Origin of the sequence: uncultured Ruminococcus sp. (assembly GCF_934476685.1) — a bacterium.
Lineage (GTDB): Bacteria > Bacillota > Clostridia > Oscillospirales > Ruminococcaceae > Hominimerdicola.
In genome coordinates this window covers 57,672-111,062 of sequence record NZ_CAKSNX010000007.1, presented here as the reverse complement: position 1 = coordinate 111,062, position 53,391 = coordinate 57,672, and the positions used below count along the sequence as shown (strand labels likewise).

Annotated in this window: 51 protein-coding genes and 1 tRNA gene (1 of these 52 cut by a window edge); 7 read left to right on the top strand and 45 right to left on the bottom strand. The window is 44.1% G+C overall.

Translation table 11 applies throughout. The features are described from left to right. The 4 genes from Q0E19_RS08505 (at position 1) to Q0E19_RS08490 (ending at position 2,538) form a co-directional block, all read left to right on the top strand. Positions 1 to 76: transfer RNA gene (locus Q0E19_RS08505), tRNA-Gln, on the top strand. A 96-nt stretch (positions 77 to 172) separates the two neighbouring features. Continuing rightward, positions 173 to 1,117, top strand: coding sequence for a TAXI family TRAP transporter solute-binding subunit (locus Q0E19_RS08500; RefSeq protein ID WP_294408856.1), 945 nt, complete (start codon positions 173 to 175; stop codon positions 1,115 to 1,117). A 23-nt stretch (positions 1,118 to 1,140) separates the two neighbouring features. Beyond that, positions 1,141 to 2,313 (top strand): sodium/glutamate symporter, encoded by a 1,173-nt coding sequence (gene gltS / locus Q0E19_RS08495; RefSeq protein WP_294408861.1) that lies wholly within the window; start codon positions 1,141 to 1,143, stop codon positions 2,311 to 2,313. Positions 2,314 to 2,337: 24 nt separating this feature from the next. Continuing rightward, entirely contained in the window at positions 2,338 to 2,538 is a 201-nt protein-coding gene (locus tag Q0E19_RS08490; RefSeq protein ID WP_294408855.1) for a hypothetical protein, read from the top strand. 386 nt (positions 2,539 to 2,924) lie between these two features. Here Q0E19_RS08490 and Q0E19_RS08485 read toward each other — a convergent pair whose 3' ends face one another. From Q0E19_RS08485 to Q0E19_RS08350, 28 genes are all read right to left on the bottom strand, one after another. After that, entirely contained in the window at positions 2,925 to 3,692 is a 768-nt protein-coding gene (locus Q0E19_RS08485; protein WP_294408854.1) for a hypothetical protein, read from the bottom strand. Between the two features lie 173 nt (positions 3,693 to 3,865). Further along, positions 3,866 to 4,204 (bottom strand): phosphoribosyl-ATP diphosphatase, encoded by a 339-nt coding sequence (gene hisE, locus Q0E19_RS08480; protein ID WP_294408852.1) that lies wholly within the window; start codon positions 4,202 to 4,204, stop codon positions 3,866 to 3,868. Continuing rightward, entirely contained in the window at positions 4,205 to 4,558 is a 354-nt protein-coding gene (gene hisI, locus Q0E19_RS08475) for a phosphoribosyl-AMP cyclohydrolase (RefSeq protein WP_294408850.1), read from the bottom strand. After that, positions 4,558 to 4,935 carry an SdpI family protein gene (locus Q0E19_RS08470; RefSeq protein WP_294408848.1) on the bottom strand — a complete coding sequence of 126 codons (378 nt, stop codon included), beginning with the start codon at positions 4,933 to 4,935 and terminating at the stop codon, positions 4,558 to 4,560. The genes hisI and Q0E19_RS08470 overlap by 1 nt, the downstream gene beginning before the upstream one ends. Positions 4,936 to 4,940: 5 nt before the next feature. Next, positions 4,941 to 5,696, bottom strand: a complete 756-nt coding sequence (hisF, locus tag Q0E19_RS08465; RefSeq protein WP_294408846.1) for an imidazole glycerol phosphate synthase subunit HisF — start codon at positions 5,694 to 5,696, stop codon at positions 4,941 to 4,943. 1 nt (position 5,697) lies between these two features. Then, positions 5,698 to 6,312, bottom strand: a complete 615-nt coding sequence (gene hisH / locus Q0E19_RS08460) for an imidazole glycerol phosphate synthase subunit HisH (protein ID WP_294408843.1) — start codon at positions 6,310 to 6,312, stop codon at positions 5,698 to 5,700. Next, complete coding sequence (gene hisB, locus Q0E19_RS08455; protein WP_294408841.1) at positions 6,313 to 6,891, bottom strand: imidazoleglycerol-phosphate dehydratase HisB; 579 nt, start codon at positions 6,889 to 6,891, stop codon at positions 6,313 to 6,315. 38 nt (positions 6,892 to 6,929) lie between these two features. Beyond that, on the bottom strand, positions 6,930 to 7,280 hold the full coding sequence (locus tag Q0E19_RS08450) for a TIGR04076 family protein (protein WP_294408840.1): 351 nt from the start codon (positions 7,278 to 7,280) through the stop codon (positions 6,930 to 6,932). 28 nt (positions 7,281 to 7,308) lie between these two features. Beyond that, the gene (gene hisD / locus Q0E19_RS08445; protein WP_294408837.1) at positions 7,309 to 8,598 is read right to left on the bottom strand and encodes a histidinol dehydrogenase; all 1,290 of its coding nucleotides are present in this window, start codon (positions 8,596 to 8,598) and stop codon (positions 7,309 to 7,311) included. Between the two features lie 21 nt (positions 8,599 to 8,619). Continuing rightward, a complete protein-coding gene (gene hisG, locus Q0E19_RS08440; RefSeq protein WP_294408835.1) occupies positions 8,620 to 9,252 on the bottom strand; it encodes an ATP phosphoribosyltransferase in 633 nt (210 codons plus the stop codon). A gap of 19 nt (positions 9,253 to 9,271) precedes the next feature. After that, complete coding sequence (hisZ, locus tag Q0E19_RS08435; RefSeq protein WP_294408833.1) at positions 9,272 to 10,471, bottom strand: ATP phosphoribosyltransferase regulatory subunit; 1,200 nt, start codon at positions 10,469 to 10,471, stop codon at positions 9,272 to 9,274. Positions 10,472 to 10,621: 150 nt separating this feature from the next. After that, complete coding sequence (locus tag Q0E19_RS08430; protein ID WP_294408831.1) at positions 10,622 to 15,121, bottom strand: PolC-type DNA polymerase III; 4,500 nt, start codon at positions 15,119 to 15,121, stop codon at positions 10,622 to 10,624. A 22-nt stretch (positions 15,122 to 15,143) separates the two neighbouring features. Then, positions 15,144 to 16,181: a flavodoxin-dependent (E)-4-hydroxy-3-methylbut-2-enyl-diphosphate synthase gene (ispG, locus tag Q0E19_RS08425; protein ID WP_294408829.1), complete on the bottom strand. Its 1,038-nt coding sequence runs from the start codon at positions 16,179 to 16,181 to the stop codon at positions 15,144 to 15,146. Positions 16,182 to 16,223: 42 nt separating this feature from the next. Beyond that, complete coding sequence (locus tag Q0E19_RS08420) at positions 16,224 to 17,264, bottom strand: site-2 protease family protein (protein ID WP_294408827.1); 1,041 nt, start codon at positions 17,262 to 17,264, stop codon at positions 16,224 to 16,226. A gap of 17 nt (positions 17,265 to 17,281) precedes the next feature. Next, on the bottom strand, positions 17,282 to 18,436 hold the full coding sequence (locus Q0E19_RS08415; RefSeq protein WP_294408825.1) for a 1-deoxy-D-xylulose-5-phosphate reductoisomerase: 1,155 nt from the start codon (positions 18,434 to 18,436) through the stop codon (positions 17,282 to 17,284). An 80-nt stretch (positions 18,437 to 18,516) separates the two neighbouring features. Beyond that, positions 18,517 to 19,347, bottom strand: a complete 831-nt coding sequence (locus Q0E19_RS08410; protein ID WP_294408823.1) for a phosphatidate cytidylyltransferase — start codon at positions 19,345 to 19,347, stop codon at positions 18,517 to 18,519. Positions 19,348 to 19,383: 36 nt separating this feature from the next. Further along, entirely contained in the window at positions 19,384 to 20,121 is a 738-nt protein-coding gene (locus tag Q0E19_RS08405) for an isoprenyl transferase (RefSeq protein ID WP_294408822.1), read from the bottom strand. 14 nt (positions 20,122 to 20,135) lie between these two features. Further along, positions 20,136 to 20,690, bottom strand: coding sequence for a ribosome recycling factor (gene frr, locus Q0E19_RS08400; RefSeq protein WP_294408820.1), 555 nt, complete (start codon positions 20,688 to 20,690; stop codon positions 20,136 to 20,138). Between the two features lie 21 nt (positions 20,691 to 20,711). After that, positions 20,712 to 21,416 (bottom strand): UMP kinase, encoded by a 705-nt coding sequence (gene pyrH / locus Q0E19_RS08395; protein WP_294408819.1) that lies wholly within the window; start codon positions 21,414 to 21,416, stop codon positions 20,712 to 20,714. A 148-nt stretch (positions 21,417 to 21,564) separates the two neighbouring features. After that, entirely contained in the window at positions 21,565 to 21,960 is a 396-nt protein-coding gene (locus Q0E19_RS08390) for a secondary thiamine-phosphate synthase enzyme YjbQ (RefSeq protein WP_294408817.1), read from the bottom strand. A gap of 13 nt (positions 21,961 to 21,973) precedes the next feature. Then, complete coding sequence (locus Q0E19_RS08385) at positions 21,974 to 22,978, bottom strand: NAD(P)H-dependent glycerol-3-phosphate dehydrogenase (RefSeq protein WP_294408815.1); 1,005 nt, start codon at positions 22,976 to 22,978, stop codon at positions 21,974 to 21,976. Between the two features lie 18 nt (positions 22,979 to 22,996). Then, positions 22,997 to 23,659 (bottom strand): glycerol-3-phosphate 1-O-acyltransferase PlsY, encoded by a 663-nt coding sequence (gene plsY / locus Q0E19_RS08380; protein ID WP_294408813.1) that lies wholly within the window; start codon positions 23,657 to 23,659, stop codon positions 22,997 to 22,999. An 18-nt stretch (positions 23,660 to 23,677) separates the two neighbouring features. Beyond that, complete coding sequence (der, locus tag Q0E19_RS08375; RefSeq protein ID WP_294408811.1) at positions 23,678 to 25,006, bottom strand: ribosome biogenesis GTPase Der; 1,329 nt, start codon at positions 25,004 to 25,006, stop codon at positions 23,678 to 23,680. A 220-nt stretch (positions 25,007 to 25,226) separates the two neighbouring features. After that, positions 25,227 to 25,409: a 50S ribosomal protein L32 gene (gene rpmF / locus Q0E19_RS08370; RefSeq protein ID WP_294408808.1), complete on the bottom strand. Its 183-nt coding sequence runs from the start codon at positions 25,407 to 25,409 to the stop codon at positions 25,227 to 25,229. 54 nt (positions 25,410 to 25,463) lie between these two features. Then, positions 25,464 to 25,913: a DUF177 domain-containing protein gene (locus tag Q0E19_RS08365; RefSeq protein WP_294408806.1), complete on the bottom strand. Its 450-nt coding sequence runs from the start codon at positions 25,911 to 25,913 to the stop codon at positions 25,464 to 25,466. Positions 25,914 to 25,992: 79 nt separating this feature from the next. Then, complete coding sequence (locus tag Q0E19_RS08360; protein WP_294408804.1) at positions 25,993 to 26,397, bottom strand: hypothetical protein; 405 nt, start codon at positions 26,395 to 26,397, stop codon at positions 25,993 to 25,995. An 83-nt stretch (positions 26,398 to 26,480) separates the two neighbouring features. Beyond that, the gene (locus Q0E19_RS08355) at positions 26,481 to 27,812 is read right to left on the bottom strand and encodes a glucose-6-phosphate isomerase (protein ID WP_294408803.1); all 1,332 of its coding nucleotides are present in this window, start codon (positions 27,810 to 27,812) and stop codon (positions 26,481 to 26,483) included. Between the two features lie 116 nt (positions 27,813 to 27,928). Continuing rightward, complete coding sequence (locus tag Q0E19_RS08350; protein WP_294408801.1) at positions 27,929 to 29,092, bottom strand: D-alanyl-D-alanine carboxypeptidase family protein; 1,164 nt, start codon at positions 29,090 to 29,092, stop codon at positions 27,929 to 27,931. 246 nt (positions 29,093 to 29,338) lie between these two features. Between Q0E19_RS08350 and Q0E19_RS08345 the strand changes: the two genes are divergently transcribed. Continuing rightward, positions 29,339 to 30,847 (top strand): glycoside hydrolase family 5 protein, encoded by a 1,509-nt coding sequence (locus Q0E19_RS08345; RefSeq protein ID WP_294408800.1) that lies wholly within the window; start codon positions 29,339 to 29,341, stop codon positions 30,845 to 30,847. A 157-nt stretch (positions 30,848 to 31,004) separates the two neighbouring features. Here Q0E19_RS08345 and glgA read toward each other — a convergent pair whose 3' ends face one another. The 3 genes from glgA to Q0E19_RS08330 form a co-directional block, all read right to left on the bottom strand. After that, positions 31,005 to 32,447 carry a glycogen synthase GlgA gene (gene glgA / locus Q0E19_RS08340; protein WP_294408799.1) on the bottom strand — a complete coding sequence of 481 codons (1,443 nt, stop codon included), beginning with the start codon at positions 32,445 to 32,447 and terminating at the stop codon, positions 31,005 to 31,007. A 209-nt stretch (positions 32,448 to 32,656) separates the two neighbouring features. Continuing rightward, entirely contained in the window at positions 32,657 to 33,241 is a 585-nt protein-coding gene (locus Q0E19_RS08335) for a dipicolinate synthase subunit B (RefSeq protein ID WP_294408798.1), read from the bottom strand. A 1-nt stretch (position 33,242) separates the two neighbouring features. Next, positions 33,243 to 34,100: a dipicolinate synthase subunit DpsA gene (locus Q0E19_RS08330; RefSeq protein WP_294408795.1), complete on the bottom strand. Its 858-nt coding sequence runs from the start codon at positions 34,098 to 34,100 to the stop codon at positions 33,243 to 33,245. Positions 34,101 to 34,391: 291 nt separating this feature from the next. Between Q0E19_RS08330 and Q0E19_RS08325 the strand changes: the two genes are divergently transcribed. After that, positions 34,392 to 36,473, top strand: a complete 2,082-nt coding sequence (locus Q0E19_RS08325) for an elongation factor G (RefSeq protein WP_294408793.1) — start codon at positions 34,392 to 34,394, stop codon at positions 36,471 to 36,473. A gap of 79 nt (positions 36,474 to 36,552) precedes the next feature. Here the strand turns inward: Q0E19_RS08325 and Q0E19_RS08320 are convergent, their stop codons facing one another. The 14 genes from Q0E19_RS08320 to Q0E19_RS08255 all read right to left on the bottom strand — a co-directional run bounded on the left by Q0E19_RS08320 (position 36,553) and on the right by Q0E19_RS08255 (position 52,807). Continuing rightward, positions 36,553 to 37,230 (bottom strand): TIGR00266 family protein, encoded by a 678-nt coding sequence (locus tag Q0E19_RS08320; RefSeq protein WP_294408790.1) that lies wholly within the window; start codon positions 37,228 to 37,230, stop codon positions 36,553 to 36,555. 38 nt (positions 37,231 to 37,268) lie between these two features. Next, positions 37,269 to 37,940, bottom strand: a complete 672-nt coding sequence (locus tag Q0E19_RS08315; protein WP_294408788.1) for an HAD family phosphatase — start codon at positions 37,938 to 37,940, stop codon at positions 37,269 to 37,271. 16 nt (positions 37,941 to 37,956) lie between these two features. Next, positions 37,957 to 39,072: a class I SAM-dependent RNA methyltransferase gene (locus Q0E19_RS08310; protein WP_294408787.1), complete on the bottom strand. Its 1,116-nt coding sequence runs from the start codon at positions 39,070 to 39,072 to the stop codon at positions 37,957 to 37,959. A gap of 64 nt (positions 39,073 to 39,136) precedes the next feature. Beyond that, on the bottom strand, positions 39,137 to 41,350 hold the full coding sequence (locus tag Q0E19_RS08305; protein ID WP_294408786.1) for a transglycosylase domain-containing protein: 2,214 nt from the start codon (positions 41,348 to 41,350) through the stop codon (positions 39,137 to 39,139). Between the two features lie 215 nt (positions 41,351 to 41,565). Next, positions 41,566 to 43,524: a bifunctional 4-hydroxy-3-methylbut-2-enyl diphosphate reductase/30S ribosomal protein S1 gene (locus tag Q0E19_RS08300; protein WP_294408785.1), complete on the bottom strand. Its 1,959-nt coding sequence runs from the start codon at positions 43,522 to 43,524 to the stop codon at positions 41,566 to 41,568. After that, a complete protein-coding gene (cmk, locus tag Q0E19_RS08295; RefSeq protein WP_294408784.1) occupies positions 43,525 to 44,898 on the bottom strand; it encodes a (d)CMP kinase in 1,374 nt (457 codons plus the stop codon). A gap of 29 nt (positions 44,899 to 44,927) precedes the next feature. Then, a complete protein-coding gene (locus Q0E19_RS08290) occupies positions 44,928 to 46,169 on the bottom strand; it encodes an NAD(P)/FAD-dependent oxidoreductase (protein WP_294408783.1) in 1,242 nt (413 codons plus the stop codon). Further along, a complete protein-coding gene (locus Q0E19_RS08285) occupies positions 46,166 to 47,038 on the bottom strand; it encodes a MurR/RpiR family transcriptional regulator (protein ID WP_294408782.1) in 873 nt (290 codons plus the stop codon). The genes Q0E19_RS08290 and Q0E19_RS08285 overlap by 4 nt, the downstream gene beginning before the upstream one ends. A 13-nt stretch (positions 47,039 to 47,051) precedes the next feature. After that, positions 47,052 to 47,261: a DUF3006 domain-containing protein gene (locus Q0E19_RS08280; RefSeq protein ID WP_294408781.1), complete on the bottom strand. Its 210-nt coding sequence runs from the start codon at positions 47,259 to 47,261 to the stop codon at positions 47,052 to 47,054. A 10-nt stretch (positions 47,262 to 47,271) separates the two neighbouring features. Next, positions 47,272 to 48,279, bottom strand: a complete 1,008-nt coding sequence (locus tag Q0E19_RS08275; RefSeq protein WP_294408780.1) for a ComEC/Rec2 family competence protein — start codon at positions 48,277 to 48,279, stop codon at positions 47,272 to 47,274. Beyond that, positions 48,252 to 50,978 carry a DNA translocase FtsK gene (locus tag Q0E19_RS08270; protein WP_294408779.1) on the bottom strand — a complete coding sequence of 909 codons (2,727 nt, stop codon included), beginning with the start codon at positions 50,976 to 50,978 and terminating at the stop codon, positions 48,252 to 48,254. The genes Q0E19_RS08275 and Q0E19_RS08270 overlap by 28 nt, the downstream gene beginning before the upstream one ends. A 134-nt stretch (positions 50,979 to 51,112) precedes the next feature. Then, on the bottom strand, positions 51,113 to 51,973 hold the full coding sequence (locus tag Q0E19_RS08265; RefSeq protein WP_294408776.1) for an undecaprenyl-diphosphate phosphatase: 861 nt from the start codon (positions 51,971 to 51,973) through the stop codon (positions 51,113 to 51,115). A gap of 53 nt (positions 51,974 to 52,026) precedes the next feature. Continuing rightward, on the bottom strand, positions 52,027 to 52,167 hold the full coding sequence (locus tag Q0E19_RS08260) for a hypothetical protein (RefSeq protein WP_294408774.1): 141 nt from the start codon (positions 52,165 to 52,167) through the stop codon (positions 52,027 to 52,029). Then, positions 52,148 to 52,807 (bottom strand): ATP-dependent Clp protease proteolytic subunit, encoded by a 660-nt coding sequence (locus Q0E19_RS08255; RefSeq protein ID WP_294408860.1) that lies wholly within the window; start codon positions 52,805 to 52,807, stop codon positions 52,148 to 52,150. Before Q0E19_RS08255 ends, Q0E19_RS08260 begins: the two co-directional genes overlap by 20 nt. Before the next feature lie 524 nt (positions 52,808 to 53,331). Between Q0E19_RS08255 and Q0E19_RS08250 the strand changes: the two genes are divergently transcribed. Further along, positions 53,332 to 53,391: the 5' end (the start) of a redox-sensing transcriptional repressor Rex gene (locus tag Q0E19_RS08250; protein ID WP_294408859.1), read on the top strand. It continues 594 nt past the right edge of the window; only the first 60 of its 654 coding nucleotides appear in the window; its start codon is at positions 53,332 to 53,334; its stop codon lies beyond the right edge, outside the window.

Genomic DNA, 53,391 nt, shown 5'->3' with positions numbered 1-53,391 from the left:
TGGGGTGTCGCCAAGTGGTAAGGCAACGGACTCTGACTCCGTCATTCCAAAGGTTCGAATCCTTTCACCCCAACCAGTCCTAGGCTGAACAGGCGGACACGCTGAGCTGACAAGCTTGCTGTCTGCTGTTCAGCCTTTTTGTTTTATATTTTATTGTAAAGGATAGATACAGATGAGAAAAATACACAGATTGCTGTCAATTATCGCTGCTGGCAGCCTGCTGATATCTTTGTGTTCCTGTGCAAAAAAAGACGACATACGCTTTGGTACAGGAAATACAGGCGGTGTATATTATGCTTACGGAACTGCCCTGAGCGAGATCAACGATGATATAACTGTTAAAAAGACGGCAGGATCGCAGGCAAATCTTCGCCTTATGGACGACGGATTTGTTGATATGGCAATAGTGCAGAGCGACGTTTTGTCCGAGGCTGTAAACGGCACAGAGGATTTTGAAGAAGGCAGCATTGACGGAGTATCCGCTGTGGCAGGACTTTATATGGAAGCCTTTCAGATAATCGTACCTGCGGATTCTGAGATACAGACTGTTGCTGACCTTGACGGAAAGCGTGTTTCTGTCGGCGAGGACGGTTCAGGTGTTGCAAAAAACGCAGAGTATATTCTTAATTCTGTGGGGCTTAATATGGATATGCTGGATATACGCAATCTCACATATTCTAAATCCGCCGACGCTTTGAAAAGCGGTGATATTGACGCATTCTTTGCAGTGCTTGGCACTCCGTCAGATGTTGTCACTAAGCTTTCTGAGGATATGGACATAAGAGTATTATCCCTTGACGACCGCACGATATCATATATGACCAATCTTTACGGCGGCTATTATGAAACTGTGATAGATGCCGGAACATACAAGGGACAGGACGAGGATATAAAAACTGTCGGTGTAAAGGCTGTGCTTGTTGCTGCTGACAAAACGGACAGCAGTTCCGTCAAGGAAGTTGTAACACAGATATTTGAAAACAATGATGAGATCAAAAAATCTGTGCCTTTTGCAGAAGCTGACGCAGAATTTGCAACACAGGATATCCCCTGCGGATTTCACGAAGGTGCGGCAGATTATTATGACGGCTTAGGAATATCCGTAAGGAGGAAATAAATTTGAAAACGATCACTATTGATATGTATCAGACCCTTGCGGTTGCCGTCGGGGTGCTGTATCTGGGAGGGGTTCTGAAAAAGAAGGTCAAATTTCTTGAAACGTTCTGTATCCCCGCACCTGTTGTGGGAGGAGTAATTTTTGCAGTATTCTCATGTCTGCTGCACATATTAGGCATAGTTGAATTTCAGTTCGATGAAACTCTGAAAAACGTTTGTATGGTAATGTTCTTCACATCTGTTGGTTTTCAGGCTAACATAAAGGTGCTGAAAGCAGGCGGAAAAAGCCTTGTTGCATTTTTAATGTGCCTTATCGTTCTGATATTCTTGCAGAATGCTGTGGCAGTCGGTGTTGCAAAGGCGCTTGACATAAATGCACTGGTAGGAATGTGTACAGGTTCTATACCGATGATAGGCGGACACGGCACATCGGGTGCATTCGGAGCGGTCCTTGAAGATTTCGGAATAAACGGTGCGACAACGCTTTGCACCGCTGCGGCAACTTTTGGTCTTATAATCGGTTCGATAATGGGCGGACCGCTCAGCAGGCGGCTCATAATCAAGCACGATCTTATGAAAACGGTAGTGCCTGAGGACGATTCCATACTTGTTGAGGACGAGCAGAAGCATCATCGTTCGGTAAGTATGTATGCTCCTGCTGCATATCAGCTTGCTATCGCCATGGGAATAGGAACGCTTGTATCGTGGTCGCTTTCCTACACAGGAATGACCTTCCCTGTATACATCGGTTCAATGATAGTCGCTGCATTTATGAGAAACATTGGCGAATACAGCGGAAAAATACACATACACATGGGTGAGATAAACGACATTGGAGGAATATGTCTGTCGCTGTTTCTTGGAATAGCCATGATAACTCTTCAGCTTTGGCAGCTTGCAGAACTTGCTCTGCCGCTGGTTATAATGCTTATTGCGCAGGTACTGCTCATGGCATTTTTCTCATATTTTGTTGTATTCAACGTTATGGGCAGAAACTACGATGCCGCTGTACTTGTGGCAGGAACCTGCGGTTTCGGAATGGGCGCTACGCCTAACGCAATGGCAAATATGCAGGCGCTTACTCAGAAATTTGCTCCGTCCATAAAGGCATATATGCTTGTTCCGATAGTTGGAAGTATGTTTGCAGATTTTCTCAACAGTCTTGTTATAACAGGTTTTATCAATTTTATAAATTAGTGAAGAATAATGGAGGAAAAAATTATGAAAGGAAAAAACAAACATCTTGATTACTCAACGGAAAATCTTGCGTTTCCTGAGGTACACATTGACAACGACACAAAAGAAGAAACAGACAAGTCAGAAGCTGACGACAAGACATCGGGCGGTGACATGGTTTTCGACAACCTAGCCATCCCCGAAATAAAGTCCTCGGGCGAACGGCTCGATTCGGGACGCTCGTAAACTCGCTGTCTGCGGTTATGGCTTTTCATTTGCGCTCGGAAGAAACAGAGATATGACTTTTACTGAAACAGGGTTTGATGAGGTTTTGTTTTAGGCTAGTTTATTTTTTGTTATATATTATATTATTTTATTGAGGCGATTTTAGGTCGCCTCTTTTTTATTGGTATTTTCGCATAGTTACGCAAAATAACTAGTGCTATCCTCTAATAGTTTTATAAAAATACATTTTTAAGCTTGATTTTGGCTATAAAAAATAGAGGCAGTAAAAACCGCCTCTATCATTCCAAAATATAAAACCAAAGCTCCGTACTCAGATTCTTCCGAGCGGAAAATTATAAGTTTCCACGGCAGACAGCGAGTTTGCCGAATTACTCCGTCTAGGAGGACTAGGACTCAGTTGAGGACTCGGCGTCGGTGTCGCAGTCGCAGCTGCATTCATCAAGTCCTCTTGGGAAAAATTCTGCCGTCGGGAAAGATATCTTTTCAAACATCTCACAAGGGCTGTCGCTATTGGTCGAGCATTCCTTGCTTGGGACACAGTAGTCATATACAGGTATCATTATCGGCACAGGTCTTGCAAGCTGGATTATTGCGAACAGACCGATAGTAATAAGGATCTGCTTATCCTCGCTGGGAGATGAAGGCGCAACAAGCTTTGCGTCAAGGCACATTGGTGTTGCAACGTTCACAGATGCGCAAGGCAGAGCCGCATTGCTGCAGCATGATGCACAGCCGCTTGTCGGGGCAGGTGTCTGATCCTGATCGCATTCGCAGGTTGAAAATCTCAGTGTTCCGCCGTCGCTTCCGAAAAGTATCACCTTTTTAGTGAATGTTGATGTTGCATAAACTATGGTAGGCGCATTGCTTGTTGAATTGTAGACCTCAAGCTGCGCTCTGAAAGTATAAGTAACATCAACGGCATAGAAACCATGATTAAAAGCAACAGGCGATATTGCAAAAGCAACGTCCGTCACCTCAATACAGGTGCTTTTGATGTATGATGCATAGTTTATCGTTTCCCTGTCGGATTCACTTACAGTAAACTCCAGATCTTCAAGGCAGTCCTGCGAAGAGCAGGAATCGAATATCCTCATAGCTTCAATGCATACAGCTTCCTTGAACGGCTTATTTGGTGTGCAGTTAAAATCGCTCATAGTATACCCTCCTACAAAATATGTTGTTTTAAAGTTTTTTCACTTCTTTAACATCATATTCAGCAGGCTGCATAAGTGTGCGTAAATTTGCCAAAATACATAAGCAAACTGAAAAAAAATAAGCGGAACGTTCATCTGACGCACAGTCTGAACGCTCCGCTCAATATAAATTATCAGGTGTTTTTGTCTACCTGATGGAACTTCTTGAGATTTCCGATCTTTTCGTTTCTCTCATCAAGTATCTTCTCTACGTCTGCCCAGTCAAGTCCCTGATTTGCCGCAAGGACCATAACGTGGTAAAGCAGATCGTTGATCTCGTTTGCAAGCTCGTCATTGTCGCCGTTCTTTGCAGCAATAACTGTTTCGGTAGCCTCTTCGCCTACCTTCTTGCATATCTTGTCAACACCCTTGTCAAAGAGGTATGCTGTATAGCTGTTCTCCTGTGACTGTCCTGCCTCATAATCAGCCTTGCGCTGTTTGATGACTTCAAAAATTTCCTGATAAACTGTCATTTATTCTTCCTCCGTATTATAAATTTCATTGAAAAAGCAGCTGTAAGAGCCTGTGTGGCAGGCTGCACCTGTCTGCTTGACATTGAGCAGAAGAGTGTCATTGTCGCAGTCGGCATAGATCGAAACCACCTTCTGAAGATGACCGCTGGTCGCACCCTTGTTCCAGTATTCCTGTCTTGATCTGCTCCAGTACCATGTATAACCTGTTTCGAGAGTCTTTTTAAGGCTCTCCTTATTCATATAAGCAAGCATAAGCACAGTCTTTGTATCAACATCAAAGGCTATCGCAGGCGTAAGCTCGCTTTTGACAAAATATTTGTCAAGATCGTTTATATCAACTTTAATTTTGCTCATTATTTTTCCTTTCTGATGCCGTTCTGGTCAAAAGTATTTTTAAGTGAACGTTCTGTTGGGATCATCGTACAACACAAAAAAGCAGCCTGAACTATCTCTGATACGCACATTATGACCGTCGCCGTCATATTTTCAATAAAAAAATATGAAACACACACCACTGCCGACAAAACTGTCAGGATCACACCAACCCTGACCCACAAGCGTCCGCAGTAATCATGGGCATAATTCCATGTGTCCTGATTTTTCATTGACATAGCAGTCCGATAACCCACCAAACCGTTGATCTCCTTCGGCGTATGTTTATACATCATATAGCCGCAGAATATCATAATCACGGGTATAAATAACGTAAACACAATATTGAACACAAGCATTAGGCTTACCTCACTATTATCCCCTTGCTCCTGCAATCGTCTTTTACCTGCTGTACCGTCAGCTCTTTGAAGTGGAAAAGGCTTGCAGCAAGTGCTGCTGAGCAGTCTGTTTCAAGAAAAGCCTCTGCAAAATCAGAAAGCTTTCCTGCTCCGCCGCTGGCGATAACAGGTATTTTTACAGCGTTACATACCGCTTTCAGCATAGGCAGATCAAAGCCGCCCCTTACGCCGTCGGTGTCGATAGAATTTAAACATATCTCTCCTGCGCCAAGCTGTTCGCACTTCTTCACCCAGTCGATAAGATCCATTTTCATATCTATTCTTCCGCCGTTTATGTAAACTGTCCACTTGTTGTCGGCAACTTTCTTTGCGTCAACACCAACGCAGATGCACTGACAGCCGAAAATATCTGCGCCCTCTTTTATGAGCTGAGGGTTCTGAACAGCCTGTGAGTTTACAGAAACCTTGTCTGCGCCTGCTCTGAGGGTTTCCCTTATATCGTCAACAGTCTTTATTCCGCCTCCGACCGTAAGCGGTACAAACACCTTTTTCGCAGTTTCTCTCACAACGTCAAGCATTACTCCCCTGCCCTCGTGAGATGCCGTTATATCATAAAAAACTATCTCGTCCGCACCCTGAAGATTATACTCATAAGCACATTCAACAGGATCGCCGACTTCCTTTATTCCTTCAAAATTAACGCCCTTTACGACCTTGCCGTCACGAACATCAAGGCATGGTATTATTCTTTTTGCAAGCATATTATTTTACCTCCATTGACATCTTAGCAAAGTTTTCAAGTATTTTCAGACCTGTTTTTCCGCTCTTTTCAGGGTGGAACTGACAGCCGAAAACATATCTTCCGTCCGATACCACAGCAGGTACTTTTGAACCATACTCGCAGTAAGCATAAAGATTTCTGTCCTCGCAGAAAGCCTTATAGGAATGTACGAAATAAACGTATTCGTCATTTGTAAGTCCGTCGAAAAGACGGCAGTCGTGGTTATATTCAAGCTTGTTCCAGCCCATATGCGGGATAACAAGCTCAGGCTCGTTTATCTTGTCAACATAGCCTTTTACAAGTCCAAGACCGCTGCACTCTTCAAATTCATAACTCTTTTCAAAAAGCAGCTGCATACCAAGACAGATCCCAAGGAACGGCTTGAATTGAGCCTGCTCCTTGATAACGTCCACAAGACCGCTGAGTTTAAGCATATTCATTGCCCACGGGAACGCTCCTACTCCGGGAAGGATAAGTGCGTCGGCATTTATTATATCTTCTTTTCTGTTTGTCAGCTTGTTTTCAAATCCTAAATAATCCAGTGCGTTTTTTACTGAGAATATGTTACCTGCGCCGTAGTCAATTATTGCTATCATTTAAAGCACTCCTTTAGTCGATAATACTCCCGTTCCCGTAATTTTCATTGCGTCTTTAAGAGCGTGTGCCACTGCCTTGTACATAGCCTCGGCAATGTGGTGATCGTTCTTTCCGTACTCCTCTCTTATATGGAGAGTTATGCCCGAATTGAAAGCAAATGCTCTGAAAAATTCCTCTGTCAGACAGGTATCATACTGTCCTATCCTGTCATCATGGAAATCAGCGCTGAATGCAAGGAACGGTCTGCCGCTTATATCGAGAGAGCAGAACGCAAGAGCCTCGTCCATAGGTACAAAAGCCGAACCATATCTTGCTATGCCCGCTTTATCACCGAGAGCCTCAGCAAAAGCCTTGCCAAGACAGATACCTATGTCCTCTACCGTATGATGTCCGTCAACGTAGAGATCTCCCGTACATTCGACTTCCATATCTATTCCGCTGTGAACACCGAGGGCGGTGAGCATATGGTCAAAAAAGCCTATGCCTGTATTTACGTTTACCTTGCCCTCGCCGTCAAGCTTTACAAAAACTTCAATATCGGTTTCTTTGGTTTTTCTTTTGATTTCCGCTGTACGCATTTTATCACCTGCTTATGTTTAATTTTCAAATCCGGCCGTCAGATATCGTAAAATTTCCCCTTGTGGAAATTCTCGTTGCCAAGATATCTTGCCGTAAGCCTGAACATCACGCAGCCGTCAGGACAAACGATATCCTTGACATATTTACTGCTGCCGCCCAGATTTTCAAGATTTCCGCCGCTTCTGACAGCCTCCATTAAAGGGTAGAGCATCATCATAGTCTTTGAGCAGATACCATAGCCGTCCTTGTTCACAGGACAGCCGTAGGTACAGGTATATTTGTCGCCTATCTCCTCACCATTGCGGCAGTATCTTTCGGTATGATCTCCACGCAGAAAGCCTGTGACCTCCACCTCAAATTCATATTCCTCATCATACCACTTTTTCATGATATATGACACCCCTTAAAAAGATATCTTAAAATCTTACCTTTATAGCGTTTGCGTGAGCAGTAAGTCCTTCTTTTTCTGCCACAAGAACGATATCGTCCTTTGCTCTTCTGAGAGCGTCCTCTGTGTAATATGTAAAGCTTGAACGCTTTTCAAAGCTGTTTACAGACAGAGGTGAGAAAAATCTCGCTGTGCCGCTGGTAGGAAGAACGTGGTTCGGGCCTGCATAGTAGTCGCCGAGAGGCTCTGACGCATACTGACCGAGGAAGATAGAACCTGCGTTGTCAAGTCTGCCCACATACTCCATAGGATTTTCAAAAAGGACTTCAAGATGCTCAGGTGCAAAACGGTTTGCAAGGTCGCAAGCCTCGTCCTTTGTATTACAGATAAGGATAGCGCCGTAGTTTTCAAGAGAGCTTTCGATGATCTCTTTTCTTGACAGCTCCTGAACCTGTCTGTTTATCTCTTCGATAGTCTTGTCTGCTATCTCCTCACTTGTGGTTACAAGTATAGCAGACGCAAGCTTGTCATGTTCAGCCTGTGACATAAGGTCAGCGGCAACGAACTTAGGATTTGCTGTTTCGTCAGCCATAACAAGTATCTCGCTCGGACCTGCTACCATGTCGATATCAACTACGCCGTAAAGCAGCTTCTTTGCAGTTGCAACATAGATGTTTCCCGGACCTACGATCTTATCTACCTTAGGTATCTCCTCTGTGCCGTATGCAAGTGCTGCGATAGCCTGCGCTCCGCCGCTCATAAATATTCTGTCAACTCCACAGAGTGCAGCAGCCACGAGGATATCCTTGTTCGGTGTACCGTCCTTGAGCGGAGGTGTTACCATTATAATTTCCTTTACGCCTGCGATCTTTGCAGGAACGGCATTCATAAGAACGCTTGAAGGGTAAGCAGCTGTGCCGCCAGGAACATAAAGGCCTACTCTTTCAAGACCTCTTACCTTCTGACCGAGGATACAGCCGTCAGGCTTAGCGTTGATAAAGCTCTGTGACTTCTGTCTTTGGTGGAAATCTGTGATGTTTTCGATAGAATTGAGCAGAGCGTCAACAAAACGCTGATCTGCCTCTGTAAGAGCGTCGTTTATAACTTCTCTCGGGACTTCATAATACTCAGGAAGTCTGCCGTCGAACTTTTCTGTATAAGCCTTGACAGCGTTGTCGCCGCCCTCTCTTACTGTTTCGATTATCTCGTTTACAACAGCTGTTACCTTCTTGTTGGTTTCACCGCTTCTCTTTTCAAGCTGCTTGAAGAATTCAACTTCATCTTTGCCGTTGACATAGATCTTTTTAATATCTGCCATTTTCAACTTTCCTTTCGTATATCAATCAATATTCTCTTCAACAAGCTTTACAAAATTCTCTATCTCCTGCTGACGCATTTTCATGCTTACCATATTTACGATAAGTCTTGCTGAGATAGGGCAAACGTCCTCGATGACTTCGAGTCCGTTTTCTTTAAGGGTAGTACCTGTTTCAACTATATCCACAATACCGTCTGCAAGTTCAAGGAGCGGAGCAAGCTCTACCGAACCCTCGATCTTGATTATCTCAACGTCCATACCCTTTGATTCAAAAAATCTTCTTGTGATATTCGGGTACTTTGTCGCAACTGTCTTTACATCATATCCGCCGTAGAACTTTGAGCCTTTCTTTGTGGCAAGGGCAAATTTACATCTTCCGAAACCGATGTCAACAAGTTCAAAAAACTTGCCCTGCATTTCCATTATGGTATCCTTGCCCACAACGCCCATATCGCACACGCCGTGTTCAACATATGTTATAACGTCGTTCGCCTTTGCAAGAACGACTTCAAGATTTCCGTCGGGAACAGGAAGAATAAGCTTTCTTCCCTTTTCTCTTATCGCTGTACAGTCAAAGCCTATCTTTTCAAGAAGTCCTACTGTATCCTTTTCAAGTCTGCCCTTTGTAAGAGCTATTCTAAGGGGTTTGTTCATTTTTACTTATCCTCCCAACTTATATATCAAGCTCAGTTATCTCGCTGCCCACTACGATGAGCTTCTTTATGCCCTTTGACTTTGCATATTCAGCAGATTCGTCCTGTGTGTTGAACAGTGAGTTCTCAACTGTAAGACCATCTCTTACCAGTTTCTGAGCGTAAGCCATTGCCTCGACAACATATCCCTTTTCGCCGAACACAACAGCGTCAGCAGTTTTCAGCTGCGGCACTCCGCCTATCTTCTCCATATGTCTTGCAACGGAGTCAACATTCACGCCAAATCCAACGGCAGGGCAATCATTTCCGAACTCGCCCAGCAGCTTGTCATATCTTCCGCCCTTGAGAACAGACTGTCCTACTTCTGAAAGATATCCCTTGAAAACAATTCCTGTATAATAATCCGCATGGCTAACTATTCCCAGATCCACTGAGATCTTGCCCTCATAGCCTAAGCTTGAAAGTCTTGTGAACACTTCTCTGAGGTTGTAAAGTATACCTGTTATCTTATCGTCAGCATAAATATCAGCCGCCTTGTCAAGCACCTCGATGCCGCCGAAAAGTCTTGGCAGCTGCTTGAGTGCGTTTGTTATCTGATTTTCGCCAACTTCATCAAGGAGGTCGTTAAGCGCAGGATAATTCTTTGTGGAAATAAGCAGTCTTATCTCCTCTCTTACGCTTTCGCTAACGTCAAGCTTGTTTACAAGCTCCTTGAAATATCCGATATGACCGATCTCCAGTCTGAAATTATCCTTATCGAAAGCCGCAAGTGCTTCTACTGCGGTACAGAGAACTTCATAGTCCGCTCTCTTTGAATTTACTCCGCCTATAAGCTCGATACCAGCCTGAACTACCTCATCGGAACGTCCTTTGAGAAGAGCATTGTTTTCAAAAATGCTCTGATTGTAATACAGTCTTAAAGGCAGCTTAGCTTCTTTAAGTCTTGTTGACGCAAGTCTTGCGATCGGTATTGTGGAGTCAGGGCGCATAACTATAAGTCTGCCCTTTGTATCCGTCAGCTTATAAAGGCTCTCCTGCTGGAAGTTTCTTGAACTTCCCATAAACAGATCATAGAACTCTATGCCCGGCGTTACTACCTCGCTGTAACCAAAGCCCTCGAACAGAGCCGCAAGCTTGTCCTCAACCGCTCTTCTGGCAAGGCAGCCATCAAAAAGCAGATCTCTTGTGCCTTCAGGAGTTATCAAATCATATCTTTTCATAAAACCCATCCTTATTACTTTATTATAGTAAAGTGATACTACATTATCATATTATCAACATAGAATATTTTAGCACAATGTACGAGTGTTGTCAACCATTTTAGTGCAAAATACCCTATTCAAATGTAAAAATACTGTTAAGGCAAAGCCTTAGAAATTAAACAGCGATATCTGATTGGAAAGCGGCATATCGCCGAACGCGCCTGATTTTGTAAGCGCCTCGACTACCGTCTTTGAAATACCGCTCTGCTGCTGAAATTCTTCTATGGAGATAAAGTCGCCCTTCTGAGCTTTTTCATAGATATTCATTGCAGCGTTAGTACCGACTCCGTTCATGGAACAGAACGGCAGACGTATCTTTCCGTCCTCTATCTTATAGATAAAAGCGTGTGATCTATTTATGTCTATCGGCAGGAAATCATATCCTCTCGACAGCATTTCATTGGTGAGCATAAGCATATCCTTAACGCCCTCGTCCTTTGCCGTACGCTTGTCCTTAGGCTTGTTGTTTATCTCCTCTATCTTATTTCTCACCATATATACGCCCTTGACCGCCGTTTCAGCGTCAAAGTCCTCGCCACGAACTGTGAAATAGGTCGCATAGAACGCAAGGGGTTCATGCACCTTGAACCAGCAAAGTCTTATGGCAGCCGTAACGTAAGCCGCAGCGTGAGCTTTCGGGAACATATATTTTATTTTCAGACAGGAATCTATATACCACTCAGGCACGTTATGATCCCTCATAGTCTGCTTCATCTCTTCTGTCAGCAGCTTAGGCGCTTTACCCTTACGGGTGATCTCCATTATCTTGAATGACAGCTTAGGCTCTACGTCATGGTGAAGCAGATATGTCATAATACTGTCACGAGTACCGATAACGTTGGAGATATCACAAGTTCCGTTTGCAATAAGCTCCTGCGCATTGCCCAGCCATACGTCTGTACCGTGGGAAAGTCCCGATATCTGCAACAGGTCGGAGAAGTTCTTCGGCTGACAGTCGAGCAGCATCTGACGAACGAAAGGCGTACCCATTTCAGGGATACCAAGCGTTCCGGTCTTACACATTATATCCTCTTCCTTAACGCCAAGCGCTTCAGGAGAGGTGAACAGTGAATATACCAACGGATCTGACATGGGGCATTTGTTGATATCCAGTCCTGTCATATCTTCCAGATATTTATACATCGTCGGTACATCGTGTCCGAGTTCGTCAAGTTTAAGTATCGTATCATGGAGCGAATGGAAGTCAAAGTGCGTCGTTACCATATCCGAATCGAATTTTTCGGCAGGGTGCTGAACAGGGGTGAAGTCATACACCTCATAATCACTAGGGATAACTACCATTCCGCCTGGGTGCTGAGAGGTCGTCCTCTTGATATCAAGACAGCCGTTTATAAGCCGTTGTATCTCAGCCTTGTGAGCGGTCTTGTTTCGTTCTTCCATATATTTTACAACGTAGCCATATGCGGTCTTATCTGCGACCTTACCGATAGTACCCGCCTTGAAAACGTGGTCCTGACCGAAAAGCTCTTCTGTGTACTTATGAGCTTTTGACTGATAGTCGCCTGAGAAGTTAAGGTCGATATCAGGCGCTTTATCTCCGTCAAATCCGAGGAACGTTTCAAACGGTATGTCATGGCCGTCACGGTGCATCTCTTCACCGCATTCGGGACATTTTTTCGGCGGCAGGTCAAAGCCTGAACCGACTTCGCCTTTTTCAAAAAATTCCGAATGGTGACATTTCGGACATATATAGTGCGGCACAAGCGGGTTTACCTCCGAGATACCCGACATAGACGCAACGAAAGATGAACCTACCGAACCTCTCGAACCGACCTGATAGCCGTTTTCATTTGAGTTTGCCACAAGCTTCTGCGAGATCATGTACAGAACCGCAAAGCCGTGTTTTATAATAGAGTCAAGCTCTCTTTTCAGACGATTGTAAACAAGGTCAGGTATATGCCCCTTGAAATACTCATCGACCTTCACGTCCTCCCCTTCTGGGACTTCTATTGTCATAGGGTCGCAGTCGCCGTAGATAGAGCAAGCCTTTCTCCAGCAGATTATCTGCAGCTCATACACCGCACCCTCGATGAACGGGGTATATGTTCCGTTCGGAAATGCTTTCAGATCGGGGTCTATCATATCCGCAACCGCATTTGTATTGGTGATAACAACCTCTTTCGCCTTTTCCTCACCAAGATAGGAAAGCTCCTCCAACATCTGATTTGTAGTCTTTAAGTAAAGCGGCGCTTGATTATCGCAGTCGGAAAATCCCATTGAAGCCTGTATAATAGCACGGAACTTTGCGTCGCCCTTGTTAAGGAAATGCACGTCACCCGTAGCGCACACAGGTATCCCAAGCTCTTCGCCAAGGCGCACGATAAACCTGTTTATGTCCTTTACGTCCTCGATAGTATGTATCCTGTCATAAGGCGGCTTTTCTGAGGTCAGCATAAACATATTATTGCCGTCCGGCTGTATCTCAAGATAGTCATAGAAGCTTGCTATCTGCTTTATGTATTCATGAGATTTGCCCTCTAAGTATGCCTGAATGACCTCTCCTCTTTCACAGGCGCTTCCGAGGATAAGTCCCTCACGATATTTTATAAGCTCCGACTTAGGTATTCTCGGTCTGCGCTTATAATAAATAAGGTTAGAATCGGATATAAGCCTGTAAAGATTTTTCAGACCTATATTATTTCTTACCAGTATGATCTGGTGATAAACGTTCTTGTCATCACGAACGTGTTCGGTGCTTGCAAGCAGACCGTTGAGCATATCCACCGTTATAAGCAGCAGCGGATACTGCTCCATAAGCATTTTAGAAAGATTTATAAAAATATGCGCCAGCACTTCCGCATCATCACAGCCACGGTGATGATTGAAGTCGCCAAGACCGAAATGCTCTGCAACATAGTTGAGCTTATGCTTTTCCAGCTGCGGCAGCATTATCTGCGACATTGGTACTGTATCTATACTTGAAAATTTGAATTTTATATTATGCCTTTCAGCGGCAGCCGCAATAAATCCGGTATCGAAATTTGCATTATGGGCAACAAAGCATGGGTTTTCTCCGCAGAATGCAATGAACTTTTTCAGTGCAGTTTCCTCATCATCTGCGTCCTTTACCATTTCGTCCGTTATGCCAGTAAGATTTACATTGAACTCAGGTATCTCTCTTTCGGGATTGACAAACATATCGAACCTGTCAACGACTTCAAGGTCACGGATCTTAACTGCGCCGATCTCTATCATTCTGTCATTCTGAGGATTTGTTCCCGTAGTTTCAAGATCGAACACGATTATCTCGTCCGTCAGTTCTCTCTTGTCAACTCCCTTGAATATCCTCGCATCGTTGTTGACTTCATATGCCTCAACTCCGTAAAGGATCTTAAAATCTCCTCCGCTTTTTCTTATGTCAAGACACTTTCCGCCTGCTTCCGGATATCCCTGAACAACTCCGTGGTCTGTGATAGCCAAAGCCTTATGTCCCCAAGAATATGCTCTCTCTACCAGCTTGTCCGCCGATGTAAGAGCGTCCATCATCGACATATTTGTATGGCAGTGCAGCTCTACACGCTTCTCCTCGCTTGTATCCTTTTCAAGCTCTCTCTTGACGAGCATGATGTTGTCAGGGTTGATGTATGTTCCGTCAAACTGATCCGCCTCGACCATACCGCTGACAAGTATCGTCTTGCCCTTTTTCATATGCTCCAACATTGCTTCAAGGTGCGTTTTGGTCAGTCTTATATACTTACCTGTCTTAGCCGAACCTATCAGCTTGAGGGCATAAGATGACGTATAGTCGGTGAAATACATTATGGCGATAAGCGCACCGTTCTTTGTTTCCTTGGTTTCTATCTGGAAGATATCTCCCCAGACAGTAACATTTCCGCTAAAATTTTCAGCCGTCTCATTATCCACAGGCAGGCTTGCCATACTTACAACACGCTCCGACGAACTTATCGGTCCGCCTTTCAGCACCATAGCATTGTCGCACAGCAGCGACAGCCTTGTAAAATCAACGCTTGCCGTTCTGAATTCAACATTTGTGGTCTGTCCGTTTGAGTCTGTAACAGATGTGACCTGACGGCTTGGCTCAGACTGGGAGATATCAGGCAGAGGCATTGATCGGAGAAATTCCTCCTGCTGCTTTCTATGCTCCTCCATATCCGTCACAAGCACTCCGTCAAACTCAATTTCCGCCTTTACGGAAAAGAGTTCGTATACCACAGTTGAAAAAGCAGAGTATATCCCCGCTTTTTTCAGCAGTTCAAGTCCACCGTGTTTAAGCACAGCCTTGAAAACTCCGTCCGAATATGTAACGTCTGCATTATCAAGAAATCCGTTGACAAAAGGAAATCTGCTCTTTAAAAATTTGCATATATCCGCAAAATATCCGCCGCTGAGCTTATCGGGAGTGAATTTCGGCGTCAGCACGAAATTGTCTATGCTGAGTGCCTTTTTCATACGTCCCTGAAACAGTATTATGTTATCATAGCTAACAGTATCGTCAAAAGCCGCCACTACTTCCATTGAAAGATGATTTTCTCCGAAAAGCAGCTTAAGTATCCTGCCGTTTTCTATTTCAGTCGGAATATGCTCCTTATATTCATCAAAAAAAGTTCCGATCGTATATGTGTTCATTACTCAATCCTTCTGCCTAAGTTTACAGTTTATCAATTTCCTCCAGAAGTGCGTCAAGAGCCTCTTCCTCGCTCACTCTGCGGAGCTGTTTTCCCTTGCTGAAAAGAACTGCACAGCCGTTTCCGCCTGCAATGCCTATATCAGCCTCGCCTGCCTCTCCTATTCCGTTGACTACGCAGCCCATAACTGCGATCTTTATATCCTTGTCGATATCCCTTACAGCCTCTTCGACCTTTGATGCAAGACCTATAAGATCTATCCTCGTTCTTCCGCAAGTCGGGCAGGATATTACCTGCGGACCTCTGCCCTTGCCAAGTGCTTTCAGTATATCCTTAGCGGCATATATTTCCTTAACGGGGCTGTCTGTAAGGGAAACTCTGATAGTTTCGCCTATGCCGTCCGCCAACAGCGAACCTATTCCCGCTGCGGACTTGATTATGCCCATACGCTCTGTTCCGGCCTCAGTAACACCGAGATGGAGCGGATAGCTGCAAAGTCCCGCAAGCTTTCTGTATGCATTTATCATTGTGATAACGTTGGACGATTTAATAGAGATAACGATATCGTCAAAATCGCACTGTTCCAATATCTTAACATGGCGCATTGCGCTTTCCACAAGTGCGTCTGCGCAAGGACTTTTATACTTTTCAAGCAGATCCTTTTCAAGCGATCCGCCGTTCACACCTATTCTTATAGGGATATTTCTGCTCTGACATTCTTTCACAACAGCTTTTACTCTTTCGATATCACCTATATTTCCGGGATTTATCCTTATCTTGTCTATGCCTGCCTGCGCCGCAGCAATAGCAAGACGATAGTCGAAATGGATATCCGCAACAAGCGGTATAGATATCTTTTCCTTTATTGCAGGGATAAGCTTTACCGCAGCCATATCGGGTATAGCCGCTCTGACTATCTCGCAGCCTGCTTTTTCAAGTTCAACAGCCTGCTTTACAGAACCCTCTATATCGGTCGAGGGAACGTTCAGCATTGACTGGATATATATTTTCTGTCCGTCAAGGGTAAGTCCTCCTACCCTTACTGGTTTAACATTTCTCATATGTATGCCTGAGATATTGAAAAGTCAGGCTGTCCTCCATTTCTATATAAGCTTTAAAATATCGCTGACCGTAATGACTATCATAAGCGCAAACAGCGCAAGCAGTCCCACAGTATGCACAAGTCCCTCTTTTTCGGGCGGAACAGGTTTTCTTCTTATTCCCTCGATAATAAGGAACACTAGCCTTCCGCCGTCAAGTGCAGGCAGCGGCAGCAGATTGAAAATTCCAACATTGATCGTGATAAAGGCTGAAAGCGACATTATCGTATCTGAAAGTGCGCTCCAGTCCACTTTTCCTGTTTCCTCATCAGTTTCGCTGTCTATGACCGAACCGATAGAATCAACTATTCCCACAGGACCGCTCATATCTTTAAGTGAATATTTTCCCTTTATCATATCTGCAAGAGAAATGTAGATAAGCCTTGCGTCAGTTGCAGTCTGCTTGAAAGCCTGCGTAACGACAGAGCCTGCCGTTACCTTGCCCGGTGCTACCCAGAAATCGTAATGGATAACATCATCTTGCATTTCAAGCTGAACGTCTTTAAGCTCGACTTTCTGTCCGTCACGCTCGACCACCATATCATAAATACCGTCGCTGTCATTTGTGAACTGGTAGGACATATCCATAGATGTAAATATCCTCATGCCGTTTATGCGTATGATCTTATCACCGACTTCAAGACCAGTGCTGTGGCTCACAGCATTATCCTCAAACTTTGAAATAGTCGTAGTAACGATAGCGTCAGAGCAGGCAGTGTGGATAATAAGGATTATCAGACCTAAGATAAGGTTCATGCATACTCCTGCCACAACGATAATTATCCTTCTCCATACAGCCTTGTTGCAGAAAGCTCTGCCGTCCTCACTGCCGTTGTCCTCACCCTCCATAGCGCAGTAGCCGCCTATCGGGAGAAGTCTAAGGGCATAAAGGGTTTCGCCTTTCTGCTTTTTTAAGATCGCAGGACCCATTCCGATAGCGAACTCGTTCACCTTTACACCGTTAGCCTTTGCCGCAATAAAGTGACCAAGCTCATGAATGATGATAATAAGACCAAAAATTATGATCGCAATAATAATACTCATAAAATGCCTTTCTATGCTTACGATAATGCTGCCTCTATTTTCTTTTTCACATAGTTTCTCGCCTCTGCGTCTGCTGAAAGTATATCGTCAACGCAGGTTATATCTTTTCTTTCTGTATTCTCAGCGACCTCCGTAACCAGTTCGCCTATCCTTAAAAATCCTATTTTTCCTGCAAGGAAAGCTGCAACAGCCTCCTCATTCGCTCCGTTCACCGCCGCAGGGAGCGTTCCGCCTATGGTAACAGCCTTTATGCAGGCTGTAAGGCAGTCGAAAGTTTCATAATCGGGTTTCATAAAACTGAGTTTTCCATAGTCCGTTAGCGAAAGATGCTTTGTCGGGCATTCGACCCTTTCAGGGTAAAGCAGCGCATACTGGATAGGTATCTTCATATCCGGTACGCCAAGCTGTGCAATGACCGAATTATCCTCATACTCTACCGCCGAATGAACAACACTTTCCCTATGGACTACTATCTCTATCTGTTCAGGTTTCAGATCAAACAGCCACATAGCCTCGATAAATTCCAGTCCCTTGTTCATAAGCGTAGCGGAATCAATAGTTATTTTACTGCCCATGGACCAGTTCGGGTGTGCAAGCGCCTGCTCTACTGTAACATTTTTCAGCTCTTCCTTAGTTTTTCCGAAAAAAGGTCCGCCCGATGCGGTAAGGATAATGCTCCTTATCCTGTTCATCGAATTTCCCTGAAGAGCCTGAAAGATAGCTGAATGTTCGCTGTCCACAGGATATATCTTCACGCCCTTTTCCTTTGCGCTGTTTATAACCAGCTCGCCGCCTGCCACAAGAGTTTCCTTGTTTGCAAGAGCGATATCCGTTCCCTTTTCGATAGCCGTCAGCGTAGGTACAAGACCGACCATTCCCACAACGGAATTGAGCATAATATCAACTCCGTCCAGAGCGGCGATAGTCTTTAACCCCTCCATACCTGTAAGTATTGTTGCCTTTGAACCGTTAAGATATGCCGAAAGCTCCTGCTTTTTATTCTCATCAAAAATGCAGACATATTCAGCGCCGAACTTCTCCGCCTGCTGTGCGAGCAGCTTTGCATTTGAATGTGCGGCAAGGGCTTTTATTTTAATATTATGCTTTTCAGCCACCTGCAATGCCTGCGTTCCGATAGAACCTGTCGAACCTAAAACGGTGATAACCTTCATTATTTCAAACCTCTGTTTCAATCTCTATAACGCTTAAAAGGGGTAAGCCCAAAAGCCTGCCCCCAGTTTAGCATATGTAATTATTTAAGTATCAGACCTTGTGAGATCAAGTAATACATAAACGGAGCGACAAGAATAACGCTGTCAAATCTGTCCATTATTCCGCCGTGACCCGGCATTATGTTGCCGTAATCCTTTATGCCTGTCTGTCTTTTTATCATAGACGCTGTAAGGTCGCCCACAAGTCCGATAAGCGCACAAGCCATTCCTGCAAAGAACACCATTACATAGCGCACCGACGCCCCCTTAAGGATAACATCATACACAAAGCTTATGATGAGCAGGAAAATGCCGTTGCAGACAACTCCCCCGATAAGGCCTTCAAGAGTTTTGTTCGGGCTTATCTCAGGCCATGGGTGAGTTTTTCCGAACTTTCTTCCCACAAAGTATGCTCCGCTGTCTGCCAACCAAGCTCCTGCAAGGGTAAGAACTATGAGGAAAACTCCTCCGACCTCCATATTTGACATATTGATAAGCGTACCGAATGAATAGCTGAGCAGCACGGTAGCACCCATCATAAAGAAGAAATTATCGTACTTGAAATTTTTGTGATCGTACAGGTAAAGTATGCACATAGCCAGCACATAAAGTCCGAGATACAGCCTGTAACTTACAAAATACAGCAGACCATGCTTATAGAAAACAGGCATCAATGCATCAAGTCCTGCAAAAACATAGCAGGCGATCGCCTGATACTTGAACTTATCCATACCTGTCGCTCTGAATATCTCAAAAACTGCGACTACTGATATAAATCCTATAAAAAGATTAAAAATAAACGTGTTATGTAAAATCAAGGCGATGATCGCAATGACGATGGCAACTGCCGCTGATTTTATACGAGTTGACATATTTTTGACCATTCCCTTCCGGATCCCGAAAAAGTTTTAAACACCGCCGAAACGTCTGTTGCGCTCGCTGTATGCCTTGATAGCTTCGTCAAAATCCTCATTTTTAAAATCAGGCCATAGAATATTTGTGTAGTAAAATTCAGCATAAGCCGCCTGCCATATCATAAAATTAGACAGTCTTTGCTCGCCGCTTGGTCTGATAACAAGATCCAGCGGAGGTATCTCCTCCGTGTAAAGGTTCTTCTCGATAAGCTCCTGAGTTATCTCCTCAGGCTCTATCTGCCCCGCCTTTACCATTTTTGCGATCTGCTGAACGCTGTGACATATTTCGTCACGCCCGCCGTAATTTATGGCAAGGACAAGTGTCATCGCATTAAAATCCTTTGAGTCCTCTTCAACGGCAGCCATTTTTCTTCTGAGGGTTTCGCTCAGCGCAGATCTGTCGCCTATAAAGCGGATACGGATATTCTCCTCCACAAAGTCACGGACTTCGTCCAGATATTTCTCAAACAGCTCCATAATTGAGTCCACTTCGTCCTTCGGACGTTTCCAGTTCTCGGTAGAAAAAGCATAAAAGGTGATATACTTTACCCCGACCGCCTTTGCATGGCGGGTAATGGCACGGAAATTCTTTGCGCCCTCTCTGTGACCGAACTTTCTCGGAAGATTACGCTTTTTCGCCCATCTTCCGTTGCCGTCCATTATAACGCCGACATGAACGGGAACTTCCTGAGCTGTAACGGCTGCTGTATTTTTCTTAGCAATATTAGCCATATCAAGCACCCTTGTCAGATAGAGAGGATCTCTTTCTCTTTATCTGCAACGTGACCGTCAACTTCCTTAACGAACTTATCGGTCAGCTTCTGGATATCGTCCTCGCCGTCCTTCATTTCGTCCTCTGTGATCTCGTTATTCTTCTTGAGAGCCTTTATCTTTTCAATAGCGTCACGTCTGATAGAACGGATAGCTACCTTGCACTCTTCTCCGCCCTTCTTTACGTCCTTAACGATCTCCTTACGTCTTTCCTCAGTGAGCTGTGGGAAGATAAGTCTGATAGTCTGACCGTCGTTCTGCGGATTGATACCTATATCAGAAGCCTGTATAGCCTTTTCGATAGGCTTAAGAGTTGTCTTATCCCAAGGTGAGATAACAAGTATTCTTGCCTCAGCTACTGAGATAGCAGCCATCTGATTGATAGGAGTTGGTGCGCCGTAATAGTCCACCTTTACCTTATCGAGAACAGCAGGGTTAGCTCTGCCTGCTCTGATAGCAGCAAAGTCGGAAAGCATTACGGAAACAGACTTTTCCATTTTCTCTTTAGCTTTATTCTTTATTTCTTTCATAACTGATTATTCCTTTCAGATTTATTTTACAATGGTGCCGATCTTTTCACCCATGCAAGCATCATAGATGTTGTCAGGTCTTGCAAGATCGAATACGAGAATAGGGATATTATTGTCCTTGCAGAGCGCTGCAGCTGTTGAATCCATTACCTGAAGTCCCTTTTCAAGAACCTCGCCGAAGGTAAGCTCATCATACTTTACAGCGTCAGGATACTTGTGCGGATCTTTATCATAAACTCCGTCGACCATAGTAGCCTTAAAGAAAATGTCAGCCTCGATCTCGGCAGCTCTTAATGCAGCAGCGGTATCCGTTGAGAAGAAAGGATTTCCTGTTCCGCAGCCGAAGATACAAACTCTGCCCTTTTCAAAGTGACGCATAGCCTTGTTTCTGATATAAGGCTCTGCCACCTGCGGCATAGAGATAGCTGTCTGAACTCTTACTTCCAGTCCGCAGTTTTCAAGTCCGTCTGCAACTGCAAGAGCGTTCATGGCTGTTGCGAGCATACCGATATGGTCGGCTCTTGTTCTGTCCATTGCTCCGCTTGAACGGCCTCTCCAGAAGTTTCCGCCGCCGACTACGATACCTACTTCAACGCCTGCGTCAACGCATTTCTTTATGCTCTGACCGAAAGTAGTGATAACGTCATAGTCAAGACCCATCTTCTTGTCGCCTGCGAGAGCCTCGCCACTGAGCTTAAGCAGTATTCTCTTATATTTTGCACCCATTTTAATACACTCCTTAATCATTTTAAGAAAAACAATATATAATTACTCACATAAAAATTATACAATATTTTCTGATAAAAGTAAAGTGATTTTTATAATTTTCTTAAAAAGTGCGGATATTTTTTCACGTTATCCGCACCTGTCAAAATCAGCCTTTAATTATTTTTACAAAGAAATTTCTGTCACGAGGACCGTCAAATTCAGCAAAATATATCCCCTGCCAAGTACCCAGCATAAGCGAGCCGTCATGAACTATCACCGTTTCTGACGCTCCGACGCAGGTAGACTTCATATGAGCGTAGGAATTACCCTCGCAGTGCTGATATTCCGATCTGTCTGGGAATGATTTTCTGAGTCCGAACAGAAGATCTGTCTGAACATCGGGATCGCTGTTTTCGTTTATAGTTATGGCAGCGGTGGTGTGGGGGCAGAAAACTACTGCTATCCCCTCCGATATACCCGACTCATTAAGAGCCTGTCTGACATAGCTTGTTATATTATACAATCCCTCTTCGTCAGTTCTGAGATGAAATACCTTTAACATGACCGCACCTCCGTCAGCTGAGAAAATCGTTTTCCGTTTCGTTCTTTACAGGTCTGCCCATAAGATTTACTATTGTATTCTTTGCAGGCTCACCCTCAAAAAGAACTCTGTGAAGCTGCTCTGTGATAGGCATTTCTATGCCCATTTTCTTTGCGAGAGCATATGCGTTCTTTGTGCAGACGTATCCCTCAACTGTGCCGACTATCCTTACGGCTTCCTGCGGGTCTGTACCCTTGCCGATAAGTATTCCTGCACGTCTGTTTCTGCTGTGCATTGAACAGCAGGTAACGATAAGATCGCCTATTCCGCTCAGACCTCCGAAAGTATCTGAATCTGCGCCCATAGCCATACCGAGCCTTGCGATCTCACGGATACCTCTTGTCATAAGTGCAGCCTTTGTATTGTCGCCCAGTCCCAGACCGTCGCAAACGCCTGCGGCAAGGGCAATGACGTTTTTCAGAGAGCCGCCGATCTCACAGCCGATAACGTCGTCATTTACATAAACTCTGAATGTTTTATTTGAAAGAATACTCTGGATATAGTATGAAACTTCCCTGTCGTCAGACGCAGTACAAACAGTCGTAGGTATTCCCCTTGCAACTTCCTCAGCGTGTGACGGACCTGTCAGAACGGCAACGTGATTTTCAGGGAAACATTCCTTTGCCACTTCGCACATTGTTTTCAGCGAACCGCCCTCAAGACCTTTCGCTGTATTTACAACGATAGTTCTTTTCTCCATATAAGGTGCAGCCTGACAGCAGACCTCACGCAGGAACGGCGAAGGTATGCCGAGGATAACGATATCCTTATCCTTTACCGCAGAGATATCCGTTGTAAGCTTTATAGATCTATTGACCTGTACTCCGGGGAGCTTTGCTTTAAGCTCTCCTGTTCTTGTGATAGCGTCGATCTCGTCCTGAAATTTTGACCAGACCGTAACGCTGTGACCTGCGTTATCGCACATTATTGCAAGCGCAAGTCCGAATCCGCCCGAACCAAGAATGGTAATGTCAGCCATTGCAAATCCTCCTATGTACTATGAATTTTTCTTCTGACCGAATTTATTTTCAGTGCCGTTCAAAAGACGTTTTATGTTAGGTCGGTGCATATAGATTATCAGAGCGCCGATAAGCACCGCTGCCAATGTGTTCGGCAGCACTCCCTCATGGTTTGAATAGAGGAAGTTCTGATTTATAAACGTAAAAACAGGATATGCAACGGCGGCGCATATAGAACCCACCGATACATATTTAGTTGCCGCAAGCACGATAGCAAATACCGTTACCGAGAAAAGGCAGGTCAGCGGATCTATGGCAATAAGGGTGGTCGCTGCGATAAGCACGCCCTTTCCGCCGTGGAATTTGTAGAACACAGGGAAAATATGACCAAGCATTACAAAAAATCCTGCGATATATCCGATAAACTTATCATCGTTGAAAAATACGACATCAAAAGCATTTGTCACCACAAGGCGGCAAACCGTAACAGCTATAACGCCTTTTGCAAGGTCACAAAGCAGAGTCACCGCCGCAGGACCTTTTCCGAAAACACGCAGAACGTTGGTCAGACCGGCATTATTGCTGCCGTAATCTCTTATATCCTTCTTCTTCCACAGACGGCAGACGATTATAGCCGAATTTAAGCTGCCCAGAAGATATGAAAAAATTATCGTAAAGGCAAGACTGAAAACTATATCCAAGTTGATATCCTCCTGAAATTATTTTACGTCGGTCTTATCACGTTCTCTGATCTTGAACACAACAGGCGTTCCGTCAAGTCCGAAAGTTTCTCTGATCTGATTTTCGATATAACGCTGATAAGAGAAGTGGAACAGATCTGCTCTGTTCACAAAGAAAACAAATGTAGGCGGCTTTGTTGCAGCCTGAGTCATATAGTAGATCTTCAGACGTCTGCCCTTGTCGGACGGCGGCTGGACCCTTGAAGTTGCATAGGAAAGCACCTCATTAAGACGACCCGTAGGTATTCTTACAGAGTTCTGCTCGGCAACATAGTTGATAGTTTCAAAAAGCTTATCCATTCTAAGCCCTGTTTTTGCAGAAATGAACACGAACGGAACATAGCTCATAAAGCTGAAATCCTTTTCAAGATCCTTTCTGAACTCATTCATTGTTCCTGTATCTTTTTCGATAGCGTCCCACTTATTTACGGCAACAACGCAGGCTTTTCCCTTTTCGTGAGCATATCCTGCTACCTTTGAATCCTGCTCGGTAAAACCGACAGTTGCGTCGATAACTATAACTGCAACGTCAGCTCTGTCAACAGCCATATATGCTCTCAGGACGGAATATTTTTCAACAACCTCAAGCACCTTTGACTTACGTCTTATTCCGGCAGTATCAATAAAGGTAAATTTACCCTGTTCGTTTTCGATAGAAGTATCCGTAGCGTCACGGGTAGTGCCTGCGATATCGGAAACTATTACTCTCTCCTCGCCGCAGATGCGGTTTATGATAGAGGATTTTCCAACATTAGGCTTTCCGATAACAGCTACTTTGACAGTATCATCCTCACTGTCATCTGTTGCCTCCGGAAGATATTTTATTACCTCGTCCAGCATATCGCCTGTTCCGTGACCATGAACTGATGAAACAGGGAACGGCTCACCCAGACCGAGGTTATAGAACTCATAGAAATCCACAGGCAGCTCACCAACATTATCCACCTTATTAACGCAAAGCACCACAGGCTTGCCCGATTTCATAAGCATCTGAGCAACTTCCGTATCATTAGCTGTAACACCAGATCTAATATCTGTAACAAGTATAATAACGTCAGCGCTTGTAATAGCAAGCTCCGACTGTCTTCTCATTTGAGAAAGGATAATATCGGTAGAATCAGGCTCAATTCCGCCTGTATCCACCAGCATAAATTCATGACCGAGCCACTCGCACTTACCGTAAATACGGTCACGGGTAACGCCCGGAGTATCTTCAACGATAGACAATCTCTGTCCGATCAATTTATTAAAAAGCGTTGATTTACCAACATTCGGTCTTCCGACAACGGCAACAACAGGTAATGCCATAAAAAATCATCTCCTTATAAAACTGCTGTGTATTTACAAAGCGGCTGCACAATGCAGCGGTTATGTAAGTACGCAGCAAGGTCGGCTTTTTAGCAAAGCCTTTATTATTATACCACAATGCGACAGAAAAAGCAATACAAAACTAAAAAGCAGAGAAGGAAAATCCTCCTCTGCTCTAAGTAGCACCGCTATAAAAACAGTAAAGACTAGCAATCGGAAATTAAGCTTCCTTCTTGATTACTTCTACGCCCTTATAATATCCGCAATTCTTGCAAACTCTGTGAGGTGAAGTGAGTTCACCGCAGTTAGAGCACTTACACAGTGCAGGTGCGTCAAGCTTCCATACTGCAGAACGTCTTTTGTCACGTCTTGCCTTGGATACTTTTCTCTTTGGTACTGCCATTTTGGCACCTCCTCTTCGGTAATAGTAAACAAACCAATGTTTCGCTCTGTAAGATCAATCCTCAGAGCATTCACAGCTGCCCTCGTTCAAATCCTGTCCGCAGACAAAGCATAAACCCTTGCAATCATCCTTGCAAAGCGTCTTTGTCGGCAGCTGCAATAACAGGTCTGAAATAATCAGTTCGTCCAGATCGAGAACATTTTCCGCACACACCACATACTCGTCCGTACCTGTATTGGTACTTCTGACCAGTGTATGTTCAAAATCATAGGAAAACTCCCGACAGAACTCTTTAAGACATCTGTCGCAGACAAGGTTCATCGAGAAATCAGCAGAAGCGTATAAGGTCACGACCCCCGCCCTGTTTTCTATCTTACCTTTGACTGCTATTGGTGCTGCAAATGAATACGATGAATACTCCTCAAGCTCGGAAAGATCTATGGAATAATCTATATTCTTTACCTCGCCTACTATATCAAAGAGTTCTTTCAGCTGTATTTTCATATTACACCTCAAACATCACAAATTCCATTATAAACTGAAATCCGCAATTTGTCAATAGTTTTTTCTGATTTTTTTGCAATTACTTGATAAATGCCTTTACCTTTGCAGGAAGTTCTTCAGGATCAGCAGATACTGTGAACACTACGTTTACGTCCTTTGTAAGGACTGCGAGCTTCTCGAACATATTTCCGAGAGCGTCATAATCTCTGCCGCCGATCTTAAGGATACCATCAACGAAAACTTCCTGTATATCGAAGTTGCCAGCCAGCAGGCCTGCTACGAAACCATAGAAAGCGTCATAGCTTGTGATGCCGTAAGCTTCAGCGTCTGCAAGTCTTACATTGTGTGGAAGATCATATGTGAGCTGCATTCCTCTTTCGATGCAGACAACGTTTCCTGTTGCCTTTTCAGCAGCCTTCTTGATAGAGTCAACAAGGATCTTAGTTTTTCCTGTGCCTTTTTTTCCTGGAATTAAATTAATCATAAAAACTCTCCATTCCGCTTGTAAAGCATATATTTTAAGAGCGGTGCGGAACGCATAGCTGTCCGCAGCTCAAAATCCCTTTATTAGCCAAGCTTAGCTTCAAGCTCTGCCTTCTGGGATTCATAACCCGGCTTGCCGAGAAGAGCAAACATATTCTTCTTGTAGCTCTCAACGCCAGGCTGATTGAATGGGTTTACGCCGAGCATATAGCCTGAAATTGCGCAAGCCTTTTCAAAGAAGTAGATCATCTCGCCGAGGTTTTCTTCATCAAGCTTGTCCACGTCGATAACGATGTTAGGAACGCCGCCCTCTGTGTGAGCGAGGATAGTTCCCTCATAAGCCTTCTGATTTACAACAGACATATTCTGATCTGCGAGGAAGTTAAGACCATCTCTGTTCTCATCGTCCTTTTCAAGGAAGAAATCCTGCTTAGGAGCTTTGATGTTCATAACAGTTTCAAAAATGATCTTTGAACCGTCCTGAATGAACTGACCGAGTGAGTGGAGGTCTGTTGAGAATGTTGCTGCAGATGGGAAGATACCCTTTCCGTCCTTGCCCTCGCTCTCGCCGAACAGCTGCTTGAACCATTCGCCCATCATTGTAAATGAAGGATCATAAGAAACGAGCATCTCAACGCTTCTGCCCTTTCTGCTGAGGATATTTCTGATAGCAGCATACTTATAGCAGTCATTGCCGTCATCTTCAGCATACTTCTTCTGAGCAGCTGCAGCACCAGCCATAAGCTTGTCGATATCGCAGCCTGCAACAGCTATCGGGAGAAGTCCTACTGCTGTAAGAACAGAGAATCTTCCGCCTACGTCGTCAGGAACTACGAAAGTTTCGTAACCCATTTCATCTGAAAGCTCTTTAAGAGTTCCCTTAGCCTTATCGGTAGTAGCAAAAATTCTCTCCTTAGCCTCTTCCTTGCCGTACTTGTCTTCAAGCAGTTTCTTGAAAACTCTGAAAGCAAGAGCAGGCTCAGTAGTTGTACCTGATTTTGAGATAACGTTTACGCAAACGTCCTTGCCCTCACAGATAGAAAGAACATTGTTGAGGTAATCTGCGCTGATGTTGTTTCCAACGAAATAGATGTCAGGAGTATCCTTCTTGAGGTCATTATAGAAAGGTGATCTGAGTGCTTCGATAGCAGCTCTTGCACCAAGATATGAACCTCCGATACCGATAACGACCAGCACGTCAGCCTTAGCCTTTATCTTCTCAGCAGCAGCCTTGATCCTTGCAAATTCTTCCTTATCATAATCAGTCGGGAGATTTACCCAGCCAAGAAAATCATTTCCCAGACCACTTTTTGAAGCAAGGGTATTGTGAGCTGCAGTAACAGCAGGAGCCATAGCTTCATACTCATGATCGCTTATAAAATTCGACAGATAGTTAGTTCTGAGTTTGATAGACATTAAAGTCAGATCCTTTCCTTATTACTTAAAATTATTATACTATATTTTTTTTGACTTTGCAAGGGATTTCACCCCGACTTATCACTTTTGTAGATTTTCTACAATTACCAACTTACCTATATAAGCAAGTTATACAAAAGTTTAAGAAAACCGCACTTAATATTCATCTTTTTTACCTCGTTATTTGTCTTTAAATCGGCAGAAAAGACCTTTTCTTCACCATAAAAACAGGTAATAGAGCCTGCTTTCTGACCTTTTTTGACTGGTGCTTCCAACTGTTCAGATTTTTCAAATTTCACTTCTATTGAAGAACCTGCCCCTCTCGGTATTATAACAGGTTCAAGTTCAGAAAAACTGACATTTACAAAAGCCTCTTCACCGCCTGTCACGGGGATATCCTCCAACATTTCGTCAGTTACCTCCGGTGTGTATAACTGAAAGCTTTCAAAGCTCATATCCAGCAGCTTTTTTGCGGCAGATTCTCTGTCCTCAGAGGTACTGCACCCCAGTATGACAACGGCTATTTTCATATCACCTTTTTCCGCCGTCACAACGGAACATTCCCCTGCTGTCTTTGACGAACAGGCTTTCATACCGGTTATTCCGCTGTAAGTGCGGACAAGTCTGTTCTGGCTCACAAGTTCTGCTTTTCCGTCACGGACTGTCGTGAGCCATTCGGTGGTGTACGCTCTTATCTCCTCATGCTCAGAAAGTTCCGCCGCAAGTATGGACATATCATAAGCCGTTGAAACCGTTTCTTCGTCTGTGCCGCAGCTGTCGGTAAAATGTGTGCTGTTCATTCCAAGCTTTTTCGCACGTTTATTCATCAGTTCAGAAAAACTTTCCTCGCTGCCTGCGATATGTTCAGCAATAGCGGTTGACGCATCATTGGCATTTCCCACAGTTATCGCCTTTATAAGCTCCTCTAATCTGATCTTTTCGCCTTTGTCAAGCCATATCTGAGGATCGTCCTTTGAGTTTGCAGCGGCAGAAACCGTGACCTTATCATCTAAAGATATCTTTCCGCTTTCAAGCTTTTCCGCAGTTATTAGCAATGTCATAAGCTTTGTCAGATGTGATATCGGGTGTTTTTCCTGCGAGTTTTTCTCAAAAAGCACCTTTCCCGTTGTACACTCGGTCACTATTATCTCCTCGGCAGGAATATCAGAAAGCATTTTTTCTATGGATATCTCCTCTGCGCTTACATTTATTATAGTTATAAGGCTCATAACAGCGGCTAAAAATACTGCAGCAAGCCTTTTTGCAGCCATAATTTTCATAGCAAGTCCCTCCCCTTTCATTTATTATTATGCTTTTCAATTTGGGAATATTCCCTCATTTCTGCCTAGGAATGTTCAGATTTTAATATTACTTTCTGATATTCATATAAAATATGAACTTTAAGCTATTGATTTTTTGTGTAAAGTGTGCTATAATATAAACGTAAAATTTGAACATATCCGCAGTGTGCTGTAAAACGCTGTTTGTCTGCGGGTATCTCTGTAAAAATTAAAGGAGAAAAAGTTATGCGTAAAATCATGAAAAAGATCACAGCCTGCACTGCTGCGGCTGCACTTGCCTGCACTTGCGCTGTAAGCGTTTCAGCTGAAACAAGCGATACTTTTAAGGATCTCGATCAGGCTGAATTTACTGCCGCTATGGGTCTTGGCTGGAATCTCGGAAACCAGCTCGAAGCTGTAAGCAACGGCACACCAAAGGAAACTGCATGGGGAAACCCTGTTATCACAGAGGATCTCATCAAGGCTGTAAAGGCACAGGGCTTCAGCACTATCAGAGTTCCTGTTTCATACCTTTCAAAGATCGGCGACGGTCCTGACTACACAGTTGACGAGGCTTGGCTGGACAGAGTTCAGGAAGTAGTTGACTATTGTGTTGACAACGATATGTATGTTATCATCAATATGCATGGCGACGGCTACCACACTATCGACGGTGGCTGGCTCTTCTGCGACGCTTCCGATGAGGAGCAGACAGTTATCAAGGCTAAGTACGAGTCAGTATGGACTCAGATCGCTGAAAAGTTCAAGGACTATGACGAACATCTTGTTTTCGAGTCAATGAACGAGGAATTCAACAACGAATACGGCGATCCTGTTGCTGAGGCTTATGACAACATCAACGACTACAACCAGATCTTTGTAAACGCTGTAAGAGGCACAGGTTCAAACAATACAAAGAGATGGCTGCTTATCCCAGGCTGGAACACAAACATCGACTACACTGCAAAGGACTACGGTTTTGAGCTTCCTGAAGATTCACTTTGTGAGGCAGACGGAAACAGGATCGCAGTTTCAGTTCACTTCTATGATCCATACGGATTTGTACTCAATGAAAAGGGTACTGCAAGAACTCAGTGGGGCAAATACGGCGACACTTCAAAGAAGGACAACTGGGGACAGGAAGATCATGTAGATCAGCAGATGCAGCTCCTCAACGAGAAGTTCACAAGTCAGGGTTATCCTGTTATCATCGGCGAGCTCGGTGCTATCGACAAGACAACAAGTGATGTAAACAACAACGAGTTCAGAAGATACTGGGCAGAGTATGTTGTAAAGGCTGCAAAGGCTAACGGCTGCATTCCTGTTTACTGGGATAACGGCTGGAACGGCAACAACGGTCACGGTCTGTTCAACAGAAAGGACTGCACAGTTACTCAGCAGGGCATAATCGACGGTATGGTAAGAGCTATCAGCGCAACAGAAGATTATGAGATACCGGCTATAACTCTGAAAGAACCTGAGGATCCAAGCTCATCACAGCCTGATACATCTTCATCATCAGTAAGCTCATCTGAAAGCTCAGAATCAAGCAGCACTGCAGATTCATCAAGCTCAGCAGCTTCATCAACTGATACATCATCAACTGCATCTTCATCAAAGGCTTCATCAAGCAGCTCAAAGGCAGCTTCTTCAAGCACAACTTCAAACCCATCAACAGGCGCAGCTGCCGCAGCATTCGCTGTTATAGCTATCGCAGGTGCCGGTGTGGTCATCACAAAGAAAAAGAACAGCTGATACATAAGGCTTAAATAATTTCAGTTTAAAACAAAAGAGTATGCTGCGAAAACGGCATACTCTTTTTTATTCTGTTATTTGGTCATATCTTCACATATACTAAAAAGAGGTACTGTAAAAAATGCAGTACCTCTTTATTGCTTTATTCTGTTTTATATCAGCCTATGAGCCAATCATACATATCCTGATACTTGTGAGCGGAAGCCTGCCATGAGAAGTCCTTGCTCATTGCAGAATGGATTATGTTGTTCCATTCTTCTCTTCTGTCTGTATAGATATATTTTGCAAACATTACTGTGTTGTACATTTCGTGTGCGTTGTAATTTGCAAAGCTGAAACCTGTTCCTGTTCTGTCGAACTGGTTGAATGGCTGAACTGTATCACGCAGACCGCCTGTTTCTCTTACGATAGGCAGAGTGCCATATCTTAATGACATCAGCTGTGAGAGTCCGCAAGGCTCAAACAGCGACGGCATAAGGAAAGCGTCGCAGGAAGCATATATCTTATGTGACATTGCCTCGCTGTAATAAATATTAGCTGATACCTTGTTAGGATATTTCCATGCGAAGTGCTTGAACATATCCTCATACTTTGCCTCGCCTGTGCCGAGAACAACTATCTGCATATCCTGCTCGCACATTTTCTCCATCATATATGCGATAAGGTCAAAGCCTTTCTGATCTGTAAGACGGCTTACTATGCCTATCATAAACTTGTTGTCATTCTGCTCCAGACCAAGCTCCTGCTGCAATGCTCTCTTATTGAACACCTTTTCGGTAAGAACGTTTGAGATATTGTAATTTGAAACTATCATACTGTCTGTTTCAGGATTGTATTCATTGTAGTCTATACCGTTGACTATACCTCTGAGATCATTTTTTCTCGCTCTCATAAGACCGTCAAGACCTTCGCCATAGAATTCTGTCTTTATTTCCTCGGCATAAGAATCTGAAACTGTTGTGATAGCGTCAGCATAAACAAGTCCGCCTTTGAGCATATTTCCGTCTACGCCTGTTTTAAGCTTGTCATAGGTCATATAGTAGGAAGAAAGTCCCGAAATGCCCATAAATCTTTCTGCGTTGTCATTGCCCTGGAACTTGAGGTTATGTATGGTCATTACAGTCTTGATGCCTCTGAAAAACTCTCCGCCTGCAAAGCTGTCGTGGAGATAAACAGGGATAAGACCGGTCTGCCAGTCGTGGCAGTGGATAACGTCAGGTCTGAAATCTATCAGCGGCAGAGCAGAAAGCACAGCTCTGTCAAAGAACATAAACTTTTCAACGTCCCAGTGATGATCCGTATAAGGCTTGTCGCCTGTGAAATAATACTCGCTGTCGATGAAATAGAAAGTAACTCCGTCATATACAGTTTCAAGAACGCCGACATACTGGCTCTTGCCTGCAAAATCCATATAGAAATGGGTTTTATACTGCATCATATCCTTCCACTTCTGCGCCATGCAGGAATATTTCGGCAGTATAACTCTCACGTCATAATAGCGCTTGTCAAAGCACTTAGGGAGAGAACCGACAACGTCTGCAAGTCCGCCTGTTTTGATAAAAGGCACAACTTCTGATGATGCAAAAAGAACTTTTTTCATAATTAATTTTCCTTCCGTAATTATTAAAAGTATGAAATAAAATCTTCAAAATGTTCACACTAACATAAATATTATATCATTTTTACCCAGTTACGTCAACACTCCCAGCATAGAAACTTAGACGGATTTTTTGACAATATTGACTAAAATCAAAGGCAGCACCGCCTGCGCTGAGCATTAGGTACTGCCTTGCGTTATAAATTCCGAACTTACAGCTGTCTTATTATAGGCTGTATCTGTATGCCTTTCAGCGCCATTTCCACCGTTTCGGGTATAAGGCTGAAATCGGCAACTATCGAGTTCGGTTTTTTGAGAAAATTATCCTGTGCATAGGGCACAAAGAAATAGTGTCTGTAATTCTGGAGTATCCCTATGTTTTTTGCACAAGCCGCAAGTGCGTCATTTGTGGATACCGCTATGACAACAGGTCCTGCGTTGCGCAGATGGCTCTTGACCGCCATTGTCAGCCCTGTATCGGTAATGCCCAGAGCCAGCTTAGCCAGCGAGTTTGCCGTACAGGGAGCGACCACCATTACATCGCACATTTTTTTAGGACCGATAGGTTCTGCGTCCTCTATGGCTGTTATGACCTTTCTTTTTGCTATATCCTCAAAACGTCTGACATTTTCCTCCGCTGTGCCGAAGCGTGTTGAGATAGACGCTGCATTGAAAGACATTATCGGCAGCAGCTCTGCCCCTGCTTTCACAAGCTCTTCGGCGGCAGCAAACGATTTTTCAAATGTACAGAACGAACCGGATATGGCATATCCTATTCTTACACCCTCCAAAGACATTTTATTTTCCCCTTTCAAGCAATATATCTTTTACAGTTTCCGCAATTATTTTTCCGCTTGTGATTGGTGCAACCTTTCCGGGGAGCGAAAGTGCCTGCACTACCCTTTTATTAAGCTCTCTGGCAGCTTCAAAATCTATTCCGCCTGGGACAGACGCAAGGTCAATGAGCAAAGTGTCCTTTGCCGCAGCTTTCAGAAGCCGCCTGTCAAAGATCATTGCAGGAACTGTATTTATGATTATGTCAAACCTCGGGATATGACCGTAAAGCTCCTTGAAATCGAAAGCTTCAAGACCGTTGTTCTGTGCCTCTGCCGCCGCTGCGCTCCTGCGTACAGCAACGGCACACTGCGCTCCCGCACCTTTAAAAAGATTTGCGCAGGCTTTTGCCGTTCTGCCGTATCCCGTTATAAGCACACGGCTGCCGAAAATGGTTATACCTGTTTCGTTCATGGCTATCTGCAATGCACCCTCGGCTGTTGGAATACAGTTTTTAATAGCAAGCTCCTCACGCTTGAAATAATCCGCAACATCATATCCCAGTGCCGAGAAATATTCTATCATTCGTATGTTCAGCCTGCCGCCTGTCACGAGAGCACCTTTTTTCAGATGATCCGAAAGCTCCGTACAGAATACCTTTTTTCCGCCGCTGCACCCTATCTCCAATCCGCTGCCCTTTATGATAGGCAGAACAAGCACATCTGCTTTTTCGTGCATATCCCCGATCTCTGCGAGAGGTATCACGCTTCCTCCGCTGAGATCTGATCCGTAGCTGTACACCCTGCCCATTTCATTCAAGGCGCAGCTCATATAGAACTGTCTTGAATCTCCTCCTACGCAGAGAAAAATACGTTTATCCATCACCATACCTCCCGAAATTTTCAGCAGTGCAGCTTTGCCGCCTGCCTATACATAAATATATGCCAGCGATGTCTGTTTAGTGAAAGCTGTGTGATGTATGACTTTTTTCGTGTAGAATATTTTTATCAAATTTTGTTCATAATCACGAAAAGTATTTTTCGCAAAGCTCTTGTAATTTTAGACACAATGTTGTATAATTTATATATGCTGTTATATGTTTTTGTTTATTATCACAATGCATTGCGGCAAATATAAAATATGACTCAAAGTCAAAGATTGGAGCGAATTATCTTGAAAAAGTTTGACAGTACCAGAATTAAAAATATTGCCATTGCAGGTCACGCAGGTTCAGGCAAAACTTCCCTGACAGAGGCATTGTTATATAAGAGCGGAGCAGTTGACAGACTCGGTAAAGTCATCGACGGCACATCAGTTTCTGACTTCACAGCAGAGGAGATCAAGAGAAAATGCTCTGTTTATACCTCACTCTCCGTTATGGAAACAGGAGAATATAAGATAAATCTTCTCGACACCCCCGGACTTTTCGATTTTGAAAAGGGTATGGTCGAGGGTATCTATGCCAGCGGCTGTGTAATGATAACAGTTTCGGGCAAGTCGGGCGTAAAGGTCGGCACTCACAAGGCTTACGACTGCGCAAAGAAATTCTCAAAGCCGACTATGTTCGTTGTAACAAAGCTTGATGATGACAACGCAAACTTCAATAATGTACTGACACAGCTTAAAGCTGAGTTCGGTCCTACTGTTTGCCCTGTTGTAGTTCCTGTTATTGCTGACAGAAAGATCGTTTCATATGTAAACCTCATTGAAATGAAAGCATACAAATACGAAAACGGCAAGGCGGTTGAAACGGATATGCCGACTGCCGAAGTATCAGATAAAATGGAATACCGTATCGACGGACTTATCGAAGCCGTATCAGAGGCTGTTGCCGAAACTGACGAGGCACTGTTTGAAAAGTTCTTCTCAGGCGAGGCTTTCACCCAGAAGGAACTTATCGACGGCATACATAAGGGTATGAATGAGGGAATAATCACACCTGTTACCTGCGTATCCTCCACCAACCTTTCAGGCGTTGATATGCTGCTCAAGGAGATCGACCTTCTGCTACCGCCTCCTTCCGAAAAGGACGCTGTTACAGGCGAAACTGCTGACGGCGGCCTTGTTGACGTAGTTTGCAGCGAAAGCGATCCTATGTCCGCTTTTGTTTTCAAGACAGTTGCCGATCCGTTCGTAGGAAAAATGTCCTTTATGAAAGTTTTCTCAGGAACGATCAAGTCCAATAAGGAAGTTGTGAATGCTACCACAGGCAGCACAGAAAAGGTCGGCAAGCTTTGCACACTTCAGGGCAAAAAGCAGATAGATGTTGATGAGGCAGGCTGCGGCGATATCGTTGTGGCAATGAAAATGAACGTAAACACCAATGATACTATATGCGATGCTGCAAGAGTTGTTAAGTTCCCTGCCATCGAATTCCCTGCTCCATGCTATAAAATGGCTGTAAAGTCAAAGAAACAGGGCGACGAAAGCAAGATATCTTCTGCTATGGCAAGACTTTTGGAAGAAGATCCTACTTTGAAATATGGTCTTGACTCATCAACAAATGAAATGATACTCAGCACTCTTGGCGGAGTTCACCTTGATTCTGTTATCGGCAGACTGAAAAATGATTTCGGCGTTGACGTTGAAACCACCCTACCGAAGATATCCTATCGTGAAACTATCAGAAAGAAAGTAAAAGTACAGGGCAAGCATAAGAAACAGTCGGGCGGTCATGGTCAGTATGGTGATGTATGGATCGAGTTTGAGCCTTGTATTTCTGATGATCTTGTTTTTGAAGAAAAGGTGTTCGGCGGTGCAGTTCCAAAGAACTTCTTCCCTGCTGTTGAAAAGGGATTGCAGGAGTGCGTAAAGAAGGGTGTGCTTGCAGGGTTCCCTGTTGTGGGACTTAAAGCTATACTTGTTGACGGCTCATATCACCCTGTTGACAGCTCGGAAATGGCATTCAAAATGGCTGCGTCCATTGCATACAAGGAGGGACTCAGACAGGCTGAACCTATACTTCTCGAACCTATCGGTGCGCTGAACGTTCTTGTCCCTGACGAAAACACAGGTGATATGATGGGCGAGCTTAATAAGCGCAGAGGCAGAGTGCTTGGTATGAATCCTGCTGAAAAGAAGGGACTTACCGAGATAATCGCAGAAGTTCCTATGGCAGAGATGCTTGACTTCACGCTGACGCTCAGACAGATGACTCAGGGCAGAGGTTCATTCACCTTTGAAAAGGTAAGATACGAGGCTCTTCCTGCAAATCTTGTGGCAGACGTTATTGCCAAAAATGCGCTGACAGATTAACAGACTGAATAAACAATTAAACAAATATAAAAACAGAGCATTTCGCAAATGAAATGCTCTGTTTTTTATGTATATCATATTATTTTGAAGCCGTGCCGTACATTCCAACTGCCTGAGCAAGCTTGCTCTTAGGCATAGTCTGGAGCCATACATGACCTGGACCTGTGATCCTTGTGTTGAAAAGACCTTCGCCGCCGAACATAACGTTCTTTATGCCCTTTACCATTTCGATATCAATAGAGCATGAAGCCTCCATAGCCGCAAGGATACCTGTATCTACCATAATGGACTGACCAGCCTGAAGCTGATAATCAATGATAGTACCGTCAAATTCAAGGAAAACTATTCCCTGACCTGAAAATCTCTGCATGATAAAGCCTTCACCGCCGAAAAATCCTGCGCCAAGCTTTTTCTGAAAGAACATTTCCATATTAACGCTCATCTCTGAACCGAGAAATGCTGACTTCTGAGCAACGATAGGCATCTGTGCAACGTCGATAGCCTTTATCTCGCCAGGGAAACTTGATGCCATAGCGATCATTCCGTCACCGCCCATAGATGTATATACATTCTGGAACATTGACTCGCCTGAAAGCGCTCTTGAAAACATCTTGCCTACTCCGCCGCCTGCATTCGTGGACATCTGAAGGTTTGGTGTCATCCAGCTCATTCCGCCCTTTTCTGTCTTGATAGACTCGCCAGGCTGAAGATAACAGATAGCAACAGGCAATGGTGTTCCCTTAATTTCGTAACGCATAATAAAATCCTCCTATAATTTGTTTTTATATCAACAGATCAAACATCTGCTGTTCTCAGTTCATCAAGCAGCTCATCGAGCGAGCCAAACTTCTTTTCCGCAAGTTTCAGCATTTCCTCGTCAGGTTCGATAAGGTCAGGCACAAGCAGAGGTTTCATACCTGCCCTGTGAGCAGAGATCATGCCGTTGCGTGAATCCTCCACCGCCACTGTAAACTCAGGTCTTACCCCAAGCTTTTCACAGGCAAGGAGGTAAATATCAGGCTGCGGCTTTGAATGTTCCACCATATCTCCGCCGACGATCACTGAAAAATGATCTATAAGTCCTGCCACTTTAAGCTCCTCGACCACCACATTATATGATGTTGATGATGCAAGTCCAACTTTTACGCCGTTGCCGCTGAGCCATTCAAGCAGCTGTTTTGCACCGCTTTTCAAAGGCAGACCTTCCTTTTCCATTATCTCATGAAAAAGCACCTTGCCCTCTTTATAAAGCTTTGGTATGCTGACACGGTCGCCGTAAGCGTCTTCAAATATCTGCATTGAATCGACTGTACTTCTTCCAATACAGCGTCTTGCAGTCTGCTCAACATTTTCAAGACCATATCTTTCGCCTATCATCACCCAGCAGCGCAGACCGATCTGTTCAGAGTCAAAAATAACTCCGTCCATATCAAAAATTATTCCGTCAAGCTCTTTAATATTTATCATTCAGAAACCTCCGACGTTATTTGAAATACATATAAAGGCAGCATTTTATCATGCCGTTGTACAGCTTGCGCTTTTTATCCGCCTTTTTGCCGAAGAACATCTCAAAATCCTCGTGAGGTGAGATTATATAGCATGGATTTTCCCTCGACGGAGAAAGCCTGTCGCCAAGCCTTTTATAAAGCTCCTCCGCCTCTTTCAGCTCCAACATTCTTTCGCCGTATGGCGGATTGCAGAATGTAACGGAGTTTTCGATCTGCTTGAATTTTGAAATATCCTGCTGTTTTACAGTAAGCTTTGAGCCTACTCCTGCTTTCTTTGCATTGTCCCTTGTGAGCAGAACAGCCATATCGTCTACGTCAAAGCCATACCCAGCAAAAGTTCCCTGTCTGTCAATAAGATCCATTGCCTCACTGCGGCAGTCACGCCATATCTGCTCAGGTATCTGATCCCACTTCTGAGCGGCAAAATTTCTTCTCAGACCCGGAGCGACATTCAGTGCTTTATAGGCAGATTCTATAAGAAAAGTACCCGAACCGCACATAGGGTCAGCCACAACAGTGTTGCTCCTTACTCTTGCAAGGTCAACTATACCTGCGGCAAGTGTTTCCTTTATAGGTGCGTCATTGGAATTTCTTCTGTAACCACGCTTATGAAGTCCCTGTCCCGTAGTATCAAGATATATTGAAACAAGGTCCTTCTGGATTGAAAACTGTATCTGATGCTTTGCACCTGTTTCCTCGAAATATGAAATGCCGTACACTCTGCTGAGCCTTTTTACGCAGGCTTTCTTTATGATTTTCTGACAGTCAGGCACAGAATGCAGCTGCGAATTAAGGGAATATCCCTTAACAGGGAAAGCGTCGAACTTTCCGATATAATCCTCCAGCGGCAGTTTTTCCACGCCATTGAAAAGCTCTTCAAAGCTTTTTGCAGTGAAACTGCCCAACTCGATAAGTACACGTTCGCCTGTGGCTACCCACAGATTTGCTTTTGCGAGTACGGAAAAGTCACCGTCAAAGGAAATTTTTCCGTCCCTTGTGGTAAGATTTTCTCCGCCGATTTTCTTTATTTCATATGCCAGTACGCTCTCCAGACCGAAGTGGCAGGGTATGCACATTCTGATTAATGCCATATTTTATCCTTTCACAAAAAACCTACATATCGGAAGATAACTTCCGATAGTAGGTCTGTTTGAATTAGTGTCCGCCGTAACAGTAGTCGATATTGTCGGTTACCTTGAAGTAGCCTTCCTTCGTACTTGAACAGCTTCTTGATGCGATTTTACCTGTCTTTGTACAGTAGTTGAGTTTCTGCACCGATTCAGGCATAGGGAAGGTATCAACAAATGAGTGATGCTCTTCCTTTTCGGCTATGCTACCGAAAACATTCTTCCAGATAGCGCCGATATTCTGATATTCATTTGTCGGGATAGTTGACGGATTTTCGTAACCTATCCATATACCTGAAACATAGTCAGGTGTACAGCCTACGAATGAAAGGTCATACCAGTCTGATGAAGTACCGGTCTTACCCACAAGGTCGGTGTTTGAAAGTTTTGCATATCTACCGGTACCCTGTTCGTCATTGATAACATACTGCATCATTCTGTTCATGATGTATGAAGTGCTGTCCGAAACAGCCTGCTTGTATCCGTCTGTCTTTTCGTAGATAACATTTCCCTCGGAATCTTCGATCTTAGAGATATATGAAACCTCATACTTGCGTCCGCCGTTGCCGAAGATCATATAAGCGCCAACAAGCTCTTCAAGCTTCAGACCGTTTGTAAGACCGCCGACCGTTACAGGCGAGTAGTCTGCGTCAGAGTCAGCAAGAGTTGTGATATCCAGTTTCTGTTTAAGGAAGTTATAAGAATATGAAGGAGTCATCTTTTCGATAAGCTGTGCAGGCAGTGTATTAAGCGAACGCATAAGCATCTGCCATGTAAAGAGGTTATCGTATGACCAGTTTGCACTGTCGCCTGTTTCAGAGTAGTTTACAGGCCATTTTTCCTTCTTGCCGTCCTTATTTGTTATCTCGATAGGTTCGTCCTTAGAGATAGTTGACCATGTTATAAGATCCTGATCCAGTGCAGGAGCGTATGAAGCGATAGGCTTTATACACGAACCTGGGGAACGGGTAGCGTCCGTTGCGATGTTATATCCTCGTGAATCGGTCTTTTTATCACGTCCGCCGACAACCGCCTTGACGTTGCCCTGATAGTCCATAGCTATAAAGCCTGACCAGAGGGTATCGTCCTTTTCGCTCATTGAATAGGTCGTAAAGTTTGATGCGTCCTGCATCTGCTTTTCTACCTTTTTCTGCATATCAATATCAACGGTAGTGTAAACTGTGAAACCGCCGTCATAAAGCTGCTGCTGAGCGTCCGCCGCAGTAATTCCGTAGTTATCCTGTATACGCTGGATAGCCTCATTTATAGCAGCGTCCATAAAGTATGAAGTAGGGCCCTGATCCTCAAGTTCTTCCTCATATACAGTGTTGCTGGAGTAGTCAAAATTTCCAACTACATTAAGTTCTTCATTAAGAGCGGTATTGTATTCCTGCTCAGAGATAGCACCATTTTCCAGCATATGATCAAGACAATATTTCTGTCTTATCTTATTTGCCTCAGGATCGTCAACAGGGTTGTTGTAAGCAGGCGAACTTGTCATACCTGCAAGTGATGCACACTCCGCAAGGTCAAGGTCAGAAACGTCCTTGCCGAAATAATAGTTTGCGGCTGCCTGAACACCAACGATATCCTGCTGCATAGTACCCAGCGGAACAACGTTCAGATAGCTCTGAATAATATCTTCCTTTGTATATGTTTTTTCAACGTTTATAGAACGGAAAATTTCTCTTATCTTACGTTCAACACCTGCGATACCGTTTCTGGCATCTTCACCAGTGAGCTGTTTTATAGTCTGCTGAGTGATAGTCGAACCACCGAACACTCTGTCGCCGGGCAGAAATACATTTACAAAAGCGGCAAATGTACGCTTGAAGTCAACACCGTCGTGACTGTAAAAACGCTCGTCCTCAGTATACACGAAAGCGTCGATAAGCGACTGCGGCATTTCATCGTAGTCCACCCATATAAAATGCTTCTGCTCATTTTTCAGTGCATAGTAAAGCTGATACTTATCCTTTTCCTCGTCATTTTCCTCATCATACTTAGGATTTTCGTTCAGAAATCTCGTAATATTGCTTCCTGAGATCTTTTCAAGGCTGACGGTAGTTGTCGTATCCGCAAAATTAAGCACATATATAGTAAGAACCGTTCCGAAAATCGAACAAGTGATTATCAATACAAGAAAGATCGACAGCAGCAGCGTACCGATTATCCTGAACACTCTGCCGACAGGACTTGTACTTTTTTTCTTCTTTTTAGTTCTTTTCCTTGTCTGTTCCATATAAATAACCTTTCGTATCAATATTATTACGCAATTATATTATACCACATACGAATAAAAAAGTTAAGCATTTTTAGAAAATACTAAGATTTTTTTTGCAATTTTAAGCATTTTTTATAATTTCAAATAGAATTATTAGTTATATTGACAGCCAAAAAATGCTGAAAATAATTAAAGGGGACGACAGAATCGCCCCCATATAATCAGTTTTGCAATTATTCAGCTTCAGTATCTTCAGCGTCATCAGCCGGAAGCAAAGCTCTCATAGAAAGACTGATTCTCTTCTTGTCAGCATCGATCTCTGTGATCTGGCATTCAACTTCCTGACCAACAGAAAGGATATCAGCAACGTTGTTCACTCTCTGATTTGCGATCTGAGAAATGTGGATAAGACCGTCGATTCCGTCAATGATCTGTGCGAAAGCACCGAATGATGTGATAGAAACGATAGTAGCCTTTACCTTCTGACCAACTTCGTAGTTAGCCTTGAAGATCTCCCAAGGATTCTCTGAATCCTTCTTGTATGTGAGGGATACCTTCTTTGTTTCAGGATCGATATCCTTGATCTTTACTGTTACCTTGTCACCTACTGAAACAACATCAGATGGGTGCTTGATCCTGTTCCATGAAAGGTCCATTCTTCTTACAAGGCCGTCAACTCCGCCGAGATCTACGAATACGCCGTAATCTGTGATAGACTTAACAACGCCTTCAACCTCTGCGCCTACTTCAGCAGTTTCAAAGAACTTAGCCTGTGCAGCTGCCTTCTCTTCTCTTGCTACGGCTCTGATAGAACCAACAGCTCTCTGCTTGCCCTCGTTTACTTCAAGGATCTTGAAGTTTACTGTCTGCTTAACAAGCTCGTTGAGATCAAAATCTCTTCTTGGAGCTGCCTGTGATGCAGGGATAAATACCTTTACGCCATTAGCAGAAACAAGAACTCCGCCCTTTACTACGTTTGTAACGACACCAGAAAGAACAGCATCGTTCTCCTTAGCTTCCATGATCTTCTGGAAACCGAGAACTGCGTCTACCTTCTTCTTTGAAAGTGTAACGATACCGTCATTATCGCTTGTCTTAAGAACGATAAGGTCGATAGTATCGCCTACGCTTACGATGTCAGCAGGCTTCTTTGAAGGATCGTCAGTCAGCTCTGACAGAGGAACATATCCTGTGTGCTTTGTGCCGATATTTACTGTGATCTCAGTATCGCCGACAGACTCGACAACGCCTTCCACCTTCATCCCCGTATGTATTTTCTTGAGGGTCTTTTCAAGCTCCTCCTCAAAATTAAATTCTTCGTCAACATTGTTCAACATTTCACTCATGGTCCGTTGTACCTCCTTGATTATATAAGCCGGCGTCGAAGCCCCGGCAGAAATCCCGATAAATTTTGCCCCTGTTAAGTCAATACCGCTTTTCCTCAGACCGTCGGCATTTTCCACTAAAAGACATTTGCAGTATTCATCACAGATCGCTTTCAGCTTATGTGTATTTGAGCTATGAAGCCCGCCTGCTATTATCATCAGATCAGCCTGCTTTGCAAGTTCGGCAGCTTCGTTCTGTCTTTCCGAAGTTGCGGCGCATATAGTGTCATACACCAGCGCCTCAGGCAGATACTTTTCAAACAGCTCACGGCATTTTTTCCACATATTTTTATTATACGTCGTTTGCGCCAAAATTGCAACCTTTTTTGATGAAAAATCTTTGCTTTTCACCAAAATTTCAAAATCATCACAAGAATTAAACACATAGCTATCTCCAAGGCAATGCCCCATTATCCCCATAACTTCCGGGTGGCGGCTGTCCCCTGCGATAAGAACGGTATAACCCTGCTCGGATTTCTCCTGAGCAATTTTGTGTATGCGGCTCACGAACGGACAGGTGGCATCAATGACCTCCGCCCCGATCTCTTCGAGCCTTTTGTAAACGTCCTTCCCTACTCCGTGGGAACGTATAATAACCTTCTGTCCTTCTTTAACATCTTCAAGCTCAACGGGGTATACCCCTTTAGCCTTCAAATCCTCAACCACGTTTGGGTTATGGATAATAGGACCTAACGTTACAACATTATTTCGGTTATCTAAATTATTATACACTATTTTTACGGCTCTGTCTACACCAAAACAAAATCCCGCAGTTTTAGCAACACAAATTTTACATTTTATTAACATTTAATCATGCACCAACTCTTTGATCTTATCCATTATCGTATTTTTGATTATCTTCAGCTCTTTAGGATTAGTTGATGTTACGCCTATTTCAGACGGGATTATCGGCTCGCCGAACCTTACTACCACCTTTTTTCTGAACTTCAGTCTGCCCTCAAAATTTATTCCAACAGGAACGACCTTTGTCTGAGCGATAGCGGCGATAAGTGCAACGCCTGTTTTTCCTTTTCCGACCTTGCCGTCCTTTGAACGTGTTCCCTCAGGGAAAATAGCAAGGTTTCTGCCCTTTTCAAGCTTTTCGATAGATGTATCTATTACCTCGGTATCTCCCTTTCCTCTTGTAACAGGAAAAGCGCCGAAGGCTTTTATCACAAGGGTGAAGGCGAAATTCTGATGAAAAAGTTCTTCCTTAGCCATATATGACAGCGGAACTCTTGTCGGCAGGGCAATAAAAACAGGATCCTGATAGCTTCTGTGGTTGGAAGCGAAAATATTTCCGCCGTCCTTCGGTATATTCTCTGTACCCTCAAAGGTGATGTTATAGTAGAGATGATACAGACCGATAACTATTGCTCTGAGAATGCTGTACCAGAACATTCTGAAATGGCTGAGCCTGTGGGTCTTTGTGATAGGTCTGACAGGGGCGATCTCCCTTGTTTTTATGCTCTGCTTTTTTTCTCCGCCGTCCGAGTTGTCAGAAGTCTGTTTTTTTTTAAGATTTTCCTCGATAACTCTGCAAACTTCGCTGATAGATTCATCAAGAGTAAGATTTGTCGAATCTATCTCAACTGCGTCATCAGCCTTTTTCAGCGGAGCAGTTTCTCTGTGGGTATCGTTGTAGTCACGCTGCTTTATGTCAGCAAGAACATCATCATATGTTGAGCTGTCGCCCTTTTCCTGCAGTTCCTTGAAACGGCGGTTTGCTCTTTCCTCTGCTGAGGCGGTAAGAAATATCTTTACATCGGCATTCGGCAGGACAACTGTTCCGATATCTCTGCCGTCCATAATGATATTATTCTCTGCGGCGATATTCTTCTGAAGTCCGAAAAGGAACTCTCTTACCTCCGGTATAGCGGAAACCTTTGACGCACCCATGGATATCTCTGGTGTTCTTATCTTATCAGAAACATTTTCACCGTTGAGTATGACCTGCTGTGCGCCGTCCTTGTATTCAAGCTTTACATCTATCTCGCCAAGCAGTGGGATTATCTCCTCACTGCTGTCCGGAGCTATTCCCTTGCCGATAACATAGCAGGCGATAGAGCGGTAAAGCGCACCTGTATCCACATAGATATAGTTCATTTTCTCTGCGGCTTTTCTGGCGATAGTTGATTTGCCTGCACCGGAAGGTCCGTCAAGAGCGATATTTATTCCCATAATATTTCCTCCTAATATATTCTGTCAGCTCACCACGTCTGCCCGATAGTTTCCGCACAGGCATAGGCGGTGGAAAAAGCTATCTGCAGATTGAATCCGCCTGTATAGGCATCAACGTCAATGACCTCACCTATAAAGTACAGGTTTCTGCAAAGCTTTGAACCCATGGTTTTCGGGTCTATCTCAGATACCGCAACTCCCCCTCTTGTGATGATAGCCTCCTCAACAGGACGCATATTCTTCACAGTATAGGTAAGCTTTTTTATCACACTCACAAGTTTAGAGCGTTCCTCCCTTGTGATCTGATTTACTTTTTTGTCAGGCTTTATGCCGCTTCTTTTTATAATAACAGGGATAAGTCCCGCAGGCAGAAGTCTGCCCAGTGAATTGCTGAAATCACGGTTCGGGAGATCGGCGAAATCCCGCTGTATCCTTAGATCAAGCTGTTCCTCAGAAAGCGCAGGTTTAAGGTCGATATCAAGATAATATCTCTCCTTTGAAAGATCCCCCAGATGTGCGCTAGCAGAAAGCACCAGAGGTCCGCTCAGTCCGAAATGGGTGAACAGCATTTCTCCCAATTCCTTATACACAGGCTTTGAACTGCCGTCCTTTCTAAGGGTAAGTGTACAATTTTTCAGACTCAATCCCATAGCCTCTGCACATTCTTCCCTCTCGGATGTAACGATAGGGCAAAGTGACGGTCTGACGGTCTTTATGGTATGACCTGCCGATCTCGCCAGCTTATATCCGTCGCCTGTTGAACCTGTTCTCGGATATGATTTTCCGCCGCAGGCAACTATAATATTTTTTCCGTAATATTCACCCTCGGCGCACTTTACACCTTTAGCCTGTCCGTCCTCTGTGATAAGGGAAACTGCGTTGTCATGAACAAATTTCACTCCGCCGTCACGGCAGGCTCTCAGCAGGGCATTAACTATATCCGCCGCCTTGTCGCTCACAGGGAAAACTCTGTTTCCCCTTTCGGTTTTAAGCGGAACACCGTAGCTTTCAAAAAAGTTCATTGTGTCCTCAGGCGAAAATCTGCTGAGGGCGGAAAACATAAACTTTGAATTTTCAGGGATATTTTTCATTACAGTCTGCGGATCACAGTTGTTTGTGACATTGCATCTGCCCTTGCCCGTTATCATAAGCTTTCTTCCGCACTTGTCGGAATGTTCTATAATAACGACTGAACAGCCCATAAGCGAAAGCTGTGCGCCGCAAAAAAGTCCCGACGCTCCTCCGCCGATTATAACTGCGTCATATATCATTGCGAATCGTCCTCATTTTTAGCGTAAACATCATAATCCGTCCAGATCTTCTCCAGCTTTTCAAAGGTCTGTGTAACTCTGCCGATATTTCTTATAGATACCGCCACGAGCAGAGCATTGACAAGGCTTAAAGGTGCTACCAGCGAATCGACGAACGACGCCATATCACTTCTCGCCAGAAGCAAAGCATCTGCGTATTTTGCAAGGGGAGATGAAGTAGAATCCGTTATGGATATTACCTTTGCCCCTGCGTTGTGGGCATATTTGAGTGCTTTAAGCGTCTGCTTTGAATATCGTGGGAAAGATACTCCTATCATAACGTCCTTTGAATCTATCCTCATTATCTTTTCAAAAAGTTCGGAAGTCGTTGTACTCTGAACAAGCTTTACATGAGGGAAGATAAGGCTCAGATAGTAATTTATGAATGATGCGATAGCGGCGGAACTTCTTGTTCCCATAATATAGATCGTATCGCAGCTTACTATCATATCCACCGCTCTGTGGAAATCGTCCTTTGATATCTCTTCAAGTGTGGTATGTATTCTTTCGATATCGAGATTAAGCACCGTTTCAAGCACATCATCGCTGTTCATCTGCTCCGATGACACCTTGATACGCTGAACGGCTGTGAGCTTGTTTCTCATAAGATCCTGCAAGCCTCTCTGGAGGGCAGGATAGCCGTCATAGCCAAGCTCAGAGGCAAATCTGACTACTGTGGATTCGCTTACCCCGACAGTTTTTCCAAGTTTCTGAGCCGTCATAAAAGCCGCTTTGTCATAATGCGACAGAATATAATTTGCGATCAGCTTATGTCCCTTTGATAAGGACGGCAGCCTTTCATCGATCAATGAAAATAAATCCTTTTCCAACTATATCTCTCCCTTACTCCCACAAATCATTTTGCAGGGCAATGATTTTTTTTCTTCTTTCCTCGGCGGCTTTTTCGTCAACTACAAGCCTGCCGTTCACTTCAACAAGCACATCTCCCTCTTTAACAGGGGGGATCTCGTTCAGCGGGATATCACTAAAGCTGCCGTTTTCAAGCTCGCACACTGCATATCCGCTCTCTATCCTGTCTACTGTATATTTCATAATATCACCGTCATTCAGTATTTTTTTCCGTTTCAACAGACAAGCCCTCGCCGTCCGATCTGAATATAACTGTACCGCAGTTCATAGTCACATATATCTTATCTGCATACTTGCCAAGACGTGTGACCGTCTGTTCGTGTGGATGACCGTACTTATTACCCTCTCCGCAGGATATGACCGCATATCTGGGCATCACCGCATCGAGAAATTCAGCCGAAGATGAAGTTGAGCTGCCGTGATGAGCCGCTTTAAGCACCTTTGCCGAAATATCGAAATCCTGCGAAAGTATATCCTTTTCCTCTTCCTTTTCGCAGTCGCCTGTGATAAGGAAAGAGTTATCTCCATGAACTACCTTGACCAGTGTTGAACAGTTGTTCAGATTGCTGCTCTTGTTTTTAGGGGTAAAAAGCTGAACCTTGCAGCTGCCAAGCTCAAGCTCGCAGTCGGTAGCTTTCGTTATCTTTATCCCCTTATTTTTTAGCGAAAGCAGCATATTTTCATATATTTTCGTGGTAGGCACGATATCATCGGTGACTTTCGGCATAATAAATTTTTCCACATTGAACCGCTCTATTATCTCGCTCATCTCGCCAATATGGTCTGCGTGAGGGTGTGTGACTATAAGATATTTTATATCCACTATCCCTTGTGAAACAAGATAATCAACAGCCTTGTTGGTTTCATCTCTGTCACCGCTGTCTATGACCATTGCCTCGCCGTCAGAAATGACCAGCGTACAATCGCCCTGCCCAACGTCAATGAAATGGACTTCCGTATCAGCGTGTTCGGCAGGCTTGTCTTTAAGCCCTGCATTTATCATAACATCATCAAATGTCACGATACCCGTATGTTCAAGGAACGCTGCCGCCCCCACTACGGTGAGCAGGATAACAAGGACTATGAGCCTGAACCGCTGTTTTGCTGTTAAAGTTGATTTTTTTCTGCTTTTTCTTTTCGCCATTTCAAAGTCCTGTTCTGTGTCGGATAAAGCTATCTTCTTGCTTTCATTTCTATCCACTCGTCAGCCGTGATATTGATCTCTCTCGGCTTTGCGCCGTCCTGCGGGCCTATAATGCCACGCTCTTCTATCTCGTCCATTATTCTTGCCGCTCTTGCAAAGCCAAGCTTAAGCTTTCTCTGCAAAAACGATGTAGACGCCTGTCCGGACTGAACGATTATGGATATTGCCTGATCTATAAGCTCATCATCGGGGTTGACCACGATATTCTCATCTGATCCGCCCGACTTCTTTTCCTCCTTAGGCTTAGGCATATTCTGCTCCACCTCATAAAGTATCTCTTCGCTGTATTCAGCGGTATGCTCGCTTTTCAGGAAGCTTACTATCTCCCTTATCTCCTTTGTGGAGGCATATCCGCTCTGTATTCTTTTGCCCGATTTCATTCCTGCCGCAAGATACAGCAGATCTCCGTTGCCGAGCAGCTTTTCAGCACCGCTCTGGTCAAGAATAACTCGTGAGTCCGTATTGCTGGCAACGCTCAGGGCAACTCTGCATGGGATATTCGATTTTATCATACCTGTGATAACGTCACGTCTAGGCGACTGTGTAGCGATTATCATATGGATACCTGCCGCTCTGGCAAGCTGTCCAAGGCGCTGAACAGACTCCTCCACCTCGCTGCCTGCCGCCATCATAAGATCCGCAAACTCATCTATGACTATGAGTATCTGCGGCATAAGGGAAAGACCTGCGATAACGCTGTCCTGCCGATCTATCGGCTTAGCCTGCTCGTCCCTTATCATATCGTTGAATTCTTCAAGATTTTTTACATTGTTGACCTCAAACTGCTTGTATCGTTTGAGCATCTCATTTACCGCCCAGCCAAGCGCTCCCGCTGCTTTCAGCGGATCCGTAACAACAGGGATAAGCAGGTGCGGTATCTTATTGTAAATATTGAACTCGACCTTTTTAGGGTCTATAAGGATAAGCTTGACCTCGTTAGGTGAAGCATGATACAGTACGCTAAGTATGATAGAGTTTGTAAACACCGATTTACCTGAACCGGTAGTACCTGCAACAAGCAGATGGGGCATTTTCGCAATATCTGCCACAACTATCTTGCCCTCGATATCCTTACCTACCGCAAAGGAAAGCTTTCCCTTTGCCTTTCTGTACTCATCGCTGTCGATAAGCTCACGGAGGGAAACCGTATCTCTGTGGACATTCGGAACTTCAATTCCGACGCATGGCTTACCCGGAACAGGAGCTTGTATTCTTATGCTTGTTGCCGCAAGGTTCATTGCGATATCGTCTGAGAGCGATGTTATCTTTGAAACCTTTACACCTGCAGCAGGTTTAAGTTCATATCTAGTAACGGCAGGACCTCTGAAAATGCCTGTTATCTGTGATTTAATGCCATAGGTGGCAAGCACTTCTACAAGAGTTGTTGACTTTTCCTCTATCTCAGCCGCAACGACAGCCTCGTTCAGCGTATTGTCCGGATATTTCAGAATATCCACAGGCGGATTTACATAGGCGGATATCTTATTATCCTGCTCGAACAAAGTCGTCTGTCCGCCAGCGTCAATATTGACCTGCTGCGGCTTAACATTTTCGTCTGCTTTCTTTTCATCTTCTGCCGCAGGCTCATTCTCTGTGACCTCGCCTGTTTTTTCGTCTATCTTGACGCTGCTGCCCAGAGCCTTTTCGATTATCCTTTTCAGTTCCTTGTTGTTCGTAGTCTTTGCCTCTTCTTCAAGGCGCTGTGTGGTTATAGGCGCTGCCTCAACTGGGTGCGCAGGCATACTTTCAAGCTCGGCTATATCCTCCTCAGCCTGCTGTTCATCGACCTTTCGGTAGACCTCTGCGGCAGTTTCGGGATCATCGTCAGGAAAATACTTTGCGATATCCACTCTGTCTGTACCAGAAGTCACCTTTGCCACACGAGGGGAATTTTCTCTGCCGAAAACAGGTCCTCTCTCCTTAGGCGGCTGAGCGGCACGTTCTATCCTGTCCTCCGCAACGGCTGCTGCGCCCTTGACAAAAGGCTTTGATATCGCCTTGAAAAGCTGTGGCAGGGTTATATCCGTCAGTAGCATAACAAAAGTAAATGCCACAAGTATGATTATTATGGACGCACCGACCTTTTTAAAAGCTGCAAGCAGCGGCCAGCCGAGAATTGCGCTGGCAAGTCCGCCGCCTCTGAGGTTGACGCCGTCCTTATACAGACCCACAAGTTTTTTCCAGAAGGACGAACCTTCGACAGTTCCGACTTGCAATATCTGTATGATACCGCTGAAAAGCAGCATAAGCACTGTCCCCTCGACCACCTTTGCGACCACCGTATTCTGCGTGGTGTTTGAGGCTATCATAAGCGCAACATAGATTATCATAGGCGCAAAAAGGAACACGGATATGCCGAAAATGCCCCTGTTCATGCAATGGAGGGTATTCCACAATCCGTCCCCGGGTACGAATGTTATAAGCAGTTCAAGCACGCCGAAAAAGAAGAGTATGTAAGACCAGAAACGTCTTGTTTCCCTCTCCTTAGCAGCTTTGAGCGAATTAGGCTGATCTGCCTTGCTTTTAGGCTGACTTGCTGCCTTTGACTCGCTTGCGGCAGGCTTTGATTTTGCAGGCTTGCTCTGTGCTTTTGTATTCTGTTTTGCAGCGCCGGAAGTCTTTGACGAAGTGCCTTTTTTCGCCGTACTGCGGCTTGCATTGCCGCCCGACTTGCCGTTAGAAGCTTTCGCTGCCATAACTCACTTTCCTTTCAAAATTTACAAAAAAGCCTGAATTGGACTTCAAGCTTTTCTGAAACAAGATAATATATGACACAGCCGCTCACCTGCTTTTTGCAGACCGAGCGGTATGTCTTTATGTAGATCAACGATCAGAATGTGATAGCGTGACCGATAAATTTCTCAACGATAGAAATGATTATAACTATCACACCGAGGACCAGTGTATAATAAGCGAACACCTTGAACTTATCTGTTTTTACCAGCCAGTTTACAAGCTTTATCGCACAAACGCCCACAACGGCCGCAACGATAAATCCTACTACGCAGTTTCCTGCGCTTACAGGTGATCCTGCGCCTATTGCGTCTTTAAGTTCAAGCAGACAGCTGAGCAGGATAACAGGTATTCCGAGAATGAATGAATACTTTACAGCTGTTTCTCTTGTGAAGCCTGAGAAAAGTCCTGCTGAGATAGTTGAACCCGATCTTGAAACACCAGGCAGAAGAGCTACGCCTTGGAAAAGTCCTACTGTGATAGAATCCTTTGCTGTTATATCGCCCTTTGTTTTATTGCCCTTTTTGCATTTGTCGGACATATAGAGTATTGCCGCTGTATAGAGGAAACACAGTCCCTCTGCAAAAATGGAATCGTCCTCCGATATAGATGTGAACCAATCCTTGAACAATACGAAAGGCGCAAGGCAGAAGCATGAAATAACTATCATAACTATCATACGTCTTTCAGGGTTCATGTTCTTGTAGGAAAACTTACCCTTGAAAATATCCTTGACAAGCACCACAAATTCTTTCAGCAGCGCTATTATATCTTTTCTGAAAGCTATAAACACGGCTACCAGTGTGCCGAGATGAAGCACCGCAGAAAAGAACAGCGCACCTTCACCGCTGTTGCCTGTGAAATGCTGATATAACGAAAGATGTCCCGAACTTGATACAGGCAGAAATTCTGTAAGTCCCTGTACTATCGCCTGCATAACTGCGTCAAAAATACTCATTATGTCCTCCAAATATGCTGAATTATTTTGTTTATTTTTTGATTTTTTTAAGTTTAAAGATAGAATCCGTCACGGCTGAGATAGTCGAATGGATATGTGCTGAATGGTGCGGCTTTGTTTTCAGCCAGATCAGCCGCATTATATGCTATATCTGTTCTCAGAACATCATAGATATCAATTATTGTGTGGAGCATTTGTGATTATCTCCTTTTCAGAATGATTTTCTATCATATCATAAAGGCACTCGACCGCCTCGGAAAGCCCTCCAAGATTATCTATAAGACCTTCCTTTACAGCAGTTTCGCCGTCTATGACCGACCCTACATCCATCATAAGCTCTCCTGTTTCCATCATAAGCTCACGAAATCTTTCGGGCGATATCTCAGAATTATCGCAGACGAACCGCACTATCCTTTCCTGCATCTTGTCAAAATAGGAAAGCGTCTGCGGAACGCCCAACACAAGTCCGTTCATTCTCACAGGGTGGATAGTCATAGTGGCACTCGGCACGATAAAGGACTTTTTAGCGCACACCGCCAGCGGCACGCCGATAGAATGTCCTCCGCCTACCACAAGAGAAACGGTAGGTGTTTTCATACCTGCCACAAGCTCTGCAATGGCAAGACCAGCCTCCACATCTCCTCCTACTGTATTAAGGATAATGAGAAGTCCCTCCACAGTTCTGTCCTGTTCGATAGCCACAAGTGCGGGGATAATATGCTCATACTTTGTGGTCTTGTTCTGCGGCGGAAGGATATAATGCCCTTCGACCTGCCCGATAATATTAAGGCAATGGATAAGATGTTTGGAATTAGACGGCGTAACGCTGCCCATTTCATTTATCTCTTTTATCTCATTCAGCTCTTCATCGCTGCTCTTTTCGCCGCCCGACTGACCGTTCGTATCCTCGTCCGATCTGTCATCATCGTTACTGATTTCTGAATAAATGCTCCTGTGTTCCTGCATAATTCATACCTCCTTACATTTTTCTATATAAAGAAGTATTCGCAGGGAGCTGTTAAATATACAGCTATCACACATACATTTATAAATATATCACCAATTATATAATTTGTCAAGCGAAAAAAATTGACAGAGGACGGCTTGTAAAGCGTCAAAAGATTGACAACTTCTTGACAAACTTTTATTTTGGTGGTATTATATTTATTGCTGTACAGCTGCTTTACATTATCTTTATGTAAATTTTATCATAATTCCACATTATTCCTATACTTTTATCTAGGAAAAAAGCTGTCAGAGAATACATTTCGACAGGCATTGCATCATGCTGAGCCTATCGTTATTTTATTATCAAATGTAAGTAAGATATACTAACATATAAAAGAAAGGTTATGGCTATGTCAAAAAACGGTTCTATCTCAGCGTCAGTAATAAAACGTTTACCCAGATATTACAGA

What these genes read in the sequence shown, in the direction of transcription:
- hisD (WP_294408837.1), bottom strand. Translation starts at nt 8,598, where the DNA reads ATGGCAGATATTAAAAAGATCTATGTCAACGGCAAAGATGAAGTTGAA.
- Q0E19_RS08430 (WP_294408831.1), bottom strand. Translation starts at nt 15,121, where the DNA reads ATGAACACATATACGATCGGAACTTTTTTTGATGAATATAAGGAGCAT.
- Q0E19_RS08390 (WP_294408817.1), bottom strand. Translation starts at nt 21,960, where the DNA reads ATGTTAAAGGTATTTCATCTCAGAACTGACGAAGAGGGATTGTATAAT.
- hisB (WP_294408841.1), bottom strand. Translation starts at nt 6,891, where the DNA reads ATGCGTACAGCGGAAATCAAAAGAAAAACCAAAGAAACCGATATTGAA.
- rpmF (WP_294408808.1), bottom strand. Translation starts at nt 25,409, where the DNA reads ATGGCAGTACCAAAGAGAAAAGTATCCAAGGCAAGACGTGACAAAAGA.
- Q0E19_RS08310 (WP_294408787.1), bottom strand. Translation starts at nt 39,072, where the DNA reads ATGGCATTAATCAGAATGTGCATACCCTGCCACTTCGGTCTGGAGAGC.
- Q0E19_RS08490 (WP_294408855.1), top strand. Translation starts at nt 2,338, where the DNA reads ATGAAAGGAAAAAACAAACATCTTGATTACTCAACGGAAAATCTTGCG.
- Q0E19_RS08280 (WP_294408781.1), bottom strand. Translation starts at nt 47,261, where the DNA reads ATGAAATATACAGTAGACAGGATAGAGAGCGGATATGCAGTGTGCGAG.
- cmk (WP_294408784.1), bottom strand. Translation starts at nt 44,898, where the DNA reads ATGGGAATAAATATCGCTCTTGACGGACCTTCCGGTGCAGGCAAATCA.
- hisI (WP_294408850.1), bottom strand. Translation starts at nt 4,558, where the DNA reads ATGAGCAAAATTAAAGTTGATATAAACGATCTTGACAAATATTTTGTC.
- hisF (WP_294408846.1), bottom strand. Translation starts at nt 5,696, where the DNA reads ATGCTTGCAAAAAGAATAATACCATGCCTTGATGTTCGTGACGGCAAG.
- Q0E19_RS08345 (WP_294408800.1), top strand. Translation starts at nt 29,339, where the DNA reads ATGCGTAAAATCATGAAAAAGATCACAGCCTGCACTGCTGCGGCTGCA.
- Q0E19_RS08255 (WP_294408860.1), bottom strand. Translation starts at nt 52,807, where the DNA reads ATGGGCAGCGTTACGCCGTCTAATTCCAAACATCTTATCCATTGCCTT.
- gltS (WP_294408861.1), top strand. Translation starts at nt 1,141, where the DNA reads ATGTATCAGACCCTTGCGGTTGCCGTCGGGGTGCTGTATCTGGGAGGG.
- Q0E19_RS08330 (WP_294408795.1), bottom strand. Translation starts at nt 34,100, where the DNA reads ATGGATAAACGTATTTTTCTCTGCGTAGGAGGAGATTCAAGACAGTTC.
- Q0E19_RS08290 (WP_294408783.1), bottom strand. Translation starts at nt 46,169, where the DNA reads ATGATATATGACGCAGTTATAATCGGCGGAGGAGCGTCGGGACTTTTT.
- der (WP_294408811.1), bottom strand. Translation starts at nt 25,006, where the DNA reads ATGGCATTACCTGTTGTTGCCGTTGTCGGAAGACCGAATGTTGGTAAA.
- Q0E19_RS08415 (WP_294408825.1), bottom strand. Translation starts at nt 18,436, where the DNA reads ATGAAGGTTATCACCGTTTTAGGTTCGACAGGTTCTATCGGAACGCAG.
- Q0E19_RS08320 (WP_294408790.1), bottom strand. Translation starts at nt 37,230, where the DNA reads ATGCGTTACGAAATTAAGGGAACACCATTGCCTGTTGCTATCTGTTAT.
- Q0E19_RS08385 (WP_294408815.1), bottom strand. Translation starts at nt 22,978, where the DNA reads ATGGCTGACATTACCATTCTTGGTTCGGGCGGATTCGGACTTGCGCTT.
- Q0E19_RS08470 (WP_294408848.1), bottom strand. Translation starts at nt 4,935, where the DNA reads ATGCTTGTGTTCAATATTGTGTTTACGTTATTTATACCCGTGATTATG.
- Q0E19_RS08300 (WP_294408785.1), bottom strand. Translation starts at nt 43,524, where the DNA reads ATGTTAATAAAATGTAAAATTTGTGTTGCTAAAACTGCGGGATTTTGT.
- ispG (WP_294408829.1), bottom strand. Translation starts at nt 16,181, where the DNA reads ATGAGAAATGTTAAACCAGTAAGGGTAGGAGGACTTACCCTTGACGGA.
- Q0E19_RS08485 (WP_294408854.1), bottom strand. Translation starts at nt 3,692, where the DNA reads ATGAGCGATTTTAACTGCACACCAAATAAGCCGTTCAAGGAAGCTGTA.
- Q0E19_RS08405 (WP_294408822.1), bottom strand. Translation starts at nt 20,121, where the DNA reads ATGGCTAATATTGCTAAGAAAAATACAGCAGCCGTTACAGCTCAGGAA.
- Q0E19_RS08265 (WP_294408776.1), bottom strand. Translation starts at nt 51,973, where the DNA reads ATGAGTATTTTTGACGCAGTTATGCAGGCGATAGTACAGGGACTTACA.
- Q0E19_RS08500 (WP_294408856.1), top strand. Translation starts at nt 173, where the DNA reads ATGAGAAAAATACACAGATTGCTGTCAATTATCGCTGCTGGCAGCCTG.
- hisE (WP_294408852.1), bottom strand. Translation starts at nt 4,204, where the DNA reads ATGACAGTTTATCAGGAAATTTTTGAAGTCATCAAACAGCGCAAGGCT.
- Q0E19_RS08360 (WP_294408804.1), bottom strand. Translation starts at nt 26,397, where the DNA reads ATGATTAATTTAATTCCAGGAAAAAAAGGCACAGGAAAAACTAAGATC.
- Q0E19_RS08355 (WP_294408803.1), bottom strand. Translation starts at nt 27,812, where the DNA reads ATGTCTATCAAACTCAGAACTAACTATCTGTCGAATTTTATAAGCGAT.
- Q0E19_RS08450 (WP_294408840.1), bottom strand. Translation starts at nt 7,280, where the DNA reads ATGAAAAAGTGGTATGATGAGGAATATGAATTTGAGGTGGAGGTCACA.
- pyrH (WP_294408819.1), bottom strand. Translation starts at nt 21,416, where the DNA reads ATGGGTGCAAAATATAAGAGAATACTGCTTAAGCTCAGTGGCGAGGCT.
- frr (WP_294408820.1), bottom strand. Translation starts at nt 20,690, where the DNA reads ATGAAAGAAATAAAGAATAAAGCTAAAGAGAAAATGGAAAAGTCTGTT.
- hisG (WP_294408835.1), bottom strand. Translation starts at nt 9,252, where the DNA reads ATGAACAAACCCCTTAGAATAGCTCTTACAAAGGGCAGACTTGAAAAG.
- Q0E19_RS08365 (WP_294408806.1), bottom strand. Translation starts at nt 25,913, where the DNA reads ATGAAAATACAGCTGAAAGAACTCTTTGATATAGTAGGCGAGGTAAAG.
- Q0E19_RS08420 (WP_294408827.1), bottom strand. Translation starts at nt 17,264, where the DNA reads ATGAGTATTATTATTGCGATCATAATTTTTGGTCTTATTATCATCATT.
- glgA (WP_294408799.1), bottom strand. Translation starts at nt 32,447, where the DNA reads ATGAAAAAAGTTCTTTTTGCATCATCAGAAGTTGTGCCTTTTATCAAA.
- hisH (WP_294408843.1), bottom strand. Translation starts at nt 6,312, where the DNA reads ATGATAGCAATAATTGACTACGGCGCAGGTAACATATTCTCAGTAAAA.
- Q0E19_RS08335 (WP_294408798.1), bottom strand. Translation starts at nt 33,241, where the DNA reads ATGTCTTTGGAGGGTGTAAGAATAGGATATGCCATATCCGGTTCGTTC.
- Q0E19_RS08350 (WP_294408801.1), bottom strand. Translation starts at nt 29,092, where the DNA reads ATGAAAATTATGGCTGCAAAAAGGCTTGCTGCAGTATTTTTAGCCGCT.
- Q0E19_RS08270 (WP_294408779.1), bottom strand. Translation starts at nt 50,978, where the DNA reads ATGGCAGCGAAAGCTTCTAACGGCAAGTCGGGCGGCAATGCAAGCCGC.
- hisZ (WP_294408833.1), bottom strand. Translation starts at nt 10,471, where the DNA reads ATGAAAAGATATGATTTGATAACTCCTGAAGGCACAAGAGATCTGCTT.
- Q0E19_RS08305 (WP_294408786.1), bottom strand. Translation starts at nt 41,350, where the DNA reads ATGGAACAGACAAGGAAAAGAACTAAAAAGAAGAAAAAAAGTACAAGT.
- Q0E19_RS08260 (WP_294408774.1), bottom strand. Translation starts at nt 52,167, where the DNA reads ATGCTCCACACAATAATTGATATCTATGATGTTCTGAGAACAGATATA.
- Q0E19_RS08315 (WP_294408788.1), bottom strand. Translation starts at nt 37,940, where the DNA reads ATGATAAATATTAAAGAGCTTGACGGAATAATTTTTGATATGGACGGA.
- Q0E19_RS08410 (WP_294408823.1), bottom strand. Translation starts at nt 19,347, where the DNA reads ATGTCAACTCGTATAAAATCAGCGGCAGTTGCCATCGTCATTGCGATC.